This is a genomic window from Nonomuraea sp. NPDC052129, assembly GCF_040680095.1.
In the GTDB taxonomy this organism is placed as follows: Bacteria; Actinomycetota; Actinomycetes; order Streptosporangiales; family Streptosporangiaceae; genus Nonomuraea.
This window is the reverse complement of the sequence record NZ_JBFAVX010000007.1, coordinates 225,461-281,001: the sequence shown is the minus strand read 5'-3', so window position 1 is coordinate 281,001 and position 55,541 is coordinate 225,461. Positions and strand designations below refer to the sequence as shown.

52 protein-coding genes and 1 riboswitch (2 of these 53 running past the window's edge) are annotated in these 55,541 nt (G+C 70.4%); of the genes, 26 read left to right on the top strand and 26 right to left on the bottom strand.

Annotated features, from left to right (window positions below; translation table 11 throughout):
- The 4 genes in view from AB0L53_RS19310 to AB0L53_RS19295 are tightly spaced (at most 59 nt apart) and all read left to right on the top strand, a layout consistent with a single transcriptional unit that may run on beyond the window.
- On the top strand, positions 1-1,911 hold the 3' portion of the coding sequence (locus AB0L53_RS19310; protein WP_363995259.1) for a LuxR C-terminal-related transcriptional regulator. The gene continues 300 nt to the left of window position 1, outside the view; the window shows 1,911 of its 2,211 coding nt (coding positions 301-2,211); its start codon lies beyond the left edge, outside the window; its stop codon occupies positions 1,909-1,911.
- 59 nt (positions 1,912-1,970) lie between these two features.
- Entirely contained in the window at positions 1,971-3,440 is a 1,470-nt protein-coding gene (locus AB0L53_RS19305; protein ID WP_363995256.1) for a sugar ABC transporter ATP-binding protein, read from the top strand.
- On the top strand, positions 3,437-4,528 hold the full coding sequence (locus AB0L53_RS19300) for an ABC transporter permease (protein ID WP_363995253.1): 1,092 nt from the start codon (positions 3,437-3,439) through the stop codon (positions 4,526-4,528). Before AB0L53_RS19305 ends, AB0L53_RS19300 begins: the two co-directional genes overlap by 4 nt.
- Before the next feature lie 10 nt (positions 4,529-4,538).
- Positions 4,539-5,675: a substrate-binding domain-containing protein gene (locus AB0L53_RS19295; protein ID WP_363995250.1), complete on the top strand. Its 1,137-nt coding sequence runs from the start codon at positions 4,539-4,541 to the stop codon at positions 5,673-5,675.
- A 28-nt stretch (positions 5,676-5,703) separates the two neighbouring features.
- Here AB0L53_RS19295 and AB0L53_RS19290 read toward each other — a convergent pair whose 3' ends face one another.
- The 7 genes from AB0L53_RS19290 to AB0L53_RS19260 all read right to left on the bottom strand — a co-directional run bounded on the left by AB0L53_RS19290 (position 5,704) and on the right by AB0L53_RS19260 (position 16,468).
- Positions 5,704-7,401 carry an ABC transporter family substrate-binding protein gene (locus AB0L53_RS19290; RefSeq protein ID WP_363995247.1) on the bottom strand — a complete coding sequence of 566 codons (1,698 nt, stop codon included), beginning with the start codon at positions 7,399-7,401 and terminating at the stop codon, positions 5,704-5,706.
- Between the two features lie 22 nt (positions 7,402-7,423).
- Positions 7,424-9,448 (bottom strand): ABC transporter ATP-binding protein, encoded by a 2,025-nt coding sequence (locus AB0L53_RS19285; RefSeq protein ID WP_363995244.1) that lies wholly within the window; start codon positions 9,446-9,448, stop codon positions 7,424-7,426.
- The gene (locus tag AB0L53_RS19280; RefSeq protein WP_363995241.1) at positions 9,445-10,323 is read right to left on the bottom strand and encodes an ABC transporter permease; all 879 of its coding nucleotides are present in this window, start codon (positions 10,321-10,323) and stop codon (positions 9,445-9,447) included. Before AB0L53_RS19280 ends, AB0L53_RS19285 begins: the two co-directional genes overlap by 4 nt.
- Entirely contained in the window at positions 10,320-11,306 is a 987-nt protein-coding gene (locus AB0L53_RS19275) for an ABC transporter permease (protein WP_363995238.1), read from the bottom strand. Before AB0L53_RS19275 ends, AB0L53_RS19280 begins: the two co-directional genes overlap by 4 nt.
- A gap of 112 nt (positions 11,307-11,418) precedes the next feature.
- Entirely contained in the window at positions 11,419-13,761 is a 2,343-nt protein-coding gene (locus AB0L53_RS19270; RefSeq protein ID WP_363995235.1) for an AAA family ATPase, read from the bottom strand.
- 64 nt (positions 13,762-13,825) lie between these two features.
- The gene (locus AB0L53_RS19265; protein WP_363995232.1) at positions 13,826-14,722 is read right to left on the bottom strand and encodes a haloalkane dehalogenase; all 897 of its coding nucleotides are present in this window, start codon (positions 14,720-14,722) and stop codon (positions 13,826-13,828) included.
- A gap of 15 nt (positions 14,723-14,737) precedes the next feature.
- On the bottom strand, positions 14,738-16,468 hold the full coding sequence (locus AB0L53_RS19260) for a hypothetical protein (protein ID WP_363995229.1): 1,731 nt from the start codon (positions 16,466-16,468) through the stop codon (positions 14,738-14,740).
- A gap of 177 nt (positions 16,469-16,645) precedes the next feature.
- On the opposite strand from AB0L53_RS19260, the gene AB0L53_RS19255 reads away from it, so the two are divergent.
- Together AB0L53_RS19255 and AB0L53_RS19250 are read left to right on the top strand one after the other, a co-directional pair.
- Positions 16,646-18,175 carry an MFS transporter gene (locus AB0L53_RS19255; RefSeq protein WP_363995226.1) on the top strand — a complete coding sequence of 510 codons (1,530 nt, stop codon included), beginning with the start codon at positions 16,646-16,648 and terminating at the stop codon, positions 18,173-18,175.
- 35 nt (positions 18,176-18,210) lie between these two features.
- Positions 18,211-18,969, top strand: a complete 759-nt coding sequence (locus tag AB0L53_RS19250) for a DoxX family protein (protein WP_363995223.1) — start codon at positions 18,211-18,213, stop codon at positions 18,967-18,969.
- A 25-nt stretch (positions 18,970-18,994) separates the two neighbouring features.
- On the opposite strand, the gene sthA is transcribed toward AB0L53_RS19250, so the two are convergent.
- The 3 genes from sthA to AB0L53_RS19235 are packed head-to-tail and all read right to left on the bottom strand — an operon-like array spanning position 18,995 to position 21,832.
- The gene (gene sthA / locus AB0L53_RS19245; protein ID WP_363995220.1) at positions 18,995-20,407 is read right to left on the bottom strand and encodes a Si-specific NAD(P)(+) transhydrogenase; all 1,413 of its coding nucleotides are present in this window, start codon (positions 20,405-20,407) and stop codon (positions 18,995-18,997) included.
- Positions 20,408-20,425: 18 nt separating this feature from the next.
- Positions 20,426-20,674, bottom strand: coding sequence for a hypothetical protein (locus AB0L53_RS19240; protein WP_363995217.1), 249 nt, complete (start codon positions 20,672-20,674; stop codon positions 20,426-20,428).
- Between the two features lie 27 nt (positions 20,675-20,701).
- Entirely contained in the window at positions 20,702-21,832 is a 1,131-nt protein-coding gene (locus AB0L53_RS19235) for an MFS transporter (RefSeq protein WP_363995214.1), read from the bottom strand.
- Between the two features lie 81 nt (positions 21,833-21,913).
- Between AB0L53_RS19235 and AB0L53_RS19230 the strand changes: the two genes are divergently transcribed.
- The 3 genes from AB0L53_RS19230 to AB0L53_RS19220 all read left to right on the top strand — a co-directional run bounded on the left by AB0L53_RS19230 (position 21,914) and on the right by AB0L53_RS19220 (position 23,582).
- A complete protein-coding gene (locus AB0L53_RS19230; protein ID WP_363995211.1) occupies positions 21,914-22,399 on the top strand; it encodes a hypothetical protein in 486 nt (161 codons plus the stop codon).
- A gap of 216 nt (positions 22,400-22,615) precedes the next feature.
- Positions 22,616-23,059, top strand: coding sequence for a carboxymuconolactone decarboxylase family protein (locus AB0L53_RS19225; RefSeq protein WP_363995208.1), 444 nt, complete (start codon positions 22,616-22,618; stop codon positions 23,057-23,059).
- Between the two features lie 346 nt (positions 23,060-23,405).
- Entirely contained in the window at positions 23,406-23,582 is a 177-nt protein-coding gene (locus AB0L53_RS19220) for a hypothetical protein (RefSeq protein ID WP_357940229.1), read from the top strand.
- Positions 23,583-23,592: 10 nt separating this feature from the next.
- On the opposite strand, the gene AB0L53_RS19215 is transcribed toward AB0L53_RS19220, so the two are convergent.
- Both AB0L53_RS19215 and AB0L53_RS19210 read right to left on the bottom strand, forming a co-directional pair.
- On the bottom strand, positions 23,593-24,213 hold the full coding sequence (locus AB0L53_RS19215; protein WP_363995205.1) for a pyridoxamine 5'-phosphate oxidase family protein: 621 nt from the start codon (positions 24,211-24,213) through the stop codon (positions 23,593-23,595).
- A gap of 32 nt (positions 24,214-24,245) precedes the next feature.
- Entirely contained in the window at positions 24,246-24,764 is a 519-nt protein-coding gene (locus tag AB0L53_RS19210) for a helix-turn-helix domain-containing protein (RefSeq protein ID WP_363995202.1), read from the bottom strand.
- Between the two features lie 45 nt (positions 24,765-24,809).
- Between AB0L53_RS19210 and AB0L53_RS19205 the strand changes: the two genes are divergently transcribed.
- Positions 24,810-26,162 carry an MFS transporter gene (locus AB0L53_RS19205; protein WP_363995199.1) on the top strand — a complete coding sequence of 451 codons (1,353 nt, stop codon included), beginning with the start codon at positions 24,810-24,812 and terminating at the stop codon, positions 26,160-26,162.
- Between the two features lie 28 nt (positions 26,163-26,190).
- Here the strand turns inward: AB0L53_RS19205 and AB0L53_RS19200 are convergent, their stop codons facing one another.
- The 3 genes from AB0L53_RS19200 to AB0L53_RS19190 all read right to left on the bottom strand — a co-directional run bounded on the left by AB0L53_RS19200 (position 26,191) and on the right by AB0L53_RS19190 (position 29,899).
- Positions 26,191-27,288 (bottom strand): PrsW family intramembrane metalloprotease, encoded by a 1,098-nt coding sequence (locus AB0L53_RS19200; RefSeq protein WP_363995196.1) that lies wholly within the window; start codon positions 27,286-27,288, stop codon positions 26,191-26,193.
- 80 nt (positions 27,289-27,368) lie between these two features.
- The gene (locus tag AB0L53_RS19195; RefSeq protein ID WP_363995193.1) at positions 27,369-28,568 is read right to left on the bottom strand and encodes an amidohydrolase; all 1,200 of its coding nucleotides are present in this window, start codon (positions 28,566-28,568) and stop codon (positions 27,369-27,371) included.
- 101 nt (positions 28,569-28,669) lie between these two features.
- Complete coding sequence (locus AB0L53_RS19190) at positions 28,670-29,899, bottom strand: transposase (RefSeq protein ID WP_363995190.1); 1,230 nt, start codon at positions 29,897-29,899, stop codon at positions 28,670-28,672.
- Between the two features lie 137 nt (positions 29,900-30,036).
- On the opposite strand from AB0L53_RS19190, the gene AB0L53_RS19185 reads away from it, so the two are divergent.
- The gene (locus tag AB0L53_RS19185) at positions 30,037-30,534 is read left to right on the top strand and encodes a TIGR03618 family F420-dependent PPOX class oxidoreductase (protein ID WP_363995187.1); all 498 of its coding nucleotides are present in this window, start codon (positions 30,037-30,039) and stop codon (positions 30,532-30,534) included.
- Here AB0L53_RS19185 and AB0L53_RS19180 read toward each other — a convergent pair.
- The gene (locus AB0L53_RS19180; protein ID WP_363995184.1) at positions 30,476-31,888 is read right to left on the bottom strand and encodes an MFS transporter; all 1,413 of its coding nucleotides are present in this window, start codon (positions 31,886-31,888) and stop codon (positions 30,476-30,478) included. The genes AB0L53_RS19185 and AB0L53_RS19180 overlap by 59 nt on opposite strands.
- Positions 31,889-32,353: 465 nt before the next feature.
- Here AB0L53_RS19180 and AB0L53_RS19175 point away from each other — a divergent pair, with 465 nt between their 5' ends.
- Positions 32,354-33,181, top strand: a complete 828-nt coding sequence (locus tag AB0L53_RS19175; RefSeq protein WP_363995181.1) for a maleylpyruvate isomerase family mycothiol-dependent enzyme — start codon at positions 32,354-32,356, stop codon at positions 33,179-33,181.
- Between the two features lie 98 nt (positions 33,182-33,279).
- Here AB0L53_RS19175 and AB0L53_RS19170 read toward each other — a convergent pair whose 3' ends face one another.
- Positions 33,280-33,771: a MarR family transcriptional regulator gene (locus AB0L53_RS19170; RefSeq protein WP_363995178.1), complete on the bottom strand. Its 492-nt coding sequence runs from the start codon at positions 33,769-33,771 to the stop codon at positions 33,280-33,282.
- Between the two features lie 45 nt (positions 33,772-33,816).
- Here AB0L53_RS19170 and AB0L53_RS19165 point away from each other — a divergent pair, with 45 nt between their 5' ends.
- Positions 33,817-34,743, top strand: coding sequence for an EamA family transporter (locus AB0L53_RS19165; protein ID WP_363995175.1), 927 nt, complete (start codon positions 33,817-33,819; stop codon positions 34,741-34,743).
- 67 nt (positions 34,744-34,810) lie between these two features.
- Positions 34,811-35,452, top strand: coding sequence for an NAD(P)H-binding protein (locus tag AB0L53_RS19160; protein WP_363995172.1), 642 nt, complete (start codon positions 34,811-34,813; stop codon positions 35,450-35,452).
- Positions 35,453-35,470: 18 nt separating this feature from the next.
- Here the strand turns inward: AB0L53_RS19160 and AB0L53_RS19155 are convergent, their stop codons facing one another.
- Entirely contained in the window at positions 35,471-36,244 is a 774-nt protein-coding gene (locus AB0L53_RS19155) for a helix-turn-helix transcriptional regulator (RefSeq protein ID WP_357940205.1), read from the bottom strand.
- A 111-nt stretch (positions 36,245-36,355) separates the two neighbouring features.
- A riboswitch (cyclic di-AMP (ydaO/yuaA leader) is annotated at positions 36,356-36,492 on the top strand.
- Positions 36,493-36,495: 3 nt separating this feature from the next.
- Between AB0L53_RS19155 and AB0L53_RS19150 the strand changes: the two genes are divergently transcribed.
- Complete coding sequence (locus AB0L53_RS19150; RefSeq protein WP_363995168.1) at positions 36,496-37,095, top strand: C40 family peptidase; 600 nt, start codon at positions 36,496-36,498, stop codon at positions 37,093-37,095.
- A gap of 25 nt (positions 37,096-37,120) precedes the next feature.
- Here AB0L53_RS19150 and AB0L53_RS19145 read toward each other — a convergent pair whose 3' ends face one another.
- Together AB0L53_RS19145 and AB0L53_RS19140 are read right to left on the bottom strand one after the other, a co-directional pair.
- Positions 37,121-37,816 (bottom strand): GNAT family N-acetyltransferase, encoded by a 696-nt coding sequence (locus AB0L53_RS19145; RefSeq protein ID WP_363995165.1) that lies wholly within the window; start codon positions 37,814-37,816, stop codon positions 37,121-37,123.
- A gap of 118 nt (positions 37,817-37,934) precedes the next feature.
- Positions 37,935-38,159: an alpha/beta hydrolase gene (locus AB0L53_RS19140; RefSeq protein ID WP_363995479.1), complete on the bottom strand. Its 225-nt coding sequence runs from the start codon at positions 38,157-38,159 to the stop codon at positions 37,935-37,937.
- Between the two features lie 92 nt (positions 38,160-38,251).
- On the opposite strand from AB0L53_RS19140, the gene AB0L53_RS19135 reads away from it, so the two are divergent.
- A complete protein-coding gene (locus AB0L53_RS19135; protein WP_358443483.1) occupies positions 38,252-38,614 on the top strand; it encodes a nuclear transport factor 2 family protein in 363 nt (120 codons plus the stop codon).
- A gap of 39 nt (positions 38,615-38,653) precedes the next feature.
- Here AB0L53_RS19135 and AB0L53_RS19130 read toward each other — a convergent pair whose 3' ends face one another.
- Both AB0L53_RS19130 and AB0L53_RS19125 read right to left on the bottom strand, forming a co-directional pair.
- Positions 38,654-38,905 (bottom strand): LuxR C-terminal-related transcriptional regulator, encoded by a 252-nt coding sequence (locus tag AB0L53_RS19130; protein ID WP_358443485.1) that lies wholly within the window; start codon positions 38,903-38,905, stop codon positions 38,654-38,656.
- A gap of 112 nt (positions 38,906-39,017) precedes the next feature.
- Positions 39,018-40,865, bottom strand: a complete 1,848-nt coding sequence (locus AB0L53_RS19125) for a BTAD domain-containing putative transcriptional regulator (protein WP_363995161.1) — start codon at positions 40,863-40,865, stop codon at positions 39,018-39,020.
- A gap of 187 nt (positions 40,866-41,052) precedes the next feature.
- Here AB0L53_RS19125 and AB0L53_RS19120 point away from each other — a divergent pair, with 187 nt between their 5' ends.
- The 7 genes from AB0L53_RS19120 to AB0L53_RS19090 all read left to right on the top strand — a co-directional run bounded on the left by AB0L53_RS19120 (position 41,053) and on the right by AB0L53_RS19090 (position 48,535).
- A complete protein-coding gene (locus AB0L53_RS19120; protein WP_363995158.1) occupies positions 41,053-41,994 on the top strand; it encodes an ABC transporter ATP-binding protein in 942 nt (313 codons plus the stop codon).
- Positions 41,995-42,014: 20 nt separating this feature from the next.
- Positions 42,015-42,827: an ABC transporter permease gene (locus tag AB0L53_RS19115; protein WP_363995151.1), complete on the top strand. Its 813-nt coding sequence runs from the start codon at positions 42,015-42,017 to the stop codon at positions 42,825-42,827.
- A gap of 21 nt (positions 42,828-42,848) precedes the next feature.
- Positions 42,849-44,006 (top strand): YcaO-like family protein, encoded by a 1,158-nt coding sequence (locus AB0L53_RS19110; RefSeq protein WP_363995148.1) that lies wholly within the window; start codon positions 42,849-42,851, stop codon positions 44,004-44,006.
- Positions 44,006-45,361, top strand: coding sequence for a TfuA-like protein (locus tag AB0L53_RS19105; protein ID WP_363995145.1), 1,356 nt, complete (start codon positions 44,006-44,008; stop codon positions 45,359-45,361). Before AB0L53_RS19110 ends, AB0L53_RS19105 begins: the two co-directional genes overlap by 1 nt.
- On the top strand, positions 45,358-46,572 hold the full coding sequence (locus AB0L53_RS19100; RefSeq protein WP_363995142.1) for a cytochrome P450: 1,215 nt from the start codon (positions 45,358-45,360) through the stop codon (positions 46,570-46,572). The genes AB0L53_RS19105 and AB0L53_RS19100 overlap by 4 nt, the downstream gene beginning before the upstream one ends.
- The gene (locus AB0L53_RS19095) at positions 46,569-47,585 is read left to right on the top strand and encodes a methyltransferase (protein ID WP_363995139.1); all 1,017 of its coding nucleotides are present in this window, start codon (positions 46,569-46,571) and stop codon (positions 47,583-47,585) included. Before AB0L53_RS19100 ends, AB0L53_RS19095 begins: the two co-directional genes overlap by 4 nt.
- Positions 47,586-47,815: 230 nt before the next feature.
- Positions 47,816-48,535, top strand: coding sequence for a response regulator transcription factor (locus AB0L53_RS19090; RefSeq protein WP_357940185.1), 720 nt, complete (start codon positions 47,816-47,818; stop codon positions 48,533-48,535).
- Here AB0L53_RS19090 and AB0L53_RS19085 read toward each other — a convergent pair.
- From AB0L53_RS19085 to AB0L53_RS19070, 4 genes are all read right to left on the bottom strand, one after another.
- Positions 48,495-49,925, bottom strand: coding sequence for an FAD-dependent monooxygenase (locus tag AB0L53_RS19085; RefSeq protein WP_363995136.1), 1,431 nt, complete (start codon positions 49,923-49,925; stop codon positions 48,495-48,497). The two genes, AB0L53_RS19090 and AB0L53_RS19085, sit on opposite strands and share 41 nt — an antisense overlap.
- Positions 49,922-50,200 carry a PqqD family protein gene (locus AB0L53_RS19080; RefSeq protein WP_225288903.1) on the bottom strand — a complete coding sequence of 93 codons (279 nt, stop codon included), beginning with the start codon at positions 50,198-50,200 and terminating at the stop codon, positions 49,922-49,924. Before AB0L53_RS19080 ends, AB0L53_RS19085 begins: the two co-directional genes overlap by 4 nt.
- Positions 50,201-50,212: 12 nt before the next feature.
- Positions 50,213-51,655: a StsB family radical SAM/SPASM domain sactipeptide maturase gene (gene stsB / locus AB0L53_RS19075; RefSeq protein ID WP_363995133.1), complete on the bottom strand. Its 1,443-nt coding sequence runs from the start codon at positions 51,653-51,655 to the stop codon at positions 50,213-50,215.
- Positions 51,656-51,742: 87 nt separating this feature from the next.
- The gene (locus tag AB0L53_RS19070; RefSeq protein ID WP_363995130.1) at positions 51,743-52,024 is read right to left on the bottom strand and encodes a StsA-related sactipeptide RiPP; all 282 of its coding nucleotides are present in this window, start codon (positions 52,022-52,024) and stop codon (positions 51,743-51,745) included.
- A gap of 182 nt (positions 52,025-52,206) precedes the next feature.
- On the opposite strand from AB0L53_RS19070, the gene AB0L53_RS19065 reads away from it, so the two are divergent.
- The 3 genes in view from AB0L53_RS19065 to AB0L53_RS19055 are tightly spaced (each overlapping or abutting the next) and all read left to right on the top strand, a layout consistent with a single transcriptional unit that may run on beyond the window.
- Complete coding sequence (locus AB0L53_RS19065) at positions 52,207-52,407, top strand: aroma-sacti cluster domain-containing protein (protein ID WP_357940177.1); 201 nt, start codon at positions 52,207-52,209, stop codon at positions 52,405-52,407.
- Entirely contained in the window at positions 52,404-55,424 is a 3,021-nt protein-coding gene (locus AB0L53_RS19060) for an AAA family ATPase (protein ID WP_363995126.1), read from the top strand. Before AB0L53_RS19065 ends, AB0L53_RS19060 begins: the two co-directional genes overlap by 4 nt.
- Positions 55,421-55,541 carry the beginning of a S8 family serine peptidase gene (locus tag AB0L53_RS19055; RefSeq protein WP_363995123.1) on the top strand. Its footprint extends 752 nt past the window's final position, so the window shows 121 of its 873 coding nt (coding positions 1-121); the start codon lies at positions 55,421-55,423; its stop codon lies off the right edge, out of view. Before AB0L53_RS19060 ends, AB0L53_RS19055 begins: the two co-directional genes overlap by 4 nt.

Genomic DNA, 55,541 nt, shown 5'->3' with positions numbered 1-55,541 from the left:
CACATTCTCGCGACCAGCCGGCAGTCGCTCCAGGTGCCGAGTGAGCACCTCCTGGAAGTACCGCCGTTGACCATATACGGGACGGGCGATGCGATGGTCGCGACCGCCGACGCGCGCCACGAGGCGGTGAGACTGTTCGAGGACCGTGCGGCGGCCGTCGTGCCGGGTTTCACCGTCGATGCCGCCAACAGCGTGGCGGTGACGCGGCTGTGCCAGCGGCTCGACGGGATTCCGCTGGCCATCGAGCTCGCGGCGGTGCGCATGCGGGCCTTGTCCGTCGACCAGATCCTCGAACGGCTGAACAACCGGTTCCGGTTGCTGGCGACGGAACGCTCGGTCGTGGTGCCCCGCCAGAAGACGCTGCGGGCGCTGGTGGACTGGAGTCATGACCTGTGCTCGCCCGAGGAACGGCTGCTGTGGGAACGCTTGTCGGTGTTCTCCGGCGGCTGCGATCTGGAAGCGGTCGAAGAGGTGTGCTCGGGCGACGGGATCGCCCGGGAGGACATCCCCAGCCTGCTGATAGAGCTGGTCGACAAGTCGATCCTGCTGCGGAAGACACAGGACACCGGCGTACGTTTCGAGATGCTGGAGACGCTGCGCCAGTACGGTTGGGAACGGCTCACCGATTCCCGCCAGGAGACGACGCTTCGGCTGCGCCATCGCGACTGGTGCCGCGAGCTGGCCGCGCGGGCGGAGGCCGAGTGGTTCGGCGAGAGCCAGATGGAATGGCTCGTCCGGATCCGTCAGGAGCAGGCCAACGTACGGGGGGCGCTGGAATTCTGCTTGACCGAGCCGGGTCAGGCCTGGGCCGCCCTCGAGATCGCCGCCGCGATGTGGAGCCACCGGCTTTCGTGGAGCTCCCCCAGCGAAGGACACCACTGGCTGGAGCGGGCGCTGGCCCAGGAGCCCCGCCCCATCGCCGCGCGGGCCAAGGCCCTGTGGGTCGACGCGTGGCTCCTGCTGCTGCAGGGCGACCTCTTGGCCGCACAGCCCCTGTTGCTGGAGTGCCGTGCGCTGGCCGAGCGGCTGGGTGATGAGGCGCAACTCGCCGGCGCGCTCCACATCACCGGTTTCTCCGCGCTGCTGGCCGGAGACTTCGCCCGATCGTTCGCTCTCCTGGAAGAGGCCCTGGTCCGCCGCCGCGCCCTCGGCCACCGGGGTCATTCATGGGTCGCCCTCTTCCAGCTGAGCATGGTCACCGTGGTCATGAACGATCCCCGCTCGACGGCGCTCTGTCAGGAGGCATTGGAGGCATCCCAGAAGGCGCACGCGGACTGGTCCGTGTCCTACGCGTTGTGGATCACGGCCCTGGACCGGTGGCGGCACGATGATCCGGACACCGCCGTCGCCATGATGCGCGACGCTCTGCGGTTCAAGCTGCGGTGCAACGACCATTTCGGCATCGCCGAAGGTCTGGAAGGACTCGCCTGGATCATCGCCGACCAGCATCAGGACGGCCGCGCCGCTCAACTGCTGGGCGCCGCGCACATGGTCTGGCGGTCGATCGGGACCTCGCTCTCCGGACTCGGACATCTGGCGGGTCTCCACGGCCGATGCGAGGCCCGGCTACGACGGAGCCTCAGGAACGAAGCGTTCACCACGGCCTTCACCCGCGGCTCGGAGTTCACGCTCGACCAGGCCGTCGCCTATGCGCTGGAGGAGAAGCCGGCCAGAGGCACCGCGAGCCCCCCGCCCGAATCCGATGTCGCGTCCGTCCTGACCCGCAGAGAGCGGGAGATCGCCGAACTGGTCGCGCAGGGGCTGAGCAACAAGGAGATCGCGGAGGCCCTGGTGATCGCCCAGCGCACCGCCGAAGGCCATGTCGAGAACATCCTGCGCAAGCTGAGTTTCACCTCCAGGTCGCAGGTCGCCAAAGCCTGGAGCTCGCGACAGCAGGCCGGTAGACCGTGACCTTTCTCGCGGGTCCGAAGTCACGGACCGCCTCGGAGCCGCTCATCCGCATCCGTGGAGTGAGCAAGCGATTCGGCGGCACCACCGCGCTGGAAGGGGTGGATCTCGACCTCCACCACGGCGGCATCCTCGCCCTGCTCGGACAGAACGGCGCCGGCAAGTCGACGCTGATCAAGATCCTGGCCGGGATCTATCGCGCCGACGATGGGGAGGTCGAGGTGGCCGGCCATCCGCTGGGCAGCCAGGCCGCCTCTCGCGGCATGTCGTTCGTCCACCAGGACCTCGGCCTCGTCGAATGGATGAGCGTCGCCGAGAACATCGCCCTCGGCACCGGCTATCGTCGGCGCGGCGGTCTCATCTCCTGGCGCGGGGTGCGCGAACGCTGCGTGGCGGCCCTCCGATCCGTCGCGATCCACCTCGACCCCGATGAGCGGATCGCCGATCTCACCCGCGCCGAGCGGTCGCTCGTCGCCATCGCCCGCGCGCTGGCCGCCGAAACCGAGATCATCGTCCTCGACGAGCCGACCGCGAGCCTGCCCGCGCCCGACCGCGCCCGCCTGTTCGACGCTTTGCGCGCGCTACGTGACCGCGGTCATGGGATCGTGTACGTGAGCCACCGGCTCGACGAGGTGCGCGAGATCGCCGACAGGGTCGCGGTCCTGCGCAACGGGCGCCTCGTCAGCCAGGGAGACCTCACCGGCGGCTATCCCACCGCCCTCGTACGTGACATCGTCGGGCGCGAACCGACGACCCACCGGCGCCCGAACCGCGACCTCGGAGAGGTGGTGCTGAGCCTCACCGGCGTACGCACCGAGCAGGCCGGCCCGATCAGCCTCGACCTGCGGGCCGGTGAGGCCATCGGCCTCGTCGGCCTCACCGGTGCCGGGCACGTGGATCTCGGCCGCGCTCTGGCCGGCACGCACCCCATCCTCGCCGGCCACATGCTGCTCGACGGGCGGCCCTATGGTCCACGGTCGGTGTCGGCGGCCGTCGACGCGGGTGTCGGCCTGGTGACGAGCGACCGGCAGGAGGAAGGCGCCGCCCCGGGCCTCAGCGTCCGAGAGAACTTCCTGGCGAACCCCAGGGCACACGGCCGATCACCACTGAGCTGGATCCGGCCCCGCGCGGAGCGCGCCGAGGCGGCGGCGCTCGTCGCGTGCTTCGGCGTCCAACCCGCGGATGCCGAGGCGCCTCTTTCCACCCTGTCAGGCGGAAACCAGCAGAAGGTCATGATCGGCCGCTGGCTCGGCACGAACCGCCACCTCCTGATCCTCGAAGAGCCGACGGCCAGTGTCGATGTCGGCGCCAAACCCGAGATCTACCGGCTCCTCGACGACGCCCTGGCCGGCGGGCTGGCGGCCATCCTCGTCTCCACCGACTTCGAGGAAGTCGTGAACGTGTGTGATCGCGCCCTCATGTTCGTCCGGGGGACGGTGACCACCGAGGTGGCCGGTGCGGCCCTCACGGTCACCGCGCTCACCCACGCCGCATCGGCCGCGCCCGCTGTCACCGGTGCGAATCCCCGATGACCACGAGATCCCCGCGCCGGCGGCGCACCGCCGGCCACTTCATCGGCAGCTATGGACTGCTCGCTCTGACGGTCGTCCTGTTCGTGGTGTTCACGCTCGCCCTGCCGGACACCTTTCCCACGATGGCCAACCTGACGTCGATCCTCTCGACTCATTCGATCACCGCGATCCTGGCGCTGGGCGCGATGATCCCCATCGTCACGGGGAAGTTCGACCTGTCCATCGGCTATGGCGTCGGGCTCGGACACGTCGTGACCTTGCAACTCATCATCGCCGGCGGCTGGCCATGGCCCCTGGCCTGTCTCGGCGTGCTCATCGGCGGCGCGCTCGTCGGCGTGATCAACGGTCTCCTCGTCGAGTTCGCCAAGATCGACTCGTTCATCGCCACCCTGGGCACCGGCAGCGTGCTGTACGCCATCACGGGCTGGACGACCGAGGGCGCCAGGATCGTGCCCGGCCCGCAAGGTCTTCCGCCCGCCTTCACCGGCATATCCGACTCGGAGTTCCTGGGCCTGCCCGCCCCCGCGTTCTACGTGCTCGTCCTCGCCGCGGCGCTCTGGCTCGTGCTCGAACGCCTTCCCGTCGGCCGTTACCTGTACGTCATCGGCTCGAACCCGCGGGCCGCCGACCTGATCGGCATCCCGACCCACCGGTACGTCGTCTACGCCTTCGTGGGCTCCGGGCTGGTCACCGGCTTCGCGGGCGTCCTGCTCGCCGCTCAGCAGCAGATCGGCAATCCGAGCGTCGGGATCGACTATCTGCTGCCGGCGTTCGTCTCGGCCCTGCTCGGCTCCACCGCGATCAGGCCCGGACGGGCCAACGCGCTCGGTACCGTCGTCGCCGTCGCCGTCCTCGCGATCGGCCTTTCGGGTATCGGTCAGCTGGGGGCGGACTTCTGGGTGACGCCGCTGTTCAACGGGGTCACCCTGCTCATTGCGGTCGGGCTCGTCGGCTACGCGGCCCGGCGTCGGCTGCACGCGGGACCGGCCGCGGCACGCCGCACGCCACCGCCCGCGCCTCCATACGAGCCCGCCGCCACACCGCCCCGTGACCCATCGCCACCGCGAACCGTCCCACCTGCGGGGTAAGGATCCGAGCGTGAACCGCTTCTCACGCATCGCGACGGCCCTGGCGGTGGCCTGCGCGCTCGCCGGTGGCTGCTCCCGGGGCTCCACCGGCTCGGCTCCCGGCCCCGCACCGGGCCCGTCGGCGAGCACGTGTCCCGGTGTCCTGGCCGTGGCCGGGCCGGCCGTCGCGCGGGCCGAGGGGATCGTCCCCTGGAACGGTCCCACGAGCGGTCCGCGAGCGGTCCACGGCAAGAACCTCGTGTTCGTCGCGGCGACCATGACCAACCCCGGCGTCGCGGGCACGGCCAACGCGGTGCGGGAGGCCGGGGAGTCCATCGGCTGGAACGTCCGGGTGATCGATGGGCAGGGCACTCCGGCCGGGGTACGGGAGGCCCTCGGCCAGGCCGTCGCCCTGCGCCCGTCGGGGATCGTCATCGGCGGTTTCGACCCGAACTCCGCCGCCGAGCAGGTCGAGCGGGCCAGTGACATGCGCATCCCACTCGTCGGATGGCACGCCGCGAGCCGGCCCGGGCCCGGCGCGAACCCGAGGCTCTTCACCAACATCACCACCCGGGTGGAGGACGTCGCGAGAATCAGCGCGTTCTGGATCATCGCCAGGTCGAAGGGGCACGCGGGAGTCGTCATCTTCACCGACTCGTCGATCCCCTTCGCGGAGAACAAAGCGCAGCTGATCAAGAAAACGCTGCTGAGCTGCTCCGGTGTCACGCTGCTGTCGTACCAGAACATCCCGCTTCCTGACACGGGCAGCCGCACGCCTCAGGTGGTCTCCTCGCTCCTGTCGCGCTTCGGCGATCGATGGACCTACTCGGTCGCCATCAACGACCTCTACTTCGCCGACGCGGCGGCGCCCCTGCGCGCCGAGGGCAAGGCCGGCGATGGGCCCCCGTACGCGATCGGCGCGGGTGACGGCGACCCGTCGGCGTTCCAGCGCGTCCGGGACCGGCAGTTCCAGCAGGCCACCGTTCCCGAGCCGTTGAACGCGCAGGGCAGCCAGATCGTCGACGAGTTCAACCGCGCGTTCGCCGGGCGGCCCCCGAGCGGGTACGTCGCGCCGGTGCATCTGATCACGCAACGCAACGTCGACGACGCCACCTCGTGGGACCCCCCGGGCTATCGCGCCGCCTACGAGCGGATCTGGAAGGGCTGACCGACTCGGGTTCAGGCGAGCGCCGACCTCAGCGGGTGAAGCCGATGTCCTGGTAGCGGAGGTCGTAGAAGCCGCGGGCCCCCACGTTGGCCAGCGTCTCGCTGACCGCCACGTTCTGCGGCCTCTGGTACAACGGCAACACGTTGACCTCCTGCCAGATCAGTTTGTCCGCCGCGTTGGTGTCCGCGTGCGCCTGCTTCAGGTCGAGGCTCTGGCCGGCCTGGTTCATCGCCGCGTCGATCTCGGGCGAGCCCACACGACCGAAGTTGGCGTTCCACGTCTGCCCGTTCGGCGAATTGGCGTAGATCCCGAAACTGCTCGAAACCGGAAAAGGTGTGCCAATGTACGCGAACGGCGTCATATCAAAGTTGCCGGGAATGACGTACTTGGTGAAGAAGTCATCGCTGGGCACGGCCTGGATGGTGAGCTTGACCCCGATCTGCGCGAGCATACTCTGTGCGAGCTCGCCCTCCGACTTGCCGGTCTGCACGCCCGACGGCACCACGAAGCGCAGGTCGAGCGGCTTGCCGTCCTTCTGGCGGACGCCACCGCCGCCCAGCGGCCAGCCCGCCGCGTCGAGCAGGCGTCTGGCCTGGGCCGGGTCGTAGACGCCCAGGGCGCCGGCGTTGTCCTGGTAGCCCTCCTGGGTGTTCATGAAGAAGTGGTTGTTCAGCAGCGCGATCGGCCAGTCGAGGCCCTGCAGGTCTGACTGGGCGATCGCCTGGCGGTTGATGCCGAGCTGGACGGCCTGCCGGACCCGCTGGTCCTTCAGCAGGTCGCTGGAGCCGTTGAAGGTGATGTGGCGGAAGTCGGGGCCCGCCGCCTGGCGTACGGTCGCGCCCGGGGTGGTCTTGGCGCGCGCGTAGTCGGGCGCCGACGGGCCGACGTCGGTGATGTCGAGTTCGCCGTTGCTGAACGCGCCGATCAGGGAGTCCTGCTCGGAGGCGCGGTAGATGATCTGGTCGAGCTTGGCCCGGTCGCCCCACCAGGTGTCGTCGCGGACGAGCGTGATCGTCTTCGCCGTCTGGTCGAAGCCTTTGAACTTGAACGGCCCGGCCGTCACCGGGATCTTGTTCAGCCAGGCGGTGTTGTAGGCCTCGGGGGTGCTGTTGGTGGAGGCCGGCATCAAGGGGCTGAACAGCGACTTCCAGTCGCCGAAGGGCCGGGCGAACGTCACGACGACCGTGTAGTCGTCGCGCCCCCGCCGTACGTCGGAGATGTCCTGGTAACCGGTGGACGAGACGATGTGGAAGGCGGGATTGGTGCCGTTGAGCGCCTTCCACTGGGCCTGGTAGTCGGCCCAGTCGATCGGCTTGCCGTCGGACCACTTGGCCTTGGGGTTGAGCGTGTAGGTGACGACCTGGTGCGGGTCGCGGGAGGTGACCTCGGCGCTGATCAGGTAGTCGGGGTTCGCGGTGATGTCCGCCTTCTCGTCGGACCTGAACGGCGCGGGCAGCAGCGCGTTGCTGACCACCGCGGCCACGGCGAGGTTGCCGTCGACGTGGTTCCTGTTCCACTGGGTGGGGAACTCGTTGATGCCCCAGCGCAGCGTGCCGCCGTCCTTGACCTTGTCACGCGGCTGCGGGTTGATGTCGTACGCCTTGACGTTCCGCTCGTCCCCCCGCGGGCCACCCGCGAGGCCATCGCTGCCGCCAGGGCCCCGGCCGCAACCCGCCAGGCACAACGAGCCGGCCAGGGCGGCCACGATCAGGCGTGATGCTTTCATCGAGCGAATCCTCCCGCTTGGCTTAGGTGACTTCGAGCTTCTCGGCGTAGTGACAGGCGGCGCCCTGGTCCTTGTCGAGCAGGTGCACCGAAGGCTCAACGGCCACGCACACGGCGCGTTCGTCATCGGTCAGCTCGGCCCTGAACTTCGGGCACCGGGTACGGAAGCGGCAGCCCGACGGAGGGTCGGCCGGACTGGGGAGATCGCCTTCGAGCAGGATCCGCCGCCGCGAGCGCTCGCGGACCGGGTCGGGCAGCGGGATCGCGGACAGCAACGCCTGCGTGTACGGGTGCGCGGGAGCGTCATAGACGGCGTCCACCTGCCCGATCTCGGCGATCCTGCCCAGATACATGACGGCCACCCGGTCGGCGATGTAGCGCACCACGGCCAGGTCGTGCGCGACGAACAGGTAGGACAGCCCGAGCTCGGCCTTCAGCGCGTCGAGCAGGTTGATCACACCGGCCCGGATCGACACGTCCAGCGCGGAGACCGGTTCGTCGAGCGCCAGGAACCTGGGTTCGAGCGCCAGCGCGCGGGCGATGCCGATGCGCTGCCGCTGTCCGCCGGAGAAGTCCTGCGGGTAACGGGCCGCGTGGGAGGGGTCGAGCCCGACCAGGTCGAGCAGCTCGGCCACCCGGGCGCCCGGATCGCCCTTGCCGTGGGTGCGCAGCGGCTCGGCCAGGATGTCGTAGACGGTCATGCGCGGGTCGAGGGAGGCGAGCGGGTCCTGGAAGACGACCTGCATGTCGCGCCTGATCGCCATCCGTTCGGCGCCGCCGAGGCGGGCGGTGTCGTGCCCGAGCACGACGATGCGGCCCTCCTGCGGTTCGGCCAGCTCCAGGATCTCCATCAGCGTCGTGGTCTTACCGCAGCCCGACTCGCCGACGAGGCCGAGTGTCTCGCCCTCGCGTACGTCGAAGCTGACCCCCTCCACCGCGTGCACGGTGCCGACCCTGTGCTTGAACACCGATCCGCGCAGCAGCGGGTAGCGCTTGACCAGCCCGTCGACCTTCAGCACCGGCTGCCGGTCCTGGCGCGGCCGTGCGTCACGCGGCTCGACGGGGACCGCGTGCTTGGCCGCCACGCGGGGGCGTACGTCCGCCCAGCGGATGCACGCGGCCTGGTGCGCCGGGCCGACGTCGACCAGCGGCGGCTCGGCGGCCTCGCAGGCGTCGATCCGCATCGGGCAGCGCGGCGCGAACGGGCAGCCCGGCGGCAGCGCCGCGGGCGACGGCGGCGCGCCCTCGATGGGCACGAGTGGGTGCCGTCCGTCGGTGTCGACGCGCGGGATGGAGCTGAGCAGTCCGACGGTGTAGGGCATGCGCGGCTCGTAGTAGATGTCGTCCACGCTGCCCACCTCGACCGGGCGGCCCGCGTACATCACCAGCACCCGGTCGGCGAACCCGGCCACCACCCCGAGATCGTGCGTGATCATGACGATCGCGGCGCCCGTCTCCCGCTGGGCCTTCTTCAGCACTTCTAGCACCTGCGCCTGGATGGTGACGTCGAGCGCGGTGGTCGGCTCGTCGCAGATGATCACGTCGGGGTCGTTGGCGATGGCCATCGCGATCACCGCGCGCTGCCGCATCCCGCCGGAGAACTCGTGGGGGAAGGCCAGGGCCCGCTGGGCCGGGTTGGGGATGCCGACCAGGTCGAGCAGTTCGACGGCCATGGCCGCGGCCTGCTTCTTGGTCACCTTCTGGTGGACGCGCACGGCCTCGGCGATCTGGTCGCCGACGCGGTAGACGGGGGTCAGCGCGGACAGCGGGTCCTGGAAGACCATCGACATGGTCTTGCCGCGGAAGGCGGTCAGTTCGCGCTGCCGGGCGCCGATCAGCTCCTTGCCGTGCAGCCGCACCGAGCCGGTGACCGTGGCGCCCGGCGGCAGCAGGCCCATGACCGCGGCCGAGGTGACGGACTTGCCGGAGCCCGATTCGCCGACGATGCCGAGCACCTCGCCCTGGCGTACGGCATAGCTGACGCCGCGTACGGCCGCCACGTCGCCGAAGGAGACGTTGAGGTCGGTGACCTCCAGAACGGGGGTCACCGTGGCCTCCGGGAGGCGGGATCGAAGGCGTCGCGCAGCGCGTCGCCGATGAGGTTGACCGCGAGCACGGTGACCACCAGCAGCCCGGCGACGAACCAGAACGTCCACGGCGCGTAGAGGGCGGTCCGGGAACCGTCGGCGATGAGCGTGCCGAAGGAGACGTCGGGCGGCTGGATGCCGAAGCCGAAGTAGGACAGCGAGGTTTCGGTGAGGATGGCCGCGCTGACATTGAGGGTGGCGTCGACGATCAGCAGCGACGACAGGTTGGGGATGATGTGCCGGAAGATGATGCGCACCGGCGAGACGCCCATGAACCGGGCGGCCTGGATGAACTCCCGCTGCTTCAGCGAGATCGTCATCCCCCTGACGATCTTCGAGGTGACCATCCAGAGGAACAGCGCCAGCATGATCACGAACAGCACCCACTGCCCCGCCCCGAACAGCGGCGACATGACGGCCAGGATCAGGAACGCGGGCAGCACCAGGAGCAGGTCGGCGCCCCAGGTGAGCGTCCGGTCGGTCCAGCCGGGGAAGTAGCCGGCGAACGCCCCGACGACGGCGGCCAGCGCGGTGGACACCAGCGCGGCCAGCAGCCCGACGATCAGCGACTTGCGCATGCCGCGCAGCGTCACCGCGTAGACGTCGGCGCCGGTCTGCAGCGTGCCGAACCAGTGCTCGGCCGACGGCGGGCTGAGGAAGGCGGTGAAGTCCTTGTCGGTGTAGGACCACGGGCTGAGCACCGGCCCGGCGAAGGCCAGCAGGAACAGCAGCACGAGCACGGCGAAGCCGATCCGCCCTTGCGTGGACTGGAAGAACCTCCAGGCGACCACCCGCAGCCGCGAAGGAGCCCGTCTACCGACGAGCAGCGCCGTCATCCGGCCCTCACCCGGGGGTCGAGGGCGGCGTGCAGCAGATCGGCCGCCAGCGACGCGCACAGCACCGCGATCGCGGCGATGAAGGCGATGGCCGCCACGGTGTTGACGTCGTTGGTGAAGATGGAGTTGATCAGTTGTTCGCCCAGCCCGTGCCAGCCGAAGATCTTCTCGGTGAACGTCGCGCCGGTCAGCAGCGCGCCGAAGGTGAACGCGAAGTAGGTCGCGACGGGGATCAGGGCGGTGCGCAGGGCGTGGTGGATGAGCGCCTGGCTCCTGCTCAGCCCTTTGGCCATGGCGGTGCGGACGAAGTCGGCGCCGAGCACGTCGAGCATGGTGTTGCGCTGGTAGCGGCTGAAGACCGCGGCCAGCCCCAGCGACAGCGAGATCGTCGGCAGGATCAGGTGCCGCAGCCGGTCGCTCACGGCCCCCCAGAAGCCGGTGTCGAGCCCGTCGCTGTATTCGCCGCTGACCAGGAAGAGCCGGTGCCCGAAGAGCCGATCGTTGGCCAGGGTGCCGAGCAGGATCAGCATGTTGGCCAGCACGACCACCGGCATCGCGAGCACCAGGAACGACATCCCTGTCGACAACCGGTCGAACCACCCGTACTGCTTGACCGCGGCGGCGGCCCCGACGACCACCCCCAGCAGGCTGCCGAAGATCAGCCCGAGCATGACCAGCCGGAAGGTGACGCCCATGCGCCGTTTGAGGTCCTCGTTGACCGGCGAGCCGGTGACCGTACGGCCGAAGTCGCCCTGCACCACGCCGCCCGCCCACGTCGCGTAGCGCTGGAGCAGCGGCGTGTGGTCGTTGAGGTTGAGCGCGGTGAGCTGGGCGTCCACGACGGCCGGCGGCGGCTTGGGGGTCCGGTCGGCGTAGTTGGAGCGCGGATCGAGGGCGCTGGCCGCGAGCATGTAGGCGAGGCTGGCTGCGACGGCCACGAGCACGAGATAGTTGAGCAGCCTGCGGGCCAGGAACCCCGCCATCGCCCTCCCCTTCGGCGCGCACGATGTGTAGTCATATTGCTACACCATGCGAGCATCGGGGCGCACGGAACTACCAAACTGCAGTCTGCTTAACGTCCGGAAAGTTCGCTGCCTAACGTCCGGAAAGTTCGTCCACGGCCATGCGGACATCGTCGCTGATGATAGTCGTCAGCTCCGCCGAGCTGGCCGACCCGCCACCCCCCGCCAGAGCGGCGAGCCGTACGTCGCGGCGCATGGCCGCGCGCTCGAACAGCGACCTGGCGAAGCGCCCATTGCCGAGCCCGTCGATCAGCCGCTCGTCGCAGACCCAGGCGAAGACCTCGTCGAGGTCGCGCAGCGCCGCCTCGTCGAAGCGGTCGCCCGATTTGTCGGCCAGCAGCACGGCGATCTCGGACAGCTCCCGCGCGGAGTAGCTGGGGAAGGCCACCCGCTGGTTGAACCGGCTGGCCAGGCCGGGGTTGGTGGCCAGGAAGGTGTCCATCTCGCGCTGGTAGCCGGCCAGCACGATGACGAGCCGGTCGCGGTCGTCCTCGGCCCGCTTGAGCAGCGTCTGCACGGCTTCGGCACCGAACGCGTCGCCGCCGGAGTAGCCGGGGTTGACCAGGCTGTAGGCCTCGTCGACGAACAGCACGCCGCCCAGCGCCCGGTCGACCAGCTCGTTGGTCTTGATCGCGGTTGCGCCGAGGTGCTGGCCGACCAGGTCGGCCCGCTGCGCCTCGACCACGTCGGGCCTGGCCAGCAGGCCGAGCGCGGCGAAGATGCGGCCGATGACCCTGGCCACCGTGGTCTTGCCGGTGCCCGGCGGGCCCGCGAACACGAAGTGGCGCGTCTGCGGCGGTGTGGGCAGCCCGCGCTCCTGCCGCATCCGGGCGACCTGGAGCTGGGCGGCGATGGCGTGCACCTGCCGCTTGACCGGCTCGAGCCCGGCCATCCGGTCGAGGTCGGCCAGCGCCTCCTCGATGGTGGGGGTGTCCTCGTAGCCGCGGAAGCGGGCGGTCAGCTCGTCGAACGCCTTGGTCACGTCGGCGGTCGTGGTGGTCACGAGGTCCTCGGTGGTCGGTGTCCCGCCCGCGCCCACGACGCGCACGTCACGGGCCGTCGCGGCGGCCTCGACGAGGCTGCGGACGAACCTGGCGTTGCCCAGCTCGTCGACCAGCCCGCGCCGCTGGACGTCCTCGAACAGGCCGAGCAGCGCGGCGCGCGCGTCGGGCGCCATCGTGTCGCCCCGGTGCCGCTGGAGCACCTCGGTGATCTCCGCCAGCTCACCGGGCGAGTAGCTCGGAAAACGCACCCGGGTGGCGAACCTGCTGGCCAGGCCGGGGTTGCTGGACAGGAACGAGGTCATCTCCTGCTCGTAGCCGGCCAGGATGATGATCAGCCGGTCGCGGTCGTCCTCGGCCCGCTTGAGCAGGGTCTGCACGGCCTCGGCGCCGAACCTGTCGGGCTGGCCGTCGGAGGAGTTGATCAGTCCGTACGCCTCGTCGATGAACAGCACGCCGCCCAGCGCCCGGTCGACCAGCTCGTTGGTCTTGATCGCGGTCGCGCCCAGAAACTCCCCCACCAGGTCGGCCCGCTGCGCCTCGACCACGAAGGGCGTCTCGAGCAGGCCGAACGCGTAGAAGATCTTCGCCACTGTGCGGGCCACGCTGGTCTTGCCCGTGCCCGGCGGGCCGAGGAAGACCAGATGCCTGGTCGGGCGGCCGGCCTTGTAGCCGGCCTCGGCCCGCAGCCGGGACGCCTCGATGGAGGCGGCGATCGAGCGGACCTGCTCCTTGACCGGGGCGAGCCCGATCATGCCTTCCAGCTCGGCCAGCGCCTCCTCGACCGAGATGTCGGGCAGCCCGCCGGCCTTCTCGGGCGGCGCCTCCGGCCGGCCGTCGCGGGCCCTGACCCGGACCTGCTCCTCGGCGCTCAGCGCGTTCCTGGCCCGGCGGGCGGCGATGAAGCGCTGGACGAGGACGGCGGTGGCCGCGCCGTAGGCGACCCAGACCGCGGCGGCGTCGGAGACGAAGGAAATGGCCGCGGCGAGCGCCCCGGCGGGGACGAGCGCCATCAGCACGCTCAGCCACGGCGTCACCCAGCGGATCAGGTGCGCGGCGGCGGCGACGGGCACGGCCAGCATCATCAACAGCGTGGGGGCCAGTGAGGGCGGCGGGAGGAGCGCGTAGAACACCGGCAGCAGCGCGCACCAGCCGATGAGCACCAGCACGGTCGCGGCGGCGCGCGGGAAGCGCAGCGTCAGCGCGAGGAACGCGAGCACCAGCAGAGTGATGAGAAAGGTCTTGAACAGGTCCCAGCCGAGCGCGGCGGCCACGCCGACGGTGGCGATGAGCACGACCACGTGCATCACCCGGCGCATGGCCGGGGGAAGATGGAAATAGCGCAGCCGCACCTGTTCAAACAGATCCCGCGCCGCGGTCCGCCCTGCGGTCTGGGCCCTGCCGGACTCACGCATCACGCCTCCCCGGTCCGCCCCTGGTTATACCGCACCAGACCGACGATTGGGCGGACCTGACACGCTAGGTGCCGGTGACGAATCGTGCGATGTGGCGGCCGAGTTCGCCGCCCGCGTCCTCCTGGAGGAAGTGGCCGGCGCCCTTGATCACCGGATGGGCGCGTCCCGCGGCGCCCGCCATCGACTTCTTGAGGACCGGCCCCATACCTCCCGTTATCGGGTCTCCGTCGGAGAAGGCCACCAAAAAGGGGCGATCGAGCGTGGTGAGGACCTGCCAGGCGGCGCGGTTGGCGGGCGCGGCGGGGTCGTCGGGGGTGATCGGGACGAGCCCCGGCATGGCCTTCGCGGCGGCTTTGTACGACTCGTCAGGGAAGGGGGCGTCGTAGGCGGCGCGCACGGCCGCGGAAAGTTCGGTCTTGCAGCCCGACTGGACGAATCTGGCGATGTCCAGCGCGGGAGCGTTCATCACCGCGTCTTTGAAGCGATGCCACAACTCGGGCATGGGAATGTCACCCGTCGGCAAGCCCGTGTTGGCCGCGACGATCCTGGCGATGCGCTCCGGATGCTCACCGGCGATCCGCAGCCCGATCAGGCCGCCCCAGTCCTGCCCGACCATGGTGACGCCGCTCAGCCCGAGCGCGTCGAACAGCAGCGCGCGGGTCCACTCGACGTGCCTGGCGTAGGTGTGGTCGGCCCGTTCGGCCGGCTTGTCGGAGCGGCCGAAGCCCACCAGATCGACGGCGATGGCCCGCAGCCCGGCCGCCGCCAGCTCGCGCATGACGTGCCGGTAGAGGAAGGACCAGGTCGGCTCGCCGTGCAGCAGCACCACCGGCGGCCCGTCGGCGCGGCCCGTCTCGACGTAGGCCATGCGCAGGCCGTCGGCCACCTCGGCGTAGCGCGGCTCGTAGGGGAAGTCGGGCAGGTCGGCGAAACGCTCTTCGGGGGTACGGAGAGTCCGCATAGAACGATATTCTAGCTAGCGCCTCTGGTGCCGCCCGGGGAACTCCCCCATGAGCACCTGCTTGGGAGTGACCCGCAGCAGATCCGAATCGGCCACGGCGATGCCGCGCACCTCCACCCAATACCTGCGCTGCAGCGGATCGGCGGCGAACACCGCCACCCGTGGATCCGCCTCGACGGCCGCCCGCGCCTGCGTCTCGGCGACCAGTCTGAGCTCTCCCGACGGGGTGACGGTCGCCGCCGTGCCCACGACGCGCGGGCCGAGGGAGTCGCCGAAGGACAGCACGACGCTCCTGGCGTACGTGAACGCCTGGCGTACCTCCGGAGTGAGCGCGACGGACGGGGCGTCGCCGGTGGGCAGGTCGCACATGATCAGTGACGCGCGCCACGGCCCCGGCCCGCCGCGCCACCAGGCGCGCGCGGCGCGCAGCGCGAACACCGCCACCGCCGCGCAGAGCGCGCCGAGCCCGGTCCGCCAGGCCCAGACCAGCCCCAGCAGGCCGCCCGCCGCGCAGGCCACGGACGCCAGCACGACCAGCCCGGTCGCGACCGGCAGCCATCTGTCCTCGCGGTGGCGGACCCGCCGGTAGGAGACCAGCAGCGGGTACGGCACCGCCACCGCGAGCACGGCGGCCCGCGGCTCCACGGCCAGCGCCCCGCACACCAGGGGCACCAGCACCGACCACGTCCTGCCGAGCATGATCCAGAGCGTGACCCCCGTGTTCCGCCTGGCCGTGCGCTCGGCGGGCACCCGGGCGAACTGGGCCAGGGCCCGCATCGGGCTACCGCGCCAGAGCTCGGCCAGCGCGCGCATGCCCGCCGTCACCGGCCAGCCGAGCACCACCACGCCCGCCAGAGCGGCCCACACCGGGTCGAACGCCGTCGGCAGGTCCGGCAGCGCGCCCATCGTCAGCCAGCCCGCGAACGCGGCCACCGACGCGACGGCCGAGGCCAGGGCGGCGCCCAGCCAGGGGTCACGGCCGAGCATGGCGGGGACATAGGACCACACCCCTACTCTGCGCACCTGCCTGAGCGTGATCGGGACGAGCAGGACCAGCACCAGGAGGCCGCCGAGCCGGCCCTCGCGGCCCCGGTCGAAGCCCAGGGCGGCCACGACGATGGCGATCGTCGCGAGCGCGACCAGCAGGCGGGACTGGCGTGACCAGACCTCCAGCGCCCGCCTGGCCCGGCCGCTCTCGCGCGGGTCGATCGGCCAGGCGGGGTCGCGGTGGGCCGGGAGGCGGTCCCAGCGCAGCAGCGTCAGTCCGAGGTTGACGCGGGCCTGCGGATGCGCGGGATCCCGGTCGAGCGCGGTCAGATAGGCGCGCCGGGCGGGCGCGTGCTCGGCGCGGAGCAGCGCCTGGTCGCCGCGGAGCACGTGAGGGGCGGCCTCCTCGGGGGCGTACGCGCGGGCCAGCGCCGCCTGCTCGACGGCCTCGTCCCAGTGGCCGGGGACGCGGCGCAGCGCGGTGCCCAGCCGCAGCCGGGCCGGCCAGGAGCCCAGGGCGAGGCGCACCGCGTGCTCCGCGGGCGCGACCGCGTCGGCGTCGCGGCCCTGGCGTTCCAGCGCGAGGCTGATCAGGCGGTAGGCCCACTCGTTGGCCGGGTCCATGTCGGCGGCCGTGCGAGCGGCCTCCAGCGCGGCTTCCGGGCGGCCCGCCTGGAGTCTGGTGACCGCCTCTTCACACCATTCGCGGGGGGATCTGTCGGTCCTGTCGGCACTTTCGGCGGTCCCCACGGACCCCATGATCGGCTGACCGGACAGAGATGGATAGGCCGGGACATATGGCTGTGTCTCTCTAGAGAGGTGCCTCAGGCCGTGGATCGGCCGATACCGCTGTCCCCGGTGGATGGCATGGCCTAAGCTGCCACGCAAGTTCATGTGGGCCTTGCGTGAGATCGGATCGGCCTGCAAGGAGGCCCCATGACCGTCACTCAGGCCGCCCCGGTCCTCCGGCGCGCGGTTCAGCGACATCGGGACAACCGCTGGTCCATCCTGGTGCTGCTCTGCCTGAGTCTGCTCCTGATCACCGTGGACGCGACCGTCCTGCACATCGCCGTGCCCACCCTCACCGCGGCGCTGGAGCCGACGGCGGTGCAGCTGCTCTGGATCATCGACATCTACTCGCTGGTCGTGGCGCCGCTGCTGCTCCTGTTCGGCACGCTCGGCGACCGCTACGGGCGCAAGCGGCTGGTGCTGGCGGGTTACGTGCTGTTCGGCGTGGCCTCGGCCGTCGCCGCCTTCTCTCCCACTCCGCTGGTCCTCATCCTGGCCAGGGCGCTGCTCGGGGTGGGCGGCGCGATGATCATGCCGGCCACGCTGTCGCTGATCCGCCAGGTCTTCCCCGACCGGCGTGAGCGGGCCATCGCGCTGGGCGTCTGGAGCGCGGTCGCCGCGGCGGGAGCCGCCGTGGGGCCGCTGATCGGCGGGGTGCTCGTCGGCATCTGGTGGGGCGCGGTCTTCCTGATCAACGTGCCCATCCTGCTCGTGCTGCTGCCCGCCGCCGCCCGGCTGCTGCCGGAGTCACGACACCGTGGCGGGCAACCGTGGGACCGTCTCAGCGCCGCGCTGTCCGTGTTCGGCATCCTGGCGGTGGCCTTCGGGCTGAAGGAGGCGGGAGCGGGCAGCCTGATCCCGTTCGGGGCCTCCGTCCTGGTCTTCCTCACCGGAGTGGGGCTGCTCGTCTGGTTCGTCCGGCGGCAGCTGCGGCTGGCCTCGCCGCTGCTGGAGGTCGGGCTGTTCCGGCGGCGTGAGTTCGGCACCGGGGTCGCCGGGGTGCTGCTGGGCGTGTTCGCGCTGGTGGGGCTGCAGCTGATGCTGGCGCAATACCTGCAACTCGTGCTCGGGGACACCCCGCTGCTGGCGGCCGTACGGATGCTGCCGCTGGTGATCTCGGCGATCTGCGGCGGGCTGGCCGCGGCGCACCTGCTGCCCCGGATCGGCCTGCGCGCCACCATGAGCGGCGGGCTCGGCCTCGTCGCGCTCGCCCTCACCCCCACGCTCACCTGGGGCGTCGAGGCGCATCCCGTGATGCTCTCGGTCTGCTTCGTGGGCGTCGGGTTCGGCGTACAGGTGGCGCTGCTCGCCGCGTCCGACACGATCATGTCCTCGGCCCCCGAGGCCCAGGCGGGCGGGGCGGCGGCCATCGAGGAGACCGCCTACGAGCTCGGCGCCGGGCTCGGGGTCGCCGTGCTCGGCACGATCACCACGATCGCCTACGCGCCCGCGTTGCCCGCCGTTCCCGGAGTGTCCGGCGGTGGCATGGACGAGGCCAGGCAGTCTCTCGCCAGCGCCGCGCACGTCGCCGACAAGGTCGGCGGTGGCGCCGGCGGTGCGCTGCTCGACGCCGCCCGGTGGGCCTTTGTCAATGCCCTGCACACGACCGTCGTCGTGAGCGTCGTCCTGCTCAGCCTGACCGCCGTCGCCGTGGCCACGCTGCTGCGCCGTGATTGAGGTGTGTGATGTCCCGCTTAGGGCAGACAACAACCGTGAGACAGTCCCTCCATGATCTCGCTTCCCTGGTCGCCCGCATCGGCGTGGGCGGCATCTGCTTCGCCAACGGCTGGACCAAGCTCGAAGACGGCCTGAACGCCACGGGGGCGAAATTCCTCGCGCAGGGCGCCCCCGCGCCGCGCGCCTGGGCCACGGTCACCATGCTCACCGAGCTGATCGGCGGGGCACTGCTCATCGCCGGACTGATCGTGTCGGTGATGGGGCTGATCCTCTTCGCCGAGTCCCTGGCCGTCTTCCTGATCGCGCCGCCGCTCAACCCGATCACCACGAACGAGCTGATCCTGCTGGGCGTGGCCGCGCTGCTGCTGGCCGTGGTGGGGGCCGGGCGGGTCTCCGTGGACCACCTGGTGGTGATCCGGCGCAGGGAATCGGCGGCGGCGAACGAGTTCGCCGCCGAGACGGAGGCCGACGAGGTCATCGCGGCGCTGCGCGACCCGGACGCTCCCGGGTTCCGCCCGCCCGCCCGGCCCAAGTCCTCAGGGACCTCAGGGACCTCGAGCTCTGGTGGCTCGTCGAGCGGCAAGTCGTCAGGAACGCGGTCGTCGTCGAGTTCGCGCTCCGAGAGCGAGCCGGAGAGCTCCGCGCTGGAGGACACGGCACCACACGCCCGGCCGCGCCGGCCGTCGAGCGAGCCCGGGGACGAGCCCACCTCCTCGCCCGCGTCGGGCGACACGCTCGTGGCCGGGCGCAAGAAGCCCCCGGCCCGCAACCGCCGCACGACCACCGACGAGTGAGCCCCGCCGGGAGCCGGTCACCGCGTCACAGCTCGGCCGTCAGCCGGGCGATCACCCGCATCTTGTTCATCGCGTCCAGGGCGGCGACCTTGTAGGACTCGGCCAGCGTCGGATAGTTGAACACGGCGTTGACCAGGTAGTCGACCGTGCCGCCGCAGCCCATGACGGTCTGCCCGATGTGGACGAGCTCGGTGGCGCCCGTGCCGAACACGTGGACGCCCAGCAGCCGCCGGTCCTCGGAGGAGACCAGCAGCTTGAGCATCCCGTAGGAGTCGCCGATGATCTGCCCGCGAGCCAGCTCCCGGTAGCGCGAGATGCCCACCTCGAAGGGGATCTTGTCCCGGGTCAGGTCGTCCTCGGACTTCCCGACGAAGCTGATCTCCGGGATGGTGTAGATGCCGATCGGCGGCAGCTCGTTCGTCTCCGCGACCGGCTCGCCGCAGGCGTGCTGCGCGGCCAGCCGACCCTGCTCCATCGAGGTGGCGGCCAGTGCGGGGAAGCCGATGACGTCGCCGACGGCGTAGATGTGCGGGACGGGCGTGGCGTAGTTCTCGTCCACCTTGATCCGGCCCCGGTCGTCGGCGGCGAGCCCGGCCGCCTCCAGGCACAGCTCCTCGGTCTTTCCCTGACGGCCGGCCGAGTACATGACGCAGTCGGCGGGGATCTTCTTCCCGCTCTCCAGTACGGTCAGCGCCCCACGGGGCCGCCGCTCGACCGCGGCGACGTTCTCCCCGAACCTGAAGGTGACGGCCAGGTCCCGCAGGTGGTACTTCAGCGCCTCCACGATCTCCAGATCGCAGAACTCCAGCATCCGGTCGCGCCGCTCGACCACGGTCACCTTGGTGCCCAGCGCCGCGAACATCGAGGCGTACTCGATGCCGATCACCCCCGCCCCGACGACGACCAGAGTCTCGGGCACCCGGTCGAGGTGCAGGATCGCGTCGGAGTCGATGACCGTCCTGTCGTCGAACTCCACACTGGACGGACGGGCCGGCGAGGTGCCCGTGGCGATCACGATCTTGTCGGCCGTGACCTTCTTCTCCTCAACGTCGCCGGTGATCCCGATGGTGTGCGGGTCGAGGAACCGGCCGGTTCCCTGCAGCATCGTCACGTGGTTGCGGCCGAGCTGGCTGCGGATCACCTGGATCTCGCGGCCGATCACATGCTGGGTGCGCATGCCGAGGTCGGCGACCGTGATCTCTTCCTTCACCCGGTAGCTCGCCCCGTACAGCTCCCGCTGGTTGAGGCCCGTGAGATAGAGGACCGCCTCGCGCAGGGTCTTGGAGGGGATCGTCCCGGTGTTGATGCACACGCCGCCGAGCATGTGCATCTTCTCTACGACCGCGACCCGCTTGCCGAGCTTCGCCGCGGCGATCGCTGCCTTCTGCCCGCCGGGGCCGGTCCCGAGTACGAGGACATCAAAATCAAAAGGGGCCACACATCAAGTGTCCACCTATCAGGACATCGCCGCCATGACACGATCGACGATTCCCTGGCTGCCCTCCTGGCGGGCGCAGTGGGCACAGCAGTACCAGTGATCGCCCGACTGGACTCCGTGCCCGATCACCCGGGTGCCGCAGTGCTCGCAGATGGGCGCCATGGACTGGATGGCGCACTGGAAGGAGTCGAACGTGTGCACCGCCCCCTGGGCGTGCACCTCGAAGGACATGTCGTAATCGTTGCCACACGCTTCGCAGACGGCCATGGCCGGGGAATACCCGCTTCCCCCTCCTCATTGCCTCAACGGACGGCAATTTTCCGTCCGTACGCCGAGGTAGCCGATCACCAGGGGCACGGCCAGCAGTCCCAGTGCGGCGAGCGCGCCGGGCAGGCCGACCCGGGCCGTCAGGGCGGCCACGAGCAGCGGGCTGATGACGAACCCGGTGTAGGAGATCGCGGAGACCGTGGACACCAGCGCCCCGCTCGCGTCGTCGGCCGCCGCGCGGCTGAGCACGGCGGGCACCAGCGGCCCGAGCGCGAGCCCGGTCAGCGCGAACCCCGCCATCGAGGCCAGGACCGAGCCGCCGAGCCCCGCCAGCGCCATGCCCGCGACGCCGCCCACCCCGCTCGCCAGGTAGAACGTTCGTAGCGTGAGCCGGGGCAGCGCGTGCGCGATGATCCGGCCCAGTGTGAGCGCCGCCATGTAGACGGCCGGGGCCGCGCTCGCCACCAGTGCCGAGGCCCCCCGATGGTCTTCGAGCAGCAGCACCGACCACTGTTCGACCGAGTTCTCGATGATCAGCACGCACGCGGCCAGCGCGCCGAGCACGATGGCGACCTTCCACCGCCGCCTTCCACTCGCTCCCCCGGCGGCGGGCAGTCCCCGGCCCATGCGCAGGGCGGTCAGGGACAGCGACGAGGCGAGTACGAGGACCGCCGCCGTCACCAGCACCGCGCCGGTGCCCATACCCAGCGACCGGGCCAGCCCGGTGGCGGGAGCCGCGACGATCACGGCGACCGGGAAGGCGGCGTGCACCGCCTGGAACAGCCGGCGCCCGCCCTCCCGCTCGACCCGGCCGGTGGCCATGTTCAGGGCGATGTCGAGCGCCCCGCTGGCCATGCCGACCAGGAGCAGCGTCAGCCCGAGCGCCACCGGCGAGCCGACGGGCGCGATGGCCGCCACGCTCAGCGCGAAGGCCACCGTGACCGCGATCAGCGCCGTACGCTCCCTGCCGCCGGCCAGCCGCCCGGCCACCGCCATGGCCGGAATCGCCCCCACCGGCACCGCGCTCAGTGCCAGCCCGAGGTCGGCCGTGGACGCGCCGAGTTGCTCCTTGATCGCCGGTAGCAGCGCTGACCAGGAGCCCCAGAACCCGCCCCAGGCGGCGCTGACCGCGATGAGCGGTATGCCGCGTTCCTTCACCAACCCCCCTCGGCGTGCATTACGGTTGTGTGCCAGTAAAGATCGTCAATGTCCTAAATAACCTCTATCGAAGGGTTTATCGTGCTCACGCGAACGGTCATCGCGGCCAGTCTGGCCGCCGCCGGGATCGCCACTACCCCCGCAGCCGCCACTGCCGCCCCCACCGCTCCGGTCAGCGCCGCCGCCTCCGCGAGCGCCGCCCCGTACTCGCCGGAGCGGGTGTGCGGCTCTGGTTTCCGCCGGGTCAAGGACGGTCACCGCGCGATGAGGACGCGCGAGGGCGCGGTGTTCGGACACGTGTACCTCATGTATAACAAGCGCTCCGGGAAGAACTGCGTGGCCGCCATCAAGACGGCCTACCTCAGCACCAAGACCACCACGGGCGCCAGCATCGAGGTGCGGGGCGGCGGCCGGTCCGAGGACGTGCAGAAGTACCGCTTCTACGCCGAGACCGGTCACGTCGACGGCAGCTGGAAGTGCGTGAAGTACTGGGGCTGGACCCGCGACCCCAGCGGCCGCGTCGAGGCCCGCGGCGGCCGCAGCTCCTGGGGCAACTGCGCCGGCTGACCCCCACCGGCCCGTCCGCGCCGACCGCGCGGACGGGCCCGTCTGCGGGCGTCCCGGCCCTCCGGTGAACGCCTCGGGCGGCATGTAGCCGGGCGTCCCCGCCACCTCCCCGGTCTTGGTCAGCGACATGTCGTGCGTACGGGCGATGCCGAAGTTGTCACACATCGGCGCCCTGTCGCGTCTTCCTCGTGTCACGACTACCCGATGGAGGTCCCCATGTCTCAGCGGCTCAACGTCATGAAGCTCGCCCCCGAGGCCTACCAGGCGTTCTTCGCCGTGGAGAAGTATCTGCACGCGTGCGGGCTGCCGGTCGGCACGATTGAGCTGGTCAAGCTGCGGGCCAGCCAGATCAACGGCTGCGGCTACTGTGCCGACATGCACAGCCGTGCCATGAAGCAGGCGGGCGAGAGCGACGAGCGGCTCTGGTCCGTGGCCACCTGGCGCGAGGCGACGGTCTACAGCCCGGCGGAGAAGGCCGCGCTCGCGCTGACCGAGGAGGCGACCAGGCTGGCCGACCGGGCGGCCGTCCCTGACGAGGTGTGGCAGGAGGCGGCCGAACACTACGACGAGCAGCAGCTCGCCTCGCTGATCGTGGCCATCGCGATGATCAACGCCTGGAACCGGATCGGCGTCACGGCCAGGCTCACGCCCGGCGCCTGAGTAATTCTGCCGGGGGGAGACGCCTCCCCCGGTAGAAATGCATGGAACGGCCGGACGGCCCCGGTTAGGTTGTGGCACATGGCGGCTGCAACTCGCCGCCAAGCCACCGTCAAGCGGTGGCGCGCACAGTGCACGTAGAGGCTGTCGAAGGCGAGCGCGAGAGGGGGCAGATCATGAGACGCGTGCGGATCGTCAAGTCGGCGAAGCGGCGACAGGACCGGAACACGGGCCTGGACCTGCGGTCCCCATCGGGCCGCCGACTCCCTTACTGAATCGCCACTTACACCTATCTTACCGAGGCAGCTGTAGATAACATAGGTAACAAGAACGTCACGGGGGGCTCACGATGAAGAGACTAGTGGTGGTGCCGCCACACGTCGCCCGGCACAAGATCCGCGACATCCGGTCGGGAGAGCGCCACAGGCCCGTCGTGCGCGAGCACGACCCCAAGGTCGTCGATCTCCAAGCCTACAGTGGCCGCAACGTCATCCGGCTCCCCGACGGCCCCACCCCCGCCGCCTGATTCCCGACGGTCAGCCGTAGAGCTTCTTGGTGTAGGTCTCGCCGTAGTAGCTCTCCAGCTGCTCGAGCGTCTCCTCGACCTTCTGCACGTCCTTGACCAGGGTCGCGTGCGAGGGCAGCGCGTCGGACTCCCAGCTGTCGGGCTTCCACAGCGCCGAGCGCAGGAACGCCTTGGCGCAGTGGAAGAAGATCTGCTCGATCTCCACCACGAGCGCCAGGCGCGGGCGGTGGCCCTTGACGATCATGTCGTCGAAGAACGGCGCCTCGCTGATCAGCCGGGCGCGGCCGTTGATCCGCAGCGTCTCGTTGCGCCCAGGGATCAGGTAAATCAACCCCACGTGCGGATTTTTCAGGACATTGCGGAAGCCGTCCGCCCGGCGGTTGCCCGGCCGGTCGGGGATGGCGATCGTGGTGTCGTCGATGACGTACGTGAACCCGGCCGGGTCACCCTTGGGCGAGACGTCACAGGTGCCGTCGGCGTCGGAGGTGGCGATCAGGCAGAACGGCGAGCTCGCCAGCCACTGCCTGTCGCGCTCGTGCAGCTTCGGCCGGTCCTTGGTGGCCGCGCGCGGCATTACCTCGCCCAGTAGTTCGCGCAGCTCCGCTTCCGACTCGATCTCCACCCAGCTCATGCCGTCTCCCTTCGGGGGTTTGGCCAATTCTCTCAGGGAATCGGGTGGAGCATCCGATGAGGGGTACGCAAGGCAACGCTGACCGGATCGTTCCTGATGCCCTTCAGACCCGGTCCGGGGCGTACCTCCGTCTCCCCGATCGGCACCTGCACGTCACAGGCGGCGCAGCGGGCGGCACCGTCGATACGGGAGCCGCAGGCCAAGTGGTGGAAGACGCGGCACGGGCCGGTCCCGGACAGGTGGCGCTCGCCCCACGCGGCCAGGGCCAGGACCGGCGGCCAGAGCTCGTGGCCCACGGGAGTCAGGACGTACTCCTCGCGCGGCGGCGAGTCCTGGTAGCGGCGCTTGTCGAGGACGCCCGCCTCGACGAGCGTGGCCAGCCGTTGCGAGAGCACCGCGCGGGGGATGTCCAGGTGGGTGAGGAAGTCGCCGAAGCGCCGTACGCCGTACATCGCGTCGCGCACCACCAGCAGCGTCCAGCGCTCGCCGATCACCTCCAGCGCCCTGGCCAGCGAGCAGTCCTGAGCGTCGTAGTTCTTACCCAGCGCCATGAGACTCCCTCGGTTCGTTCATTGAACTATGGTAGCTTGCCCGGCATGAGTTCAATCACTGAACCAAGGCCGGTGATCGCGCCCCTCCGGCGAACGCTCGCCGTGGCCTCGTCGGCGCCCCTGCTCGTACTGACGAACTTCACGGTGCCGACGGTCACGCTGCCCCTGACCGCGCACGAGCTCGGCGCGGGCCCGACCGGACCGGTGTGGATCCTGGGCTCGATCTCGCTCGGCCTGTCGGCGCTGCTGCTGGTCTCCGGTGGGCTGGCCGACGACTACGGCCGCAAGCGGGTGCTGGTGGCGGGCACGGCCGTGCTCGCGGTCGCCAGTGTGGTGGCCGCGGTGAGCACGGCGGTGGTGGTGTTCGTGGCGGCCCGGCTGGTGCAGGGCGGCGCGAGCGCGGCGATGCTGGCGGCGAGCCTCGGCATCGTGGGCCACGCCTTCCCCTCGGGGACGGAGCGGGTGCGCGCCACCGGCCGCTACGGCGCGATGATCGGGCTGGGCACCATGGTGGGACCGCTTTTGTCCGGAGCGCTGGCCGAGGTGGCCGGCTGGCGGGCGGCGTACTGGCTGATGGCGGCGTGCGCGCTGGCCCTGGCCGTGGTGTCGGCGCGCACGCTGGAGGAGTCGCGCTCCCCCACGCCCCGGCGGTTCGACGTGCCCGGTGTGGTGCTGCTCAGTCTGGGCGTCGCCGCGCTGCTCGCGGGCGTGACCGAGGGCCGTCTCGGCTGGTCGCGGCCGGTGGTGCTGGTGGCGTTCGCGGTGGCGGCCCTGCTGATGACGGCCTTCGTGCTGGCCGAGCGGCGGCGGGCGGAGCCGCTGATCGACCTGGAGCTGTTCCGGCGGCCGGTGTTCCTGGTGGCGACGGGTGGGGCGCTGGTGGTCGGCGCGGCGGTGGTCGGGCTGCTCACCTACCTGCCGACCGTGCTGCAGACGGCGCACGGCATGACACCGCTCGGGACCGCGCTGCTGTTCGTCCTGTGGTCCGGGCTGTCGTTCGTGGCCTCGCTGCTGTCGCGGTACCTGCGGCTGCCCACGGCCGCGCGGCTGGCGCTCGGGCTGGCGCTGACGGCGCTGGGCTTCGCCGGGCTGCTGGGCCTGGGCGGGGAGTTCGTGCCCGCGCTCGTGGTCGGCGGGCTGGCGGTGAGCGGGGCCGGGGCCGGGGTGATCAACTCCTCGATCACCCATCTGGCGATCGAGAGCGTGCCGTCGCATCGGGTCGGCATGGGGTCGGGCGCCAACAATACCGCCCGGTACGTGGGCAGCTCACTGGGGGCGGCCGGGGTGGCTGGGGTCATCGGCGGGCTCGGGGCGCAGCAGGGGGTGGTGGTCGCGGTGGCGGCGTGCATCGCGCTGACGGCGGCCACGGCCGTGGCCGCACTCGTCACCCGCCACTGAGCCACGTCTCCCGTTTGGAGAACAGCGGCTACCAGCGCCGGGCCTGGCTCAAGGCGTCGAGCAGCACGTCGCGCTCGGCGGCGAACCCGGCCGGGTCCACGCCTTCGCGTTCGGCGCGCAGGTGCAGCATGGTCAGCTCGGTCGCCGCCTGCTGGTAGTCGCCCATCGCCCGACCGAGCCCTGCGCCCCTGGCCCACTTGCGCGCGGACCGGCGGGCGGACAGCGTGCTCAGCATCTCGATGTCCGGTGGGGTGAAGAGCCCGGTGGGCTGGTACGCGGGCAGGTAGGTGCCTATCTTGGCCACCAGCTGCCTGCGCTCGCGTACGGTCACCAGGACGAGCCCGATGAGCGCTCCCATGATCACCAGATAGGCCGCGCCCAGCCAGCCGAGCGACTTGAGCAAGGCGGCGCCGTTCCAGAGCCCGTGCAGAAGGACCGCGCCGAGGTAGCCGAGTGGGATGGCCGCGAACCGCGCGGGGCCGCGGCGGGTGAGCGCGTACGCGACGCCGAGCCCGGTCATCGCGGTGTAGACGGGGTGGCCGAGCGGGTCGATCAGCCCTCTGATCACGAACAACTGTACGGTCCCGCCCGCACCGTCCTCGGTGAACGCGTTCACGTAGTAGCCCACGTTCTCGACGGTCGCGAAGCCCAGGCCGGCCATCGAGCCGTAGACGATGCCGTCGGTGAGCCCGTCGATCTCCCGCCTTCTGACCAGGAGCAGCAGCAACGCCGAGCCCTTGAGCGCCTCCTCTATCACCGGGGCCAGGTAGGCCGTCCCCAACTCGTCAACCGCCTGCTCGCCATAGCCGGCCCTGGCGAACATCGCCTGGCCGGCGAGGGTCAGCACAATGCCCAGCACGATCGCCACGCCCGCGCCCCACGCGAACGCGAAACCCAGGTGCAGCCCCGGCTCGGGCTCCAGCCGGTCGAGCGAGAGCACCGCCGCGAGCAGCAGCGGCAGGGGCGCCAGCGCCAGCAGCATCGCCAGACCGAACCCGATCGGGCCGCCGTCCAGCAGGATGCCGACCAGCACGATCACCGCCAGGGCGCTCGAGATCACCAGGCAGATCAGGAGCGCTTTGCTGGGCCGCTGCGGGAGCGAGGAAGGTCGGGTCCGTACTGTCATCGCCATACCTCTTTTCGGACGGGCTCCCACTATGGATCGGGCCCGTCGACAGACGCTTGACGATTACTTGCCGAGCTTGATCACCGTGCGGCTTCCCGGTAGTAGGGATCGGCGACCCCGTCCGCGTACGAGTACACCTCGCGGCCGTCGACGAAGACCCGCAGCGCCCGGCTCATGATGTCCAGCGGATCGCCGGACCAGATCACCACGTCGCCGTCGAGCCCCGGACGCAGGGCACCCACCCGGTCGTCGAGGCCCATGATGCGGGCCGGGTTGACGGTGATGGACCGCAGCGCCACGTCCCGGTCCAGCCCCTCCTTGACCGCCAGCGTCGCCTGGTGGACCAGGAAGTGGATCGGCACCACCGGATGGTCGGTGGTGATCGCCAGCTCGACCCCGGCGCGCGCGAGGATGCCCGGATTGCGCAGCGAGCGGTGCCGGAGCTCGACCTTGGAACGGCTGGTGAAGAGCGGCCCGATGATGACCGGAATGCCGCGCTCGGCCAGTACGTCGGCGATCAGGTGCCCCTCCGTGCCGTGGTTGATCACCACCCGGTAGCCGAACTCGTCCGCCAGCCGCAGCGCGGTCGCGATGTCGTCGGCCCGGTGCGTGTGCTGGCACCAGGGCAGCTCGCCGTCGAGGACCCGTACGAGGATCTCCTGCGTGGCGTCGCGCTCGAACGGCTTGCCCTCGTCGTCGGCCGCGGCCCGCCTGGCCCGGTAGTCCTGCGCCTTCATGAACGCGTCGCGGATCACCGCCGCCACGCCCTGGCGGGTGGCGGGCAGCCGGTTCTGGTCGCCGTAGACGCGCTTGGGGTTCTCGCCGAGGGCGCTCTTCACGCTCACCGGCTCCCGGATCAGCATCTCGTCGACGGTCCGGCCCCAGCACTTGACCGCCACCGTCTGGCCGCCGATCGGGTTGGCCGACCCCGGCTTGATCACGGCGGTGGTGACGCCGCCGGAGAGCGCGTCGGCGAAGCCCAGGTCGGCCGGGTTGATGGCGTCGAGGGCGCGCAGGCGGGCGCCGTTGGGGTCGGTCTTCTCGTTGGTGTCCTGGCCGGCCCAGCCCTCGGCCTCCTCGTGCACGCCCAGGTGGCCGTGAGCCTCGACGAAGCCCGGCAGCACCCAGCCACCGGCCGCGTCGACGACAGGGGTCCCGGGCGGCATCTCGACCTCGCGGCCGACCGCGGTGATCTTCCCGTCCTGGATCAGCACGGTGCCGCCCTCGATCGGGTCGCCATCGACCGGCACGACATATCCGCTGGTGATCGCAAGATTCATAACAGCAACCTACCGTGAACGATATTTCGGCATATAGCAGTACGGCCGCTTCGCTCCTTGACCAGGGCTTGGGTAGGGTTTCGACAACAGGCAAAGGAGAATCAACTACCACCGACTGAAGCTGGTGGTTTGCTCTCGCGGTCCCGTCTGGCTGAAGGGAGGCCGGTAGCGTGTGGCTGGTTGATGGCAGCCCAGCCCGCGACGGCGCGTGTGGCGATGTTGCGGGCCGCGATGTGGTCGGCGTGCCCAGCGAGGCCACACCTGGTGCAGACGAACCGGCCCCGCGCCAGCCGATTCGCCCTGGATATACACCCACAGTCCGGACACGCCTGCGAGGTGTAGGCGGGGTCGACCAGCAGGAAGGCGATCCCGGCCCGGGCGGCCTTGTAGCGGGTGAAGGTGATCTGCTGGGCGAACGCCCAACTGTGCAGGGTGCGCCGCTGGAACCGATGAGCCCTTACCCGCCCGCGGATGCCCTGAAGATCCTCCAGGGCGATCCCGCGGCCGGTGCGTTCGGCTTCACGCACCACGAACTTCGAGATTTGGTGGTTGAGGTCGGTCATCATCCGGTGCTCCCGCCCGGACAGACGGCGCAGCACCCGCCGCGCCCCGGACGTGCCCTTCTTCTGCAGCCGTCGGCGTTGGCGGTGGCGCCGCGCCCGCAGGGTGCGGACGTGACCGTTACCACCGACCGGCCCGGGCAGGGCCGGGCCGGGCAACACCACGCCATCGGAGGTGACCGCCAGGTTCGCCACCCCCTGATCCACCCCCACGAAGCCATGAACCGGGTCGCGCGTCGCCGGTTTGGGCAGAGTGAGGGCGACCTGCAGCAGCCACACCCCGCGCCGGCAGATCAGGTCGGCTTCGCCCACCGGCAGCACGTCCACGGCTTTAAGGTCTTCCGGTCGGCCGGTGTAGGGGACGGTGACGCGGCCGGTGGGGGTCCACAGCGACACGGTCCGGGCGTCCCGGTTGAAGCTCATCAACCGAGCGTCGTAAGGGACGGCGCCATGCGGCCGGAAGACATGGGCGCGTTTCTTGCTGGCACGCCGGTTGGCATAGGCGCCGGCGACCCGGGCGATCGCCCGCACGGCCGCTTGCGCGCCCAGCCCGGCCATCTGCCCGCGCACCTCGTAGTAGGCCAGCCGATGCAACTCCACCACAGCGAAGACGCGATGCTGCCACGCCAGCCGCGAGACGACAGTGGCCGCCTGATTGCACAGCAGCACCGCCGCCGTCAGGGCGTCGGCCTGGGCCGAAGCGGGTGTGAGCCGCAGTTGCACGATCGTGGGCAGGCCGTGGCGTTTGGTGGTGGAGCGGCGGATCGCCATCGCGCACCTCCTGTCACCGCGCCCTCACCCACCGCACACATTACCGAACGTGACCGAGTCTTTCCATTCTGTTTTCGAGAGGAGGGGTGGCGCTTCCGCCCGGCCCTGAAGGACCAGGTCTCCGCGCCACTATTCAGATGAATTTGGCCGAGGATCAGGCCGCCTACGAGCCCGGCCCCAGCAGCCTGCCGGACGAGGACCTGTCCCACCTGCTCAGCCGGCAGCGCTTCGGCGCGCTGGCCACGCTGGGCGCCAACGGCCGCCCGCACCTGTCGACCGTCGTGTACGACTGGGACTCCGACCAGCGGGTGGTGCGCGTCGCGACGGCCGACGGCCGGCTCAAAGTACGCCAACTGCACAAGGACCCGCGCGCCGCCCTGTACGTGGCCAGCGACGACTTCTGGTCGTACGCCGTGGCCGAGGGTTTGGCCGAGCTGTCGCCGGTGAGCGTCGAGCCGGGCGACGAGGTGGGACGGGAGCTGCTGGCCATGCGGTCGGGACGGCCGGCGGGCCTCGAAGACCCGGTCGGCGCGGCCGCGTTCCTGGGTCAGGCGGTCGCGGACCGGCGGCTGGTGATCAGGCTCCGGGTGTCCCGGCTGTACGGGACGTCGCTGCCGGCGCCGCCCGCCGAATAGCCCGGCGCCTGTTGTAGGCCACCACCGCGACCACGGCCAGGATGAGCGCCAGATCTATGGTGGCCGACCAGCGCATGGCACCGGTGTGGTCGCCGCCCTTTGCGGCCGCGAAGAAGACCGCCCCGATCACCGCGACCCCGCCCGAACCGCCGAACTGCTGGGCCGTACTGAGGAAGCCCGAGCCGATGCCCGCCTGGTGCGGCGCGACCTCCACCAGCGCCGCCCCGATGAGCTGCGGGATCACCAGGCCGTTGCCGAGCCCCACGAGCACCAGCGCGGCCATGATCCACGGCAGCCCGGCCCCCACCGTGCCCAGCAGCAGCGCCAGGCCCGACGCGGTCACGATTCCGCCGATCATGACGACGATCAGGCCGTACCTCCCGACCAGGCGGGTCCCCAGCAACGAGCTGATCGTGAACAGCACGCCCATCGGCGCGAACGCCAGCCCGGCCTGGAACGCGGTGAGCCGCAGCCCGCCCTGGAGCAGCAGCGTCAGCGTGAACATGAACGAGGCGAAGTAGGCCATGAACGCGGTGATCGCGCCGACGCCCGCCAGATAGGAATGCACCTTGAGCAGCGCCAGGTCCAGCACCGGCTGACCGCCACGCCTGCCCAGCACGTACTGCCAGCGCAGCGTCAGGCCCAGGAGGGGCAGGCTCGCGCCGATGCAGATCCATGTCCAGGCGGGCCAGCCCGCGCCGTTGCCGAGACCGAGCGGCACCAGGACCAGCGCCAGCCCGGCGGCCAGTCCCGCCGCGCCGAGCAGGTCCAGCCGCGCGCGCCCGGCCGGCTCGACCCTGGGCAGCAGCCAGGCGGCCAGCGGCACCACGAACAGGCCGACGGGCAGGTTGATCAGGAAGATGACCCGCCAGCCGAGCCCGAACAGATCGGCCGACAGCAGCAGCCCGCCCAGCACCTGGCCGGCGATCGAGCCGAGACCACCGGCCGCGCCGTACCAGCCCACGGCGCGGCGGCGCTCATGCGGCGGGAAGACCGCGGAGATCATGGCGAGCACCTGCGGCACCATCGCCGCACCGGCCAGCCCTTGCAGCAGGCGGGCGGCGACGAGCTGGGCCGGGTTCAGCGCGATGCCGCACAGCAGCGAGGCGACCGTGAACGCGACCACGCCGCCGATGAACATCCGCCGGTAGCCGTACCGGTCTCCGAGCCGCCCGCCGGTGATCATGCCCGCCGCGTAGGTGAAGGCGTAGCCGCCCACGATGAGCTCCAGGGCGGCGGGGCTCGCGTGCAGCTCGCGTTCGAAGGACGGCGCGGCGACGTTGACCACGAAGAAGTCGAACTGGGCCATGAACCAGGCGGACAGAAGCACGGCCAGCGTCCCGCCGAATCTCATTCCAACCACGCTAGTGGGGTGGCCCCCATGGGTTCCGGTGGGGGGTTCGTCTCACGACCGTCTTGATCCGTGTGACGGTCTGTTGTAGCTGGGGTCCTTTTGGAGAGATACCCCCTCTGGGGGAAGGGAATCGGCCCGTCGTGGCTGGGGTCCCTCAGGAGGGATACCCCGTCCGGAGGGGAAGACGAACGGCCCGTCGTCGCTGGGCCCCTCGGGGGGACACCAGCAGCAGGTCGCGCACGCCGTGCGCGGCCACCACATACCGGGCGGACACCCCATCCGGAGGAGCGGAAGAAGGCGGCTCGTCGTGGCAGAGGTCCCCGGGGAGGGACACCCCCATCGCGGACAGCCCGTCCCGGCATAGGCCCTTACGGAGGGACGCCCCCTCCGGGGGCAGAGGTCCGTGGGCGCCGCGTCAGATCCTTGCCGCTAGCGGGGAGCGGGTGGGGCGGGCAGAGTGAAGGGATGGATCATCTTTCTCACTTCGGCCGGGAGATCCGCGCGTTCGAGGCGGCGTGCCGGGCCGCTGACTCCGGTCTGGTGCCGTCCTGTCCGGGCTGGGGCGTGCCCGATCTTGTCATGCATCTGGGCGGCGTGCACCGCTACCTGGTGTGGGTCATCGGCGACCGTCTCACCGAGAAGCCGGATCCCGCGGGCCTGTCCTTCCTCGATCTGCCGGCCGATCCGGTGGGCTGGCCGGATCCGGCGAACGCACCGGCGACCGGGCCGCTGCCGGCCGGGCTGCTCGACTGGTTCGCGGAGGGCGCCGCCAAGCTGGAGGCCGCGTTCGCCACCACGGATCCGGGTGTGCCGGTGTGGACGTGGTCGGGTGAGCAGAGCGTCCGGTTCTGGTTGCGGATGCAGACGATCGAGGCGGCCATCCACCGCTGGGACGCCGAAATGGTGGCGGGGATCGCCGGGCCGATGGACGCGGAGCTGGCGGCCGACGCGGTGGGGCAGACGTTCGAGGTGATGGCCCCGGCCCGGCGGGCCTTGACGGCGGCGCCGCCCGGAGCGGGAGAGACGTACGGCTTCCGGCAGAGCGACGGGCCGGGGCGGTGGATGGTCCGCTTCGACGGGGCCGACGTGAGCCTCGTGGACGAGACCGACGCGAGCCTCGTAGAAGGCGCCGACGTGAGTCTTGTGGAATCGGGCGGCTGTGACGTGGAGGTGGTCGGGACCGCGTCGGACCTCATGCTGTTCCTGTGGCACCGCATCCCGTACGAGCGGCTCGACGTGCACGGCGACCGGGCCGTGCTCGACCGATACTTCACCCTCGTCCCACCCGTCTGAGCACTCTCCTCCCGCCCGTGCGAGCCCCTCGTCCCACCCCTTCTGGGCACTCTCACCCCGCCCGTCCGAGCGATCCCCCGGGAGGCGGTGTACGCCGTTCAGTCCAGGCTGTCGCCCAGTGACTCCAGGAGCTCCTTGAGCTCGCCGGCCAGGGCGGCGCGCCGGGGCTCGGAGAGCGCGGCGAGCAGGCGGCGCTCGGTCTCGACGTGATCGGGCAGCACCCGGTCGATCAGCTCCCGGCCCTCCTCGGTGAGGGCGACATACACGACTCGGCCGTCCTTCTCGCTGGGCGTACGGGACACCAGGCCCCGGGACTGGAGGCGGTCGAGGCGCTGGGTGATCGCCCCCGAGGTGACCATGGCCGATTTCATGAGCTCGGCCGGGGTCAACGACCGCCCATTGCGCCGCAGCGTGGCGAGCACGTCGAACGACGCCGAGTCGAGCCCGTGAGCGCTGAACGTACGGGTCAGCTCCGTGCCGATCAGCCGCGACAGCCGTGACAGCCGCCCGATGATCGCCATCGGCGACACGTCCAGGTCAGGCCGCTGCTCGGCCCACTGCTCCAGCACCCGGTCAACATGATCAGTCACAATCCCACCCTATCGGATGTCTTAGCGGTGAGATACATTGTCTTAGTGCTAAGAAATCGACTTGCCCTGATCATGGTGACCGCGCTGGCCCCGGCCATCTGGGGGACCACCTACCTCGTCACCACCGAACTGCTGCCGCCCGGCCGCCCGCTCCTGGCCGCGGTCGTCCGGGCCCTGCCCGCCGGGCTGCTGCTCCTCCTGCTCACCCGGCGCCTGCCGCAAGGGGTGTGGTGGTGGCGCGCGTTCGCGCTCGGCGCGCTCAACATCGGGCTGTTCTTCGCGCTGCTGTTCATCGGCGCGTACCGGCTGCCCGGCGGGGTGGCCGCGACCATCGGCGCGGTGCAGCCCCTTCTGGCCGCCGGCCTGTCCTCCGGCCTGCTCGGCGAGCGCCTGTCCGCGCGTACGGCGATCGCCGCCGTGGCGGGTGTGGCCGGTGTCAGCCTCCTGGTGCTGCGGGCCGACGCCCGGTTGGACGCCGTCGGCATCGCCGCGGCGGCCGGGGGCGCGATCGTCATGGCCACCGGAGTCGTCCTCAGCAAGCGGTGGACCTCACCGGCGCCCCTGCTCGCGACCACCGGCTGGCAGCTGGTGGCCGGCGGCCTGCTGCTGCTCCCAGTGGCCCTCCTCGTCGAAGGACCGCCGCCCGTCGCACTGACCCCGGCGAACCTGACCGGGTACGCCTACCTCGCCGTCATCGGCTCGGCCGTCGCCTACTCGCTGTGGTTCCGGGGGATCCGCGCCCTGTCCCCCACCCACGTCACCTTCCTCGGCCTGCTCAGCCCGTTGGTCGCCACCGCGCTGGGGTGGCTCGCCCTCGGCCAGTCGCTCACCATTGCCCAGATCGTGGGCGGGCTCGTCGTCGTGGCGGCCCTCATCGCGGCCCAGACCAGCCGCCCTCGTCGCGGCCCAGAGCAGAAGCCGCCGGGTCAGGCGGACGCGCCCGCTCGTGACCGGCTGATCCCCACGCCCTGACCGTCCGATCCGCACCCTCTCATCCCTCACATCCCTCACATCCCTCACTGCCGATCAAGGAGAAATCATGCGCATCACCGTGTTCGGAGCGGCGGGCAGCGTCGGCGCTCGTGTGGTCGCCGAGGCGCTGTCCCGTGGCCACGAGGTCACCGCCGTGGTACGCGACCCGGCCCGCTTCCCGTCACTGCACCCCGGCGCCCATCCCCAGGTCGGCGACGCCGCCCATGTCGAGGACGTGACCAGGCTCGGCACCGGTCAGGACCTCGTGATCAGCGCGACCCGCCCGCCCACCGGCCGCGAGCACGATCTCGTCACGACCGCCAAGGCGCTGCTGGCGGGGCTCGCGGGGACCGGCGTCCGGCTGCTGCTCGTCGGCGGGGCGGCCGGGCTGACCGTTCCAGGGTCCGGCGGGCGTACCGTGCTCGACGACCCGCGCTTCATGTCCGACGCCTACCGCGACATCGCGCTGGCCTGCAACGACCAGCTCGAAGCCTGCCGCGCGGAGACCGGCGTGGACTGGGCGTACCTGAGTCCGGCCGCGGTGCTGGCGCCGGGCGAGCGTACCGGCGTCTACCGACTGGGCGCCGACGAACTGCTCTTGGACGCCGAGGGGAACTCGGCGATCTCCATGGAGGACCTCGCGGTCGTACTGCTGGACGAGGCGGAACGGCCCGGGCACCACCGGGTCAGGTTCACCGCCGCGTACTGACGCCACCCGGCGGCGGCGTCAACGGTTCCCGACCAGCCGGGTGGTCTCGTCGTCGGCGGGGAAGTACGCCTCGACGGCAACCCCTTCGAGCGTGATGTCGAATGCCGCGCCGAACGTCGTGATCGTACTGAAGAAGCAGAGCTCGTCCCCCCGATGCGTGATCCGTACGGGCAGCGCGATGTCGGCGGGGTCGGGCAGCGGCGCCTCGCCATCGTCTCCATAGGCCAGCAGTTCCTCGTAGAGCGCGCTCAGCTCCGGATCCCCCGCACGGGCGACCTGCCTGGCGAGCCGGGGCAGCAGGAAGCCGCGGACCTGCGCCAGGTTCCGCACCCGCGGCGCGAACCCGTCCGGGTGCAGGCCAAGCCGCATCATGTTCACCGGCGGCTCCAGGAGGGCCGGGGCCACGTCGTCGAGGAAGACGTTCATGGCGTCGTTGGCCAGCAGCAGGTTCCACCGGTGGTCCAGGGCCATCGCCGGATACGGCTCGTGCCCGCGCAGGATCCGCTGGAGCGCCTCGTGCGCCTTGCCCAGATCGGGGTCGTCAAGCGGGCGCTCGGGGTAGATGGGCGCGTACCCGGCCGCGAGCAGCAGCCGGTTGCGCGCGCGCAGCGGCACCTCGAGCTGTTCGGACAGGCGCAGCACCATGGACCGGCTGGGGATCGTCCGCCCGGTCTCGACGAAGCTGACGTGGCGCGCGGACACGTCGGTCTGGAGGGCCAGGTCGAGCTGCGTGAGCCCGCGTCGGTGCCGCCAGTCCCGCAGCAACTCCCCTATCGGCTGATCCATGTTCATACCGGCCGGTTCTACCTGGCCCGCCGGGGTGGTGTCGATTACCTGTCATGTCATGCCCGCCTGGTTGACGCCCGATTTTAGGCAGTTTACAAGTCTTTGACCGTTTTGTTAGTGTTCGTCCCGCCTAATCCACTCACCTGCGTGGAGCCGGGGACCCAAGTTCCCTCTGGGGCGAATCGGCATCGCCGTAGGGCCACTTCCAGGCCCGAGCCCGTCAGCTAACCCGGTAGGCCGTATGGAAGGACACAGCAGTGGCTCCCCTCGCCATCTGCCTGGCGGCTGCCGTCGCCGGGCTCACTCTGGCCGCTCCAGCTCACGCCGACCCCACCACCCCTGCCGGCCCCACCACCCCTGCCGGCACCGAGAGCAAGCCCGTCCAGCAGACGAGCCAGACCACTCCGGCCTGGAAGGTCGCCCTCAAGTTCGCCATGAAGAAGCGCGGTATCCCGTACGTCTGGGGCGGGACCAGCGACAGCGGCTACGACTGCTCCGGGCTCATGCTCAAGGCGTACAAACACGCCGGGATCGAGTTGCCGCGCACCACGACGGAACAGTACGCCGCGTTCTCCAAGAAGATCTCCTGGGCCCACCTCAAGCCAGGCGACCTGGTCTTCTTCCACGGACTCGGGCACGTGGGGATGATCTCGAGACCCGGATACATGGTGCACGCACCGCACACCGGAGACGTGGTCAAGGAGGAGAAGCTCTCCGACTGGCGCAGGGACTCCTTCGCGGGCGCCGTACGGCCGGACCCCAAGGGCGTGCGGCTCTCCATCGAGCAACGCAAGACCACCATGCTCACCGCCGGCCTGTGGCCAACGGCGGGGGCCCTGCGGATCAAGGTACGGTAGCGCCCCGGCTCAGTGACGGAAGCCGTCACGGCGTGCGGAACCCCCGGAAGGTCACGGGCTTGCGGGTCTCGAAGCCGAGCCGCTCGTAGAGGGCGATCGCGCCGGTGTTCGCCTCGGCTACGTGTATGAAGGGCCGTTCGTCACGAGCCACGATCCGCGCGACGAGCGCACTGACCAGGCGGGCGGCATGGCCTCGCCCGCGTGCCTCGGGGGCGGTGCAGACGGCGCTGATCTCGGTCCACCCCGGCGGCCGTAGTCGCTCACCCGCCATCGCCACCAGGGTGCCGTTGTCGCGGACGCCGAGATAGGTGCCGAGTTCGCGAGTACGCGGCCAGAACGGCCCCGGCTTGGCCCGCGCGACGAGGTCGAGCATCTCGGGCACGCTGTCCCTGCCGAGTTCGACCACCTCGGTGCCGGTCTCGGCAGGGCGGCGGCTGCCGCCGGACCAGGTCATCTGGCGGCCTTCGAGGACGAAGACCGGCTCCCAGTCCGGCGGTGGCACCGATGCGCAGCTGAACATGTCGGCGAGCTCGCCTCGGCCGAGCAGCCGGGCGAGGTCGGCCCACTCCTGCGGATCCGGGTCGGCGGTCACCGCGGAGAAGGTCGCGACATCCGGCTGGTACGTGGCCGCCCCGCCGAGTAGGCGGGCATGGTGCGCGTGGTGACCGCGCAGTGATGCGCCCACCGGGTCATCGAGTGCGGTGGCGTCCCGGTTCGCCATGGTGCTGTGCCTCTCGTGTCGTACGGGGCTGACGCTGGCCCAGCTGGACAGCGATCAGGTCCAGCCGGTCATCCTACGGGCCCAAGGCTGTGGCACCTCTCGGAACAGATCCTGATGTTCAGTCCGCGTGGCAGGTGATGTCGGCGGCGGGCAGGGTGCCGTCGCCGAAGTAGGTGTTCACCGCGTTCTCCACGCAGGCGTTCGGCAGGCGGCCGAAGATGCCGTGCATGCGCACATCCTGAAGGGTGACCAGGCGGTCTCGGCGCCGGCGACCCCGGTCCCGGTCATCACCCCGGCACCTACCGCCAGCGCGGCGAGCACAGCAGCCACCCGTTTCATTCATCGTCAACCCGAGTTGCTTCTTCGCCCGAGCATCGGGGGAAAGTACATCCCAGGTAATCGACACCACCCCGCGGCCGCTGTCAGCGTTCTCCCATGACGAGCAGCAAAGAACTGATCATGTCCGGCTTCGCGGAGTTCGCCGCGGGCAACATCGAGGTGCTCCAGACGCTCCTGAGCGAGGACTTCATCGAGCACAGCCCGGGCAACCCATCGGGCAGGCAAGCCTTCATCGACTTCATCAGGGACTCCCCGCTGGCCACCTCCCGGCTGGAGCTCAAGCGGGTCGTGGCGGAAGGCGATCTCGTGGTGATGCACTATCACCTGATCCCCCGGGAAGGCGGGCGCGGCCTGGCGGTCGTGGACTTCTGGCGGGTCGAAGACGGCCTGATCGCCGAGCACTGGGACGTGGTCCAGCCGGTCCCCGAACCGGCGGAGGTGCCACACGGCATGTTCTGACGCGGCTCCCACGACGATCCTTGGGAGCAGCCGGGTTCCTCAAGGAAGCGGCTCGGATGCGCCCGGTGGCCAGATGCCGACGTCCAGGAGCTTGTGGGCATAGGAGTACGCCACGAGCTGGCTCCGGTTACTGCAGGCGAATCGGTCGAGGAGCTTGCTGATCCGCTCCGCCACCGTATATCGGCTGAGTTTCAGCTCGCGGGCGATTCTTGTCGTCGTATATCCCCTGGCCAGCAGGACGATCAGCCGCGTGTCGCGATCAGTTATCAGATCGTCGAAAACAAGATCCATAGCAAGTCCCGATTCGGATCGCCTTGGCCAGAGGCGCCTCTGGTGAAAGCACCTCTGTGTGCAAGCTAGAAGCGTCTGCTTAATCAGCGGTATGGCCGGACCATGCGAGCGGTTAAGGATCGGCCCTGGCCAGCTGCCCTTGGAAAATCTCCTCGTAGAGGTTCCTGAGTACGGGGCTGGGGTCGATGCCGAGTTCGGCCACGAGATGCCGGCGTACGGTCTCGAACTGCGAGAGCGCCTCCGGCGCGCGGCCGCAACCGGCGAGAGCGGTCATCCTCGCCGCCACGAGCCGCTCTCGCGCGGGAAAGAAGGGCACCAGGTCGTCGAGCCGGTTCAGCACCTCGACGTGGCCGCCCCGCTCGATCTCGAGTTCCGCCCAGTCCTCGTTGACCGTGAGGTACAGGTCGGTGAATCTGCCGACCGCCTCATCGACCAAGGCGACACCCGAGAACTCCGCGAGCGGCTGGCCGCCCCACAGGCGCAGGGCGTCGTCGAGCGCGGTCAACGCGGCCTCGGCGTCGCCTCTGCGCCGCATGTCCCGGCCGGCGCCGGCCAGTCGCCGGAACCTGAGGAGGTCGAGCTCGTCCGGCCCGGCGTCGAGCCGGTATCCCCAGCCTTGGTAGGAGATCCGGTCCCCGAATCTCCGCCGCAACGCCGAGACGTAGACCTGCAGGTTCTTGCGTGCCGTGGGGGGTGGTCGTTCTCCCCACAAGGAATCGATCAGCTGGTCCGTCGGAACCACCTGGTTCGGGCGGGAGAGCAGGATGGCCGCCAGCAGCCGGGCCTTCCTGGCGCTGACGTGCACGAGCGTGCCGTCCACCCGGACCTCGAGCGCGCCGAGCACGCGGGCGTCCAGGCGCGAGGTGCTGGCTTTCGCCAGCTTGATCCGGTCGGTGCCCAGCGCCAGGAATCCGGCCAGGTCGATCGGCGCCGAACCCGCCCTGGCCACCTGGCGGTGGAGTGTACGCACCGTGGAAAGCGTGGCGATGGAGACGTCGTTGACCCCGGCCTTGGCTTCGAACCATCGCCAATCGCCGTCGCGATTGACTTCGAGGAACACCGGTCCTTGCCTGGTCAGCAGGAAGTCGAAGGCGCCGTAGCGCAGGCCCCAGATCCCGGCGAGCCGGTGCACCGCCTCCACCACGGGCTCCGGCGCCGCCGCTGGAGAGACCGTGACCGACGCCTCGTCGCGCCAGATCGCCTCCGGCGATGGTTTGCCGACGCGGAAGGCCCGGATCTCGCCATCCACGAAGTAGACGCGCAGCTCCGCCCAGTGGTCGACGTACTCCTGGACGATCATGGGCGCGTCCCGCGCGGGCAGCTTCCTGGCCGCGACGCCGGCCACGATCTCCGGGAAGACCCCGTGCAAGGTGCCCGGTTCGGTCTCGACGAAATGCTGGTCGAGGGCCTTGACGATGACCCGGTCGCTGGCCAGCGCCGCGCTCGCCGCCCCCAGGTCGGTCGTGGCGATCGTTCGCGGGGTACGGACCCCTGCCTCCGCCGCGTCGTCCAGCTGAACCAGCCGCCCCAGATCACTGCCACCGGGCAGCCGGGCGGCTGACAGCGACGACAGCTGGTCGATGAGGGCGGCCCACGAGTCGGCCCGGAACAGGGACGGCGCCGAGCCGTTCTCCCCCCGCACGGCCCGCGGTGAGAAGTGCCGTACCCAGGTGACGGTGGGGATGATGCGGCGCCCGTTCACCGTCAGCGAGCCGTCGTCGAGCCGGGTGAGGATCCGCAGGTCGCCGATCGACCCGGCGTCGATCCGCACACTCGGCACGCCGAGCGTGCGCAGCCCGCGCTGGAGCACGGCGAACTCGTTGATCCCCGCACGGTCCACGAGGACCACGCACGGCAGGGCGGCCGCCGGGTCGGTCTCCTCCGGGAGCTGCCAGGTCACGCCGGGACTTCCGGCCGGCATGCGCAGGGTGTACGGAACGCGCGAGGGAACCGGGTCCATGTGCCGATGATGATCACACGCGGCGTGATCACACAACGTGCCCTCTGTCGTTCGGCATAACGTCCCGTATAGCCCACGTTTGTGGGGTTGTGTCACCCGCTGATCGCCGGTCCATACTCAACCTGCAACACATCTCCAGCAGCCGACAACCTGCACGTTTGGTAAGCGGAAAGTAAGGGGTGGTGCCGTGTCGAGCGATGTGGTGACGGCCGCGGGGCTGACCAAACGCTATCGGCGCAGCGAGAGACCGGCGGTGGACGATGTCTCGTTCGAGATCGCCCGGGGAGAGACGATCGGGCTCCTGGGGCCCAACGGCGCCGGGAAGACGACCCTGATCAAAATGATCTGCGGCGTCACCACCCCTACCTCCGGCCAGGTCCGCGTCTTCGACGCCGATCCGGTGCGCCAGCCGGTCGCCGCCAAGAGCGACATTGGGGCGATGCACCAGTCAGGCCCGTTCGACATGATGCTGCCGGCGCTGGACAACCTGCGGATCGCCGCCCGATTCCGCGGCCTGAAATGGCGTGCCGTGCGGCCGTGGGCGCTGGAACTGGCGGAGTTCCTCAGCTTGACGGAGGCCCTGCCGCGCTTCTGCTTCCAGCTGTCGGGCGGTCAGCGGCAGCGGCTGCAACTGGTACGGGCGTTGCTCACCATTCCGCGGCTGCTGATCCTCGACGAGCCGTCCGCGGGACTGGACGTGGTGGGGCGGCGGCACATCGAGCGTTTCGTGACCTGGCTGCGCGAGGAGCACGGCGTGACGGTGCTGTGGACCAGCCACCACATCGACGAGCTGGAACGCAACAGCCAGCGGGTGATGGTCATCAACCACGGACGGGTGCTGCGCTTCGCCAAACCGCGCGAACTCGTCGAGGAGTTCGGCACCACCCACTTGCTGGTGACTCTCGATGATCCCGCGGCCGGCCTGGTGGTGGCGGCCTGGGCCGAGTTGGCCGGGCTCAGGGCCACGACCGAGGAGTCGGACGTACGCATCCACGGTGCGCGAGCGCGGGAGGTGCTGCCGGAACTGTCGCGGCACTGCCTGGACCACGGAGTCGCGATCTCCGGCGTCTCGACCGTCACGGACTCGCTGGAGCAGGTCTTCCTCCGGATGACGGATACCGAGGACTGAAGTCGACAAAAGGGGCAGATGTGGCCGCCAAACTGGCATTCGACAACACTCCTCCGACCGGGACCCCGAAGGCGGCCGACCTGTCCGCGGTGCTCTACCGCGAGTACGCGCTGCTCGCCCGCAACCGGGTGTATCTCATCCTCGGCCTGGCCCCGATGCTGATCTACCTGCTGCTCGTGAACACCTCGCTGGGCAACCTCCTCAAGGTCGTCCACTACAAGGGCGTCGACGTACCGTTCACGATCTTCCTGCTGCCCATGACGCTGGCGATGTCGGTCGTCAGCGCGGCGGGGACGTCCGGCATGGCGGTGTTCCAGGAGGAGATGAGCGGCGCGGCGACCCAGTTGTGGTCCTACCCGTTGCGCCGGTCGCGGTTCCTGCTCGGCAAGGTGATCGCGGGAGTGTCGCTGGTGCTGGGACAGGCGCTGCTGGCGCTGGGCGTGGCGGTGCTCATCTTCGCGTTGCCGTTCGACCTGCAAGCCTGGGTCGGCCTGCTGTCGACGCTCACGCTGGCCGCCCTGGCCTTCAACGGGCTGTATCTGGCGACGGCTATCTTGATCACCGACTACCAGGTCTTCATGCTGCTGTCGAACGTGTCGATACCCGTTCTCGTGTTCAGTGCCCCGTCGCTCTACCCGATCGACAGCATGCCCACCGTGCTGCAGTGGGTAGCGATGATCAACCCGCTGACGTACGCGATCGACGGCATGCGCAACGCCGCGTTCTTCGGCTTCGCCGACGCGTGGCAGGACCTCCTGGTGCTGGCCGTACTGGCGGCCATCAGCTACACCGTTGGCGGCCGCGCGCTGATCAAGCGCGCCCGCAACATCTGATCTCGTCAAGGGCAGGGGACGATGCGGACAGACAACTCCTCTCTCTCGTGGCTTCTCTCGCGGTCCGACCGGTCCAAGGTCCGGCTGCCGGGCACGGACAGAGCTCACGACCCGACGGCCACGCTGGAGATGGCCGGCCGTGCGGCCCGGATGGTCGGGATCACCAGGGTCGCGGACATCACCAGGCTGGACACCATCGGAATCCCGACTTTTCAGGCGATCAGACCGACTTCCCGGACGCTCGCCGTGTCTCAGGGGAAAGGGATCACGCCCGAGCTGGCGAAGCTGTCCGCGATGATGGAGGCCGTCGAGCTCTGGCATGCCGAACAGCCCATGACGCCGGTGACGACCGCGCCTCCGCGAGCGGTCACCGGGCAACTGGGCTACGACGTCCGCGACCTCCCGCTCTCCCCGCCGACCGTGCTGCATGACGGGCTGCCGCTGGACTGGGTCGCCGGCCGGTCGCTGGTCGACGGCTCGGAGCGGCTGGTTCCCAGGGAATCGGTGGGATTCTCCCTCCTGCGCAAGACCGGCTGGAACCCGCCGGTGTTCTTCGAATCGACGAATGGACTGGCGAGCGGGAACACGCTGGTCGAGGCCGTTCTGCACGCGCTGTACGAGGTGATCGAGCGGGACGCCGTGACCACGGCGATGACCGGCGGCGACAAGGGCGTCCTCGTCGATCCGGAGACGCTGGGGTCGCCGGTCGTCGACGAGCTGTGCGGGATGGTCACGCGGGCCCGGGTCGGTCTCGAGGTCAGGTCCCTGCCGTCGCCCACCGGGTTGCCGTGCTTCCTCGCCCGGATCTCCTGCGACGACTATCCACCGGCATTCATGGGATTCGGCTGCCACCTCGGCTCGGAGATAGCACTCACCCGCGCCGTCACCGAGGCCGCGCAGGCCAGGCTCGGCTACATCTCGGGCGCGAGAGACGATCTCCATCCGGGCGTCCACGACGGCGCGCGGCACCGGGCCGCGCCCGCGGCGGACACCGGCGAGGCGATCCCGAAGCTGACGGCCCACCAGAGCCTGGTCGATGACCTGGCGGACGTGGTCGGGCGGGCCGCGGCCGCGTTCTCCGCCGCCCCGCTCGTCATCGATCTGACGAGGGACGAGATCGGCGTCCCGGTGGTCAGAGTGGTGGCGCCGGGCAGCCGCGTCACCCCGGAGGTGTTCTAGTGAGCCGCCAGAAGACAGTCGTCTACGCCGGGCCGACGATCTCGCACGACGAGGTCCGCGCCGTGCTTCCCGAGGCACAGGCGCGGCCGCCGGTGGCCCGGGGCGATCTCCTCAGGCAGGAGTGGAGCCGCGACGACACCGCCGTCATCATCGACGGGTATTACCGGGAACGGCTGTCCGTCGGCCACAAGGAGATCCTCTGGCTGCTCAACGAAGGCGTGAACGTCATCGGGGCGGCCAGCATGGGGGCGCTGCGGGCGGCGGAGCTGAGCCCGTACGGCATGCGGGGCGTCGGGTCGGTCTTCCGCATGTATGCGAGCGGCGAGGTCGACGGGGATGACGAGGTGGCGGTCCTGCACGGGCCGGCGGAACGCGGGTACCCCACTGACACGGTGGCCATGGTCAACATCCGCTACGGCTGCCAGGAGGGTGCCAAGAGCGGCCTGGTTCCGGCGGCGACCGCCGAGCGGATCGTCGAAGCGGCGAGGTCGAGGCCCTTCGTACACCGGACCTGGCGCGAGCTGGGAGAGGCCCTGGGCCCGGACGCCGGTGACGCGCTGAGCACGCTGGAGCGGAAGATCGGGACGGGTGAGTGGGACCTGAAGCGGCTCGACGCGATGGCGGCCCTGGAAGCCGTCGGCGGACACCAGGCCGAAGCACCCAGCACGGGGTCCGAAGCGCCCAGCGCGTGGACGGCCGAACCCAGCGCGTGGGCGGCCGAGGTGGCCCTGACGGGGATCACCCACTATGAGGCGCTGGCCTGGCGGTCGATGCGCGAGTACACGCCGGGCAGGTGGATGTCCGATCTCGATGTCCTGGACGCGGCGCGACTGTTCGGCCAGGACTACCCGAAGCTGCACGAGGAGGTCCTGACCGGCCTCCTGACGGACTTCGCCGCCTCGCGGGGCATGGGGCTGGAGACGTACATGCGCGCCAGGCTCGGGGTCGATGACCGTGTCAGCCTGCCGCACGTCCTCGCGCCGTGGCTGTCCGAGACCGAGCGGGCCACCCTGCCCGTCGCCGAGCAACTCCGCTTGGTCATGGTGCGGGTGTGGCCCGTCTGGCAGTCGGAGGATTGGCGGCCGATCGTCCTGGAGCGGATCCGGGAATCGAGCCGCTGGCCCGAATGGTCCGACATCGTGGCCCGTGCCGACGAGATCGCGGAACAGAGCCTCGGCCGGGTGGTCATCCCGGCGCCGGCGATCTGCGGACGGATCTTCTCCCGCCACTGGAACGGCCCGGGAACGACCGCGGAGGTCGAGCTGGCGCGGCGCGGGTTCCTCAGCATGGCGGATCTGGGACAGACCGCCGCCAGGTTCTTCGCCCTGGACGTGCACAAGGCCAAGGGGCGATGAGCGCGACCGGGCTTGAGCAGGCGTTCGACCCGACCGCCTCGCGGCACCGCCGGGACCCGCACCCGCTCTTCCACCGCATGCGCGAGCAGGCGCCGATCTACCGCCACGCCCCGGCGAACGGTCGCGTGTCCTGGTACCTGACCCGCTACGCCGACGTGCAGCGCGCGCTCCACCACCCGGACATAGGACGCCAACTCGACCGGCTGCCCGGCGAGCTGGCCGCCTATCACCGCCGGTGGGAGAACGACCCGCTGGCGATGGTGCGGCGGAACATGTTCAACCTCGACCCGCCCGACCACACCCGGCTGCGGCGACTGATGGCGCCCGCGTTCGGCCCTCGGACGGTGGCGGCGCTGGAGCGGCGCGTCCATCAGGTCGTCAGCGAGCTGGTCGACGACCTGGCGGCCGCCGGAGACGGAGCCGACCTGATCGAGCTCCTGGCCCTGCCACTGCCGATCCTGATCGTCGCGGACCTGGTCGGCTTCCCGATCGGCGACCGGGGCCGGCTGCGCGGGTGGAGCGACGAGATGCTGCGCAGCCGGGACCCGGCACTGGTGCGCCGCACCGGAGTCGCGTTCGTCGCCTACGTCAACGAGCAGCTCGATGAGCGCCGGGCACACCCGGGCGCGGACCTGCTGTCCCAGCTCGTCCGGTCAACGGAGATCACGCACGCCGAGCTGGTGTCCAGCGTGTTCCAGTTGCTGCTGGCCGGGGACGAGACGACGGTCAACCTCATCGGCAACGGAGTGTTGGAACTCCTGCGCCACCCCGGCCAGCTCGAACGCCTCCGCGCCCGGCCACAGCTGATCGACTCCGCGGTGGAGGAGGTGCTGCGGTTCAACGGCCCGGTCGGGCACTCCCGGCCGCTGTTCGCGCTGGCCGACGTGGACATCGGGCCATCGGTGATCCCCCGTGGTGACATCGTCGTGCCGGTGCTGCTGGCCGCCAACCGCGACCCGGCGGTGTTCGACCGGCCGGACGTCTTCGACATCGGCCGCACCCCGAATCGGCACCTGGGCTTCGGCCACGGAATCCACTTCTGCCTCGGTGCCGCGCTGGCCCGGCTGCAGGCCCGGGCCGCCATCGGCGCGCTGGTGCGCCGTTTCCCCGGCCTGGCCCTGGCCGTCGATCCGGCCGACCTGGAGTGGACGCCGGACCTGTTCCTGCATGGTGTACGCCGCCTGCCGCTGCTGTTGGAGAAGAGCCCATGATCAAGGGGTACGCGGAGCTGTCCCGCATGGCGTTCGGCTACGCCGGCTCGCAGATCCTGTACGCGGCCGTCCGCCTGGGTATTCCGGAGGCTCTTGCCGCCGGCGCGCTGCCGGTCGAGAAACTGGCGCACGCCATCGGGGCCGACCCGCGGGCGCTGGAGCGGCTGTCGCGAGCCCTGGTGGTCCTGGGCGTGGTCGACGAGGTGGCGCCGGGACACCTCGCGCTGGCCGAGCTGGGTCAGCCGCTGCGTGCCGACCACCCATGGTCGATGCGCTCCAGCGTGCTGCTGCTCGGCGACCCCGCGACCTGGCAGGCATGGGGGGCGTTGACCCACAGCGTACGAACGGGTGCGGCCGCCTTCGACCACGTGCACGACCAGCCGCTCTTCGACTACCTCGCCGGCCATCCGGACCTGTCGGAGATCTTCAACACGGCCATGCGCGAGGGCACCGAGCGCGTCGCGTCAGAGGTCGCCCAGGCGTACGACTTCACCGGTGTCCGCACCGTGGTCGACATCGGGGGCGGAAACGGCACGCTGCTCGCCGCGGTACTGGCGGCCACGCCCGGCGCCCAGGGCACCCTGTACGACACCGCCGACGGCGGGGCGGCCGCCACTGAAACGTTCCGGCGAGCGGGGTTGTCGGATCGGTGCACCAGGCAGGTGGGCGATTTTTTCGAGTCCGTGCCCGAAGGCGATCTCATGCTGCTGAAAGGCGTCCTGCATGACTGGGACGACCAGCGCTGCACCGCGCTGCTGCGTAACTGCCGCGCTTCGATCGCGACGGGCGGGCGGCTGCTGGTGCTGGAACCGGTGCTGCCGGCCAGACTCGGCACCCCGGAGGCGGCCGGCGTCGTCATGAGCGACATCGCCATGCTCGTCTACACCGGCGGCTGGGAACGCGACCGGGCCGAGTTCCACGCCCTGCTCGCGGCCGGCGGGTTCGACCTGGCCGACGTCACACCGCCGCTGCGGGGTTCGGCGATCCGGATCCTCGTCGCGGATCCGTCCTGAGGGCCAATTCTCCGGCTGCCGTCCAGACAACAGGGCCGATTCTCCGGTTGCCCGTCCCGACAGCAGGGCCGTTTCGCCGGTTGCCGTCCCGACAACGCGGACTACAGACAGTCATGAGTACTTCTCACATGCGGCTGGCCGACGTGAGTAACCCCGCTGCTCTGGCTGTCCGGGAGGCGGACGCGCATAGTGTGCCGGTCGAGCAAACGGGCTCAAACTCGGGTGGTCAGGTGGCGCAACCGATTGACGCGAGCCCTGCCGGCGAGGCCATGCCCATTCTGCGGGTCGTCGTGGGCGAGCCGGACCGGGTGGTGCGCGCCAAGCTCAGGAGCGTGCTCCACATGGGCAACGGCATCTACGTGGTGGGCGAGGCCGGCGCCGCCGACCGGCTGGGCGATCTGGTCGTCAGGCATCGGCCGAGGGTGGCGGTGGTGAACGCGGCGCTGCGGCAGGCAGACGGCGTGGAATTCGCCCGGATCGTCGCGGCGCAGGCGAGGAACGGGATGCGGGTGGTGGTGGTCTCCGAAGCGCTGGACGAGGAGCTGCTCGGGCGCGCGCTACGCGGGGGCGCGGGCGGTTTCGTGCACCGAGCGTCGCTGGTCGAGGAGATCGTGCCCGCGATCCGGCTGGTCGCCGCCGGGCACACGTTCATCTCCAGCTCGATGATCACGCGACTACGTGATCGCATCGCCGCGGTGACCACCGGGGTCGATCATCGGCTCGCGGAGCTCACCCGCCGCGAGGCCGAGGTGCTGGCGCTCGTCGCGGCCGGTCTGTCGAACGCCGGTATCGCCGACAAGCTCGGCATCGGCACCGGAACCGTCCGTTCGCACCTGGCGCGCATCCTCGCCAAGCTGTCGGCGGCGAACCGGGCGCACGCGGTCGGCATCGCCTACGAATCCGGCTTCATCACCGCAGGCTCGGCTCACGGCCGCCGCGCACGCGGTTGAGCGCGTCCCACCATGCGTGCAGCGCGGGGTACTGCATGACGGCTTCCCGCGTGGTGAGAAGGGGATCCGGTTCTCCGGTCAGCGCCCGTGCCACTGCCGATCCGTCTTTCTCGGCCCGTGCGGGCATCAAGGTCTGAGCGCGGAAGAATTTGGCGGCCAGCTCCGGGCTGCTCAGCAGGGCCCGCGTCCTGCGGGCGAGAATCTCGCGCTCGAACGCGGTCGCTTCCCGCCGCCCGGCCGGTCCCGCGTCCTCCGCGAACGCCATCCGCCCGGCCGGTCCCGCGTCCTGCGCGAGCGCCATCCGCCACGACGATTCCGCCTCCGCCGTCATGGCCGCCTGCAGTTCGGCGGAGGCGGCCGGGTCGAGCCCGCGCCGCGTCAGCTCCCCGTCCAGCCGGAGCGTGCTCAGCGCGGCGACCGACATCCCATGCGAGTGAACGGGATTCACCGCGACGACCGCGTCACCGATCGCGACGAAGCCGGCGGGCAGGCGCGCTCGTTCGAAGTACCTTCGCCGGTTCGAGGTGTCACGGTACGGCCGGATGCCGCCGAGCGGTGTGGCCGCCGCCATGAGGTCCGCCACGATCGGATCACGCAGCGAGCGCGCGAAGTCCGCGAAGCCCCGCTCGTCCGCGGGCGGCTCGCCGCCCCGAGTGCCGGTCAGGGTGACGATCCACCGGCCGTCCTCGATCGGGAACAGCGTCGCCCCCTGGCCCGGCCGCCCTGCCGCCGGGCGCGGGTGCAGCATGATGGCCGGCATCTCGCCGGCGAGTTCGGCGGGCGCCTGATAGACCCTGGTGGAGTAGGCCAGCCCGGTTGAGACGGTCGTCTCCTCGATCTCCGCCCCACCGAGCTCGGCCAGCCACCGTGGCGCCTTCGATCTGCGCCCGGTCGCGTCGACGACGAGGTCCGCCTCGATCGTCTCCGGCGCGGCGCCCTCGCGGCTGACCGAGACCCCGGTGACCCGGCTCGCGTCTCCCACCAGGCCGAGCGCCCGCGTGCCCGTCCAGGTCGAGACGGCGCCCAGCGCCCGCTGACGTACCACCTGGTCCAGGAGTCCCCGGCTGCACGAGATGAGGTACGCCCCGGTGTCCAGCCGCCGGAACCAGCCCGCCGCGGCGAGGATCAGCGCGTCGCCGGGCAGGCGGCGGTGATGCGCGCCGCGCGCGAAGAGTGCTTCGAGAGTCCCCGGAAGCAACTCCTGCAGCGCCCGCGCGCCACCGGCCACGAGGACGTGGCTGTGCTGTGACTGGGGCAGTCCCCGCCGGGCACGGGGACCGGACGGATAGTGATCGTTCTCGATCACGATCACGTCGTCCGCGTGCCTGGCGAGCACGGCGCCGGCCAGCGATCCCGCGAAGCCGCCGCCGAGGACGACCGCTCTGGTCATGCAGGGTGCTCTTCGATCAGACCCCGTTCGATCATGCTGCCGAGGAACTCCTGCACGTCCTTCAGCACACGGACGCTCATCGCGAGGTTGTCTCCGGCGAACTCATGGGACAGCTTCGCGACGATCGGCTCCCGCTCCCCGTCGCTCGCGACGAGCTCCCATATCCGGGAACCGGTCTCGTTCAGGGTGTGAAAGTCCCCGGTTTCGGCGTGGTACAGCGAGATGCCGCCCGCGGTCTCCTGCCAAATCACCGAGTCACTGATCTGGAGTGACACACTCCACCTCCTCTATACCGGTGTTATGGGAAGCAGCGCGCCGACCTTGACGGCGTCGGCTGAGGGGAGAACGTAGGTCTTCCAGTCGTCGAAGACCGGATGGACGTCGTCGTTGACGAGCAGGCGGGGCGTCTGCATTTCCGGATCCTCGGCGAGTTCCGCGGGGTTGACGCCGGATTCCAGCCAGAGCTGCGTGACGATGCCGTGCCGCAGGATCCTGCACTGATGACGGCTGTTGCGCCGCAGGTCTCCCGACTCCGCCATGTGAGAGGCGCGGCAGCCTCCGCCGCAGGAGGACTTGATGTAGCACTTCGCGCAGTCGGCGTGGTAGTCGCCGCCGAACACGGAGCTCGTCCGCATGTCGTACAGGACCGGGCTGCCGAAGATCTCCGCCAGGGATTGCCGTCTCACGTTGCCCGCGAAGTGTGAGCGTCCCGTGACGAGCTTGCACGGGTAGACGTCGCCCAGCGAGTTGATGTAGATCTCGTTGCCGCCCATCCCGCAGTTGGCCTTCACCGAGCACAGCTTCAGCGTCTTCGGTCCGTCCGGGAGCAGCTTGCCGGCGACTGGTGAGGTCCAGGTGAGCTGCTGGATCCTCAGATGGTCGTCCCAGCCGAAGTCGTACTCGTCGCTCTCTCCCCGGCCCAGGTTGTTGTGGTACATCAGCCGGATGCTGTTCACCTCGATCCCCTCCATGAACGAGGCGAAGCCTTCGAGCTCCTCGACGTTCTCCGAGGTGACGATGTGGTTGATCATCGGCACGACGCCCGCGTCGTTGAGCAGCCGCAGGGCCTTGTGGGTCTTGGCGAAGGAGCCGGCGCCCCGCGTGCGGTCGTGCGTCTCGGCCGTGCCGCCGTCGACGCTCACCGTGACGTTGCTGAACAGCTCGGCGAACCGCTCCGCCATGGCGGGCGTCCTGATCATGGTGGCGTTGGTGATGATGTTCGACCTCAGGCCGCTCCCGTTGGCATGCTCCACGATCTGGAACAGGTCTTTCCTGAGCATGGGCTCGCCGCCGGTGAAGACTATGGTGGAGGCGCCGAAGTCGGCGATCTGGGAGACCAGGCTGAGCGACTCCTCGGTGTTGAGCTCACCCGGCAGGCACTTCTCCGAGGACGCGTAGCAGTAGGGGCAGCGGAGGTTGCAACCGTCGGTGATGGCGTAGTACGCCATGCGGAGCGGCGGCTCCTTCAGCTTGATCCGCGGATGGTTGCCGTTGTAGTAGACGATCCAGCTCAGAATGAGTTTGGCGAGGACCCGATCGGTCTCGTCGGTCTCTTCGAGCCGCGCGTAGGGCCGGGCCAAGGCTCGCAGGACGCCGAACTCACGCGAATCGAGGACACACCGACCGCCGGAGTGCGGGTTGACGACCAGATGATTCCCGGCGTGCATGAAGTAGGTAAGGTCTTCTGGTACGTAGAACAACGCGTGGTTCCGGGCCAGCTTCCCAGACATCCAGTTCCCTTCACGCTCTCAGCGGCAGGCGCGGCCCCGGCCTTGTCCGGCGACAGGTGACCGGGGCCGCACCCGTGAGCCGTCGGACTAGGGGTTCGGCTTGGTCGGGGTGGACCCGGACCCGGACCCGGACCAGGCTCCGCACAGGCACGACGCTTCGGGGGACTCGTTGTGCACCTCGACCTCGGGCCTTGCCCACTGGCCACCCGCCATGACCACGGGCAGTGCGGCGGGAAGCTTGTCCTTCAGCGAGATGAGCAGGTCGGTTTCCTCTTTGGTCAAGGTGGCGAACGCCGCCTCGACTTCCGCGGCGATCGGGTCGTTCAGGACGCCGGCTTCGCGCAGGGCTTCCTTCGGATCGAAGGCCATGCCTTCACCTCTCCGTCTTAAGGGGGGACGCGTTGCAGGTCGAGTATCGGCTGGCGATGCGGAGGCGACACAACCCCACAAATGTGGGCTAAACGCCTTTCACCAGGCAGAGCGACGACCACACGAATGTGGGTGTCCGGATCTCTTGCGAACCCTGATGAGCCGTTTCAGGCTTGTGGTTCATGAACGCAACCGGATCGGGCGGGTTCGACGCGCTGGCCACGCTGCGGGCGGGCGGGCATCCCATCGACCTGCTCGATGAGCGGCAGCGAACCGTGTTCGCCTCGCTCACGGAGACCGAGGTCGCCGTACTGAACTCGATCAAGAAGCGTCTGGACGACCACGCCGGCGAGGTGGAAGGACAGGAGCTCAAGCTCGTATGAGCGACAGGGACCCGCGACCCACCCGCCGTAACGTCGTGGTCCTGTTCATCGACATCGTGGGGTCGACGGAGCTCGCCGAGCGTCTCGACCCCGAACTGCTCCTGCGCATCCTCGACCGCTACTACGCGGCGTGCCGGACAAAGATCTTCGAGCACGGCGGCGCCGTGGAGAAGTACATCGGCGACGCGATCATGGCGGTGTTCGGCGTCCCGGTCAGCCGCGAGGACGACGCGCTGCGGGCCGTCCTCGCGGCGGACGCGGCGATGACGGCCGTGCACCGGCTCAGCGCCGAGATAGCCCCCACCCACGGAGTCCGGCTGGACGCCCATTGCGGCATCGCCTTCGGCGAGGTGATGGTCGCCGACGGGTCCGGCTCGAACGTGCGGGTGATCGGTGACACGGTCAACACCGCGAGCCGGCTGCAGTCCGCGGCGGGCGGCGGCGAGATCCTCCTGGGCGACGACGTGGCCCGCCTGGTCAGGCAGCACGCGCTGCTGGACGGCGTCCCCCCGCTCACGCTCAAGGGCAAGAGAGATCCGGTACGGGCGTGGCGGCTCATCACCGTGGAGCCCGATCGCGGCGCGCCGGAGACCGACACGGTCCCGTTGATCGGCCGGACCGAGGAGCTGCAGCAGCTGACGCGCTTCCATGACCGCGTCGTACGCGGGCGGCAGTGCTGCATGGCCACCCTGCTCGGCGTTCCGGGCATCGGCAAGTCCCGGCTCGTCAGGGAGTTTCTGACGAACCTGCCCGAGGACGTGACCGTGCTCGCCGGCCGGTGCCCCTCCTATGGCATCGGCGCGACGTACCGGCCCATCACGGAGATGCTCGAAGCCCTCAACGGCGACTGGCCCGCCATCGCCGAGGCCGTGGGCACGGAAGGCGAGCGGGCGTTGCGCGGGCTGGCGTGCCGTGGTGACGCGGAGTACCAGGACGACACTCCCGGGGTCGCGGAGATCGCGCAGGCCGTACGGTCGCTGTTCGAGGTGCTCGCCCAGCGCCGGCCGCTGGTGGTGGTGCTGGACAACCTGCAGTGGGCCGAGCCGACCCTCCTCGACCTGATCGAGGACTGCTCGGCGTGGCTCGCCGACGTACCCGTGCTCCTCGTCTGCGTCGCCCGGCCCGAGCTCTACGAGGCCCGCCCCTCCTGGGGAGGGGGCATGACCTGCGCCATGTCGCTGGAGCTCGGGCCGATGAGCCCGCCGCACATGGCCCGGCTCGTCGCCGAGCTCCGTGCCGGGCGGGCGGACGTCGTCGCCCACGACGACGACGGCACGTACCAGCGGGTGATCCACGGTTCGGACGGCAACCCGCTCTTCGCCGAGCTGATGCTGGAGACCCTCGCCGAGGGCGCCGCCTCCCTCCCGCCCACCATCCAGGCTCTGCTCGGGGCCCGGCTGGATCGGCTGGACGCGGCCGAGCGCCAGGTGCTCGAACGGGCCGCGACCATCGGGCACTCCTTCTCGGTGGAGCAGCTGGAGGTCCTCTTCGACGGCGAACCCGCCATGACGGCCGCTCCGCTGAGCCGGTTGCGGCGCGAGCGCCTCATCCGGCGTGGCGCGCTGCCGGGAGCGTACGAATTCGCGCAGACCCTCACCCGGGAGACCGTGTACGCGCTGACGAGCAAGGAGGTGCGGGCGGACTGGCACCGAAGGCTGGCCGACTGGTTCGGCGCCCGGGCCGGCGACGCCTCGGAGCAGGCTCCCTTCCTCGGACCGGCGTCCGGAGACGTCAGCCGGCACCTGCTGGCGGCCTGCCGCCTCACCCGGCAGGTACGCCCCGGCGATCCGCTCCTGTCCGAACTGACCGGCCGGGCCGCGGACCAGCTCATCAGGGACGGCGGTCAGGCGTTGCACCGCAGAGACCTGCCTGCGGCGATCGCGCTGCTGGAGCAGGGCCGGGAGATGCTGCCCCCGGGCAGGGACGAGCACCGGTCGCTGGCCGTCCGCATCAGCGACGCGGAGCTTGCACGGGGAGAGGCCGCCGCGGCGGCCGCGGCCCTGGACCGTGCGGAGGAGCTGCTGCCGGAAGACCCGCGAACCCAGCTCACCTGCGTGATCCAGCGAGAGGTCCTCGCCCTGCGCTCGGGCGCCCGCGCGCCTGGGCTCGAGCCCCTTCGCGTACGGCTGGCGCTCGACCCCCGGGACGACCTGAGCTGGTGCCGCTTCCACCAGCTCCAAGCCCTGGTCCACATCCAGGAAGGCCGGTTCGGCGCCGCCGACCGCTCGCTGCGTGACGGGCTCGCGCCGGCCCGGCCGATGGGCGACCGCTACGAGGAAGACCGGCTGCTCGGTGGGCTGTGCGAACTGGTGCAATGGTCTCCCACCCCGGTGTCCGAAGGGCTCGCGCTCTGCGCCGACCTGCTGGCCCGCTTCGCCGGTGATCGCGCTCTGCTGGTGCCGGTGCTCGTCACCAAGGCGCGTCTGCTCGCGCTCTCCGGCGACCTCGGCCGCGCCCGTGAGTCGCTCGACACGGCCGGCCACTACGCGGAGGAGTTGCACCTCGGCCTCTCGGCGATCGCCGTCGTCCAGGTGCGGGGGCTGGTGGAATCCCTGGACGGCAACCACGAGGACGCGAGGGAGCTGTTCAGTCGGGCCGCCGCCGCGCTTCGTACGGCAGGCCATGGGGGACCCGCCGTCACCTTGGAGATCTACGCGGCGCGGGAGACCCTCCGGCAGGGAGACGTCCGGCAGGCCGCCGCGGAACTGGCGCGCAGCGACGCGGAGCCGCCGCAGCTGCGCGGCGAGCTCACGGCCCTCGCGATGAGAGGCGCGATCGCCTCGTTCGACGGCGAGCACGCGGACGCGATGAGCGCCGCGGACCGTGCGACCGCGCTGCTCGAATCGACCGACGACCCTTGTCTGCGAGGGGACGTCCTGGTCGAGATCGCCCGGATCCGACGGGCCGCCGGACACGACCCGGCCGAGGCCGCCCGGCGCGCGCTCGACGCGTACCTGAGCAAGGGCGCGAACCTGCCCGCCCAGCGCGTCCGCGACTGGATGAAGGGACTGCGATGAGCACGCCGCCCTGGCGCCGGAACCAGCGCGCGCACTTCCCCGGGGTGCCCGCGTGGGGGCTGGCCACCACGCGGCAGCCCCCGGAGCCCTTCCAGGTCAGCCCGCTGGCCGGGGTGA

Excerpts from the sequence above, each read along its gene's own strand:
- AB0L53_RS19300 (WP_363995253.1), top strand. The coding sequence starts at position 3,437 with ATGACCACGAGATCCCCGCGCCGGCGGCGCACCGCCGGCCACTTCATC.
- AB0L53_RS19290 (WP_363995247.1), bottom strand. The coding sequence starts at position 7,401 with ATGAAAGCATCACGCCTGATCGTGGCCGCCCTGGCCGGCTCGTTGTGC.
- AB0L53_RS19280 (WP_363995241.1), bottom strand. The coding sequence starts at position 10,323 with ATGACGGCGCTGCTCGTCGGTAGACGGGCTCCTTCGCGGCTGCGGGTG.
- AB0L53_RS19275 (WP_363995238.1), bottom strand. The coding sequence starts at position 11,306 with ATGGCGGGGTTCCTGGCCCGCAGGCTGCTCAACTATCTCGTGCTCGTG.
- AB0L53_RS19270 (WP_363995235.1), bottom strand. The coding sequence starts at position 13,761 with ATGCGTGAGTCCGGCAGGGCCCAGACCGCAGGGCGGACCGCGGCGCGG.
- AB0L53_RS19265 (WP_363995232.1), bottom strand. The coding sequence starts at position 14,722 with ATGCGGACTCTCCGTACCCCCGAAGAGCGTTTCGCCGACCTGCCCGAC.
- AB0L53_RS19260 (WP_363995229.1), bottom strand. The coding sequence starts at position 16,468 with ATGGGGTCCGTGGGGACCGCCGAAAGTGCCGACAGGACCGACAGATCC.
- AB0L53_RS19255 (WP_363995226.1), top strand. The coding sequence starts at position 16,646 with ATGACCGTCACTCAGGCCGCCCCGGTCCTCCGGCGCGCGGTTCAGCGA.
- AB0L53_RS19240 (WP_363995217.1), bottom strand. The coding sequence starts at position 20,674 with ATGGCCGTCTGCGAAGCGTGTGGCAACGATTACGACATGTCCTTCGAG.
- AB0L53_RS19225 (WP_363995208.1), top strand. The coding sequence starts at position 22,616 with ATGTCTCAGCGGCTCAACGTCATGAAGCTCGCCCCCGAGGCCTACCAG.
- AB0L53_RS19220 (WP_357940229.1), top strand. The coding sequence starts at position 23,406 with ATGAAGAGACTAGTGGTGGTGCCGCCACACGTCGCCCGGCACAAGATC.
- AB0L53_RS19215 (WP_363995205.1), bottom strand. The coding sequence starts at position 24,213 with ATGAGCTGGGTGGAGATCGAGTCGGAAGCGGAGCTGCGCGAACTACTG.
- AB0L53_RS19210 (WP_363995202.1), bottom strand. The coding sequence starts at position 24,764 with ATGGCGCTGGGTAAGAACTACGACGCTCAGGACTGCTCGCTGGCCAGG.
- AB0L53_RS19205 (WP_363995199.1), top strand. The coding sequence starts at position 24,810 with ATGAGTTCAATCACTGAACCAAGGCCGGTGATCGCGCCCCTCCGGCGA.
- AB0L53_RS19200 (WP_363995196.1), bottom strand. The coding sequence starts at position 27,288 with ATGACAGTACGGACCCGACCTTCCTCGCTCCCGCAGCGGCCCAGCAAA.
- AB0L53_RS19195 (WP_363995193.1), bottom strand. The coding sequence starts at position 28,568 with ATGAATCTTGCGATCACCAGCGGATATGTCGTGCCGGTCGATGGCGAC.
- AB0L53_RS19190 (WP_363995190.1), bottom strand. The coding sequence starts at position 29,899 with ATGGCGATCCGCCGCTCCACCACCAAACGCCACGGCCTGCCCACGATC.
- AB0L53_RS19185 (WP_363995187.1), top strand. The coding sequence starts at position 30,037 with ATGAATTTGGCCGAGGATCAGGCCGCCTACGAGCCCGGCCCCAGCAGC.
- AB0L53_RS19180 (WP_363995184.1), bottom strand. The coding sequence starts at position 31,888 with ATGAGATTCGGCGGGACGCTGGCCGTGCTTCTGTCCGCCTGGTTCATG.
- AB0L53_RS19175 (WP_363995181.1), top strand. The coding sequence starts at position 32,354 with ATGGATCATCTTTCTCACTTCGGCCGGGAGATCCGCGCGTTCGAGGCG.
- AB0L53_RS19160 (WP_363995172.1), top strand. The coding sequence starts at position 34,811 with ATGCGCATCACCGTGTTCGGAGCGGCGGGCAGCGTCGGCGCTCGTGTG.
- AB0L53_RS19155 (WP_357940205.1), bottom strand. The coding sequence starts at position 36,244 with ATGAACATGGATCAGCCGATAGGGGAGTTGCTGCGGGACTGGCGGCAC.
- AB0L53_RS19145 (WP_363995165.1), bottom strand. The coding sequence starts at position 37,816 with ATGGCGAACCGGGACGCCACCGCACTCGATGACCCGGTGGGCGCATCA.
- AB0L53_RS19140 (WP_363995479.1), bottom strand. The coding sequence starts at position 38,159 with ATGAATGAAACGGGTGGCTGCTGTGCTCGCCGCGCTGGCGGTAGGTGC.
- AB0L53_RS19135 (WP_358443483.1), top strand. The coding sequence starts at position 38,252 with ATGACGAGCAGCAAAGAACTGATCATGTCCGGCTTCGCGGAGTTCGCC.
- AB0L53_RS19130 (WP_358443485.1), bottom strand. The coding sequence starts at position 38,905 with ATGGATCTTGTTTTCGACGATCTGATAACTGATCGCGACACGCGGCTG.
- AB0L53_RS19125 (WP_363995161.1), bottom strand. The coding sequence starts at position 40,865 with ATGGACCCGGTTCCCTCGCGCGTTCCGTACACCCTGCGCATGCCGGCC.
- AB0L53_RS19110 (WP_363995148.1), top strand. The coding sequence starts at position 42,849 with ATGCGGACAGACAACTCCTCTCTCTCGTGGCTTCTCTCGCGGTCCGAC.
- AB0L53_RS19100 (WP_363995142.1), top strand. The coding sequence starts at position 45,358 with ATGAGCGCGACCGGGCTTGAGCAGGCGTTCGACCCGACCGCCTCGCGG.
- AB0L53_RS19095 (WP_363995139.1), top strand. The coding sequence starts at position 46,569 with ATGATCAAGGGGTACGCGGAGCTGTCCCGCATGGCGTTCGGCTACGCC.
- AB0L53_RS19085 (WP_363995136.1), bottom strand. The coding sequence starts at position 49,925 with ATGACCAGAGCGGTCGTCCTCGGCGGCGGCTTCGCGGGATCGCTGGCC.
- stsB (WP_363995133.1), bottom strand. The coding sequence starts at position 51,655 with ATGTCTGGGAAGCTGGCCCGGAACCACGCGTTGTTCTACGTACCAGAA.
- AB0L53_RS19070 (WP_363995130.1), bottom strand. The coding sequence starts at position 52,024 with ATGGCCTTCGATCCGAAGGAAGCCCTGCGCGAAGCCGGCGTCCTGAAC.
- AB0L53_RS19065 (WP_357940177.1), top strand. The coding sequence starts at position 52,207 with ATGAACGCAACCGGATCGGGCGGGTTCGACGCGCTGGCCACGCTGCGG.
- AB0L53_RS19060 (WP_363995126.1), top strand. The coding sequence starts at position 52,404 with ATGAGCGACAGGGACCCGCGACCCACCCGCCGTAACGTCGTGGTCCTG.